Here is a 56,582-nt window from a genome sequence, read left to right as displayed (position 1 = left end):
TTAATATTCGTGGGCCTGGTGGTAGTGACGGATCGCTTAACTTGTCTGGACTTATTGGATTGTCCAGGCTTGGACGCGGTCCCGGGAAATAGCTCCACCGTATAGACCGTACCCGAAACCGACACAGGTGGTCAGGTAGAGTATACCAAGGCGCTTGAGAGAACTGCGTTGAAGGAACTCGGCAAATTGCACGCGTAACTTCGGAAGAAGCGTGACCCCATTATGGGCAACCATGATGGGGTGGCACAGACCAGGGGGTAGCGACTGTTTATCAAAAACACAGGGCTCTGCGAAGTCGCAAGACGACGTATAGGGTCTGACGCCTGCCCGGTGCTGGAAGGTTAAGAGGAGGGGTGCAAGCTCTGAATCGAAGCCCCAGTAAACGGCGGCCGTAACTATAACGGTCCTAAGGTAGCGAAATTCCTTGTCGGGTAAGTTCCGACCTGCACGAATGGCGTAACGACTTCCCCGCTGTCTCCAACGCAGACTCAGTGAAATTGAATTCCCCGTGAAGATGCGGGGTTCCTGCGGTCAGACGGAAAGACCCCGTGCACCTTTACTATAGCTTTACACTGGCATTCGTGTCGGCATGTGTAGGATAGGTGGTAGGCTTTGAAGCAGGGACGCCAGTTCCTGTGGAGCCATCCTTGAAATACCACCCTTATCGTCATGGATGTCTAACCGCGGTCCGTCATCCGGATCCGGGACAGTGTATGGTGGGTAGTTTGACTGGGGCGGTCGCCTCCGAAAGAGTAACGGAGGCGCGCGATGGTGGGCTCAGAGCGGTCGGAAATCGCTCGTCGAGTGCAATGGCATAAGCCCGCCTGACTGCGAGACTGACAAGTCGAGCAGAGACGAAAGTCGGTCATAGTGATCCGGTGGTCCCGCGTGGAAGGGCCATCGCTCAACGGATAAAAGGTACGCCGGGGATAACAGGCTGATGACCCCCAAGAGTCCATATCGACGGGGTTGTTTGGCACCTCGATGTCGGCTCATCGCATCCTGGGGCTGGAGCAGGTCCCAAGGGTTTGGCTGTTCGCCAATTAAAGCGGTACGTGAGCTGGGTTCAGAACGTCGTGAGACAGTTCGGTCCCTATCTGCCGTGGGTGTAGGAATATTGACAGGATCTGTCCCTAGTACGAGAGGACCGGGATGGACATATCTCTGGTGGACCTGTTGTCCTGCCAAGGGCATAGCAGGGTAGCTATATATGGAAGGGATAACCGCTGAAGGCATCTAAGCGGGAAACCCACCTGAAAACGAGTATTCCCTCGAGAACCGTGGAAGACGACCACGTTGATAGGCCGGGTGTGGAAGTGCGGCAACGCATGAAGCTTACCGGTACTAATCGTTCGATCGGCTTGATCGTTCTTGTTGCCTATGCTCATCAAACGAAGTTTGATGATGCTATCTTCTGTCCTCACGCTGTCGCGATCGGAAGATCGCTTCGCTGCGGACGGCGCGCGCCACAAGGCGCGACGCGCTCTGCGCTTGCGGCATTCGGCCGGGGCGGCAGACAAAAGACGTGTTCAAAAAAAGAGGCGAAAGCCTCACCAGCTTCTCACAATTGCTCCCTCCGGGAGCAAAACTTGCGCTTTGCCGACCTGGTGGTTCTGGCGGGGTGGCTGCACCCGTTCCCATTCCGAACACGGCCGTGAAACGCCCCAGCGCCGATGGTACTTCGTCTTAAGACGCGGGAGAGTAGGTCGCTGCCAGGTCTGCAAAGCGCAAGTCAAAAACATCTTCTCGCACACACCCGGCCCCTCCCAAGACCGGGCCAACACAACTCGGAATTCGACGACTTGACGCGGGGTGGAGCAGCCCGGTAGCTCGTCAGGCTCATAACCTGAAGGCCGCAGGTTCAAATCCTGCCCCCGCAACCAAACAGTCCTCAAAACGGCCCGCCAAGCGCGGGCCTTTTTGCGTTCGCCTCCCCGCGCAACCCCCGCTGAAGCCGGCACAAGCCCCGCCGACGCGCGGATTTCTACCTCTCGCAGCAGGCAGGGGAGGCAGGCGGCGCCGTGTCGCCGTCACGAGCTGCAGGTCTTCTGACCTGCCACGGGTAATTTCCTCCAGTTTGGATTAGAGTCCGGCCTATTGAAGGACGGACGCATGAAGAAGCAGAGATTTACGGAAGAGCAGATTATTGCGGTACTGAAGGAGCAGGAGGCTGGCGCGAAGGTGGCGGACCTCTGCCGCAAGCATGGGATTTCGGATGCGACATTTTACAATTGGAAAGCCAAATACGGGGGCATGGAGGTTTCCGAGGCGAAGCGCCTGAAGGCGCTCGAAGAGGAGAACGCCAAGCTGAAGAAGCTGCTCGCCGAGCAGATGCTGGATGCCGCCGCACTCCGCGAGCTTCTTGCAAAAAAATGGTAAGGCCCGCCGCCAAGCGTGAAGCCGTCGCGCATCTGAAGGCCGTCATGGGCCTCTCGGAGCGGCGGGCCTGCCAGATCATCTCCGCTGACCGGAAGATGGTGCGCTATCGGTCACGCCGACCGTCAGAGGCCGAACTGCGGAAGAAGCTTCGCGACCTCGCCAACGAGCGACGGCGTTTCGGCTACCGGCGACTGTTCGTCCTGCTCAGGCGGGAGGGAGAGCCGTCCGGCGTCAACCGCATCTATCGGCTGTATCGCGAGGAAGGGCTTACGGTTCGCAAGCGGAAAGCCAGGCGGCGTGCCGTCGGCACGCGTGCGCCGATACTGGTCGAAGCGAAGGCCAATGCCCGCTGGTCGCTGGATTTCGTCCATGATCAGTTCGCCTGCGGAAGAAGATTTCGCGTGCTCAACATCGTCGATGACGTGACGCGCGAATGCCTGGCAGCGATCCCCGACACCTCGATCTCCGGCCGTCGTGTTGCTCGCGAATTGACGGCGCTCCTCGAGCGGCGCGGCAAGCCCGGCATGATTGTCTCCGACCATGGCACGGAATTCACGTCGAACGCGATCCTCGCCTGGTCAAAGGAGCACAAGGTCGAGTGGCATTACATCGCACCGGGAAAGCCGATGCAGAACGGCTATATCGAGTCCTTCAACGGGCGGATGCGCGACGAGCTGCTGAACGAAAGCCTGTTTTTCGGTCTCGATCATGCCCGCAGCGCCATCGCCGAATGGGCAGACGATTATAACCATTCCCGGCCGCACTCATCGCTCGGATATCAGACCCCGGCAAGCTATGCCGGAACCATCGCCGCAACCGGCTCCAACGCTGCGCAAGATGAAGGCTACGCGCTTCCGCCGGTTGCTCCCACCGCGCCAAGTGGCGTAATGAAAACCGCCGAGGCTCTAATCGCCGCTGGATGAAAGTTCAGTGGCAGGTCACTTCCAGGATTGAAACGCTTTCCGCAGCAAGTGCCGAAGCCTTCCCACTTGTAGGCAAGGGCGATGCTCCGGCTCGAAATGGTCAGTCCGGCTCTGGCGCGCCGGCGATCTCCGGATCCCAGGTGAACAGTTCCTTCGCTCTTGCGACGCCGCGAAGCGCGAAGCGGCCGAGCGAAACGGCGTTGGCGCGATGGGCGGCCGGAGAGGCCTCGATGAACTCCGAAGACATGATGAGGTGCCGTTCCACCGAGCGACACATCGAAACAATGCGGCTCACCTCGTTGACGGCCGGGCCGACCACGGTGAAGTCAAGCCTGTTCCGGCTGCCGATGTTTCCGTAGAAGACCTCGCCGATATGCAGGCCGAGATACACGTCGGTGGTCGGCTTTCCTTCCCCGAGCCGTTGCTCGTTCAGCTCGGCGAGCATCACGCGCAGTTGCCGCTCGGCGGCGATCGCCGCATTGCAGGCATCGGCCGGCTGGCGGCCGTTGAAAATCGCGAGGACGCCGTCGCCGATCAGTTTCAGTACGCTGCCACCATGCTCCTCGATTGCCGTGATCACCGTACCGGAATAGTCGTTGAGGAAGGGAATGACCTCCTCCGGCGCAATGCTCTCGGCGATGCGCGTGTAGTTGCGCAGGTCCGAGAACCACATGACCGCCTCGATGCGCTCGGCCGCCCCCCGTTCGATGCTGCCCTCGACCACGCGCCGCCCGGCGTCCTGGCCGAGATAGACGTCTGCGAGCGTGCCGATGATGCGGACGCAGGAGGCCGCCTTCACGGCGAGCGCAAGCGTCGGCACCAGCGTCCGGAGCACGTCAAGGTCCTCGTCGCTGAAGCCTGCACGTCTCTTCGTCGCCCAGTGGGAGTAAAAGCAATCCATCTGGCCTACCCGGCCGCGGTCGGTGAAGCGGTGGATGAAGCCGACACAGTCGGTGTGTCCCTCGGACTTGAGCGTGTCGAGGGTGGTGAAGGGGATGTCTCGCTCCTGCGCAAGGCGAATGCGGCGTTCTGTTTCGTCTGCCTGGAGCATGTGGAAGAAGAGAGAGCGCTGCCAGTTCGCCAGTGCCTCGCCGCTGGTCGTCGAGCCGTAGTGCAGAACGTCCGGCACTTCATCGCTTTCTCTGTTCCACTGGAAGGCGCGACCCTCGAATTCCGGGTGGAGCGTGTCGATCAGCCCGAGCGCGCGGTCGACGTGAACGCCGGCAGCATGGCAACGGTCGCAGAAGCCCGCAAGAAGGTCCTGTTCCTTGAGCCCGCGAATTGCCTCGTCCGACATCCATAGAACGATGTCGCGGATTGCCTGGTCCTTCATCCTCTATCCCGTCGTACTGTCGCGCCGGTTCGCCCGGCGATCAGCAGCACAGTGGCGCGCCTTGCCGTCGCGCGCAAGTCGGCGCGGGTTTCAGTCGAGGGGGCTGCGGGAGGCGTGAACCTGCTGGGGGCCCGCGACGGGCCCCCAGCAGTATCTGGGTGTTCGGTCAGCCCGCCGGCGCCAAAATCAGATGATCAATGCCAAGCGCGACGTTCAGGCCCTCCTGGACCTGGACATTGATCGGCTGCAGCATGAAGGCCTTGTTGGTGCCGCCGGCGATAACCTTTGCGCCGCCGCCGACGGCGAAGCTCGCATCGGCACCGAGACCGGTATATTCGCCGGCCAGCGCATACTCGGTGAAAGGCGTGCCGGTCTTCGCCAGCACGTCCCAGACCATGACGGTCTTGCCGGTCGAGCCAATGTCGATGCCGATCTTGGTGATCCTGCCGGCATAGACGGCTCCTGGCGATCCATCCGCAGGCTTGAAGGTGCACATCAGGTTTTTGGTGGAGGTGACGATGAGCCCCGTGCCGCCCTCGGAGCCGCAGGTCAGGCGACCGAGCGCCATATAGTTCTGGGCGGGCGCCGTTCCTGAAAGGGCCGCAAGGGCGGTCGCCGCGATGACAATGTGTCTGATCATGGCTCAGATCTCCGTTTGGAAGCTCTGGTCAAACGGATTGAACCCCTGATGGTTCCGCAATCTGCCGGTGCTACCCAGATCGGCATTCCACAAAGAAAACGCCCGCGGCATCGCCACGGGCGTCTGAAATTAGCGAGGGAGCGACCTCAGGACATTGCCTTGACGCGCTCCAGCCCGGCGCGGGCCGGCTCATATTTCGGATCGAGCTGCAGCGCGTGCGAATAGGACTTCTGCGCCTTGGCCTTCTCGCCGCGACGCTCGTAGATCAGCGCCTGGTTTGCCCAGGATTCTGCGAGCTTGCCGTTGAGGTTGATGGCTGTGTTGAAATCCGAGAAGGCGTTGTCGTCGTCGCCTTGCGCCGCATAGGAAATGCCGCGGCCGTTATAGGGCTCGGCCGAGCTCGGCGACAGCGAGATCGCCGTCGAGAAATCCTCGATCGCCTTGGCGTGATCATTGCGCGCCTGATAGATCAGGCCGCGATTGTGGTAGGCGCGGGGATCGGTGGTGTCGAGCTGGATCGCCTTGCTGAAATCGTTGAGGGCAGGGTCCAACTGGTTGGCCTGGCGATAGAGGTTGCCGCGGCCGATATAGGCGACGTCGTAATTCGGATTGAGCTGGAGCGCCGCATTGTAGTCGGCAAGCGCCGCCTGCTGGTCGCCCATGTTGCGATGGACGAGCCCGCGGTTGGCATAGGCCTGGTAGAAGCTCGGGTTGAGCTTAATCGCCTGGTCGAAATCGGCAAGCGCCCGGCGGAATTCGCCGGCGCGGCCATAGGCCGAACCACGCACATTATAGGCTTCCGGGTCGCTCGGATTGGAGGCGATGACGCTCGACAGCGACGCGATGTTTTCTTCCGAGCCCTGCTTCCGCTCGACGCGGATCATCGATTCGGAGGCGTTGTCGGTCTGGCATCCGGCAAGCAGCAGAGCCGAGCCGAGTATCAGCATGGCAGCAAGCTTCGGATTGCGCTGGCGGCGGCGGTGCGCCTCTTGAAAGGTGAAACCGGAGACGTCCGCAGTCATGGCAGCAAGTGTCAAAGTCGATCCCTCAAGCGACAGGTCCCAGTGCTTTCCTTTACGGAGAGCGGCGAAGGCGCGGGGCTCCGGGGCTCAATGAGCGCCTCGGATGAACCGACCGGCCTATTTCCGGGCGGCTGACCGTCGCCAACTGATGCGGCAGTCACGCTAAACTGCCGACGGACAGGGTGTCCATATCAAAATGGCGGCGGCGATGCCTCGCCCCCGCCACGATTTACATTGGAAAGCGTCGAAAAAACGACCAATCAGCGGGCCAGGAGGCCTTCACGCTGCGCGCGCTTGCGAGCCAGCTTGCGAACGCGGCGGACAGCCTCGGCCTTTTCGCGCGCACGCTTCTGGGACGGCTTTTCGTAGAAGTCACGCATCTTCATTTCGCGGAAAATGCCTTCGCGCTGCATCTTCTTCTTGAGTGCGCGAAGCGCCTGATCGACATTGTTATCGCGGACAAGTACCTGCACGTGAATCCCGTTCCTTTGTTCGAGTTGGCAGCCTCACCATCAGGTTTGGGAGGCAATAAGTCTACGTTCGCCGAGCCGAAAGCTCTACGATTAGAGGAGCGGATACCAGATGACGGGCCGAAAGTCCAGCGGCGAGAGCATCGCTGCCGGCAAAAATGCGCCACAGCGGGACAGAAGGAGGGCTTGCGCCTCGAATGCTTGTCGCCCATGTCGCAAGTCCGACCACATCCGCCGGATCGCGTCGCAAAAGAAACGTTGCGCCGTCACCGGATTTGCGATTTCTAACGCCGACAGAACGTATTTTCGGGGTTCATGGAGTAGCAGGCGGATGCGCAAATATTCTGTTTTCGCCGTGGCGCGTGAGGCACTGCGCGGCCACAAGGGCTGGGGCCCCCACTGGGCCTCGCCGGAGCCACGCCCGCACTATGATGTGATCATCATCGGCGGCGGCGGGCATGGCCTTGGGGCAGCCTATTATCTCGCCAAGGAGCACGGCATCACCAATGTCGCCGTGCTTGAAAAGGGATGGATCGGCGGCGGCAATACCGGCCGCAACACGACGATCATCCGGTCCAACTATCTCTATGAAGAGAGCATGGATATCTACGAGCATTCGTTGAAGCTCTGGGAGAACCTGTCGCAGGACCTGAACTATAACGTCATGTACTCGCCGCGCGGCGTGATGATGCTGTCGCACAACATCCACGACCAGCAGTCCTTCAAGCGGCATATCAATGCCAACCGGCTCTACGGCATCGACAACGAGTGGCTGACGCCGGAACAGGCAAAGGCCTATTGTCCGCCGCTCGATATTGCCAAGACCGCCCGCTACCCGATCAACGGTGCGGCACTGCAGCGCCGCGGAGGCACGGCGCGTCACGATGCGGTCGCCTGGGGCTATGCGCGTGGAGCGTCCGACCGGGGCGTGCACATCATCCAGAATTGCGAAGTGACCGGCATCCGCCGCGACGAAACCGGCCGCGTTACCGGCGTCGACACCAATCGCGGCTTCATCGGCGCGAAGAAGATCGGCATTTCAGCCGCCGGCCACAGTTCGGTGCTGATGCAGATGGCGGATGTGCGCGTGCCGCTGCAGAGCCAGCCGCTGCAGGCGCTGGTCTCCGAGCCGCTGAAGCCGATCTTCCCCTGCGTGGTGATGTCGAACTCGGTGCATGCCTATATTTCGCAGTCCGACAAGGGCGAGTTCGTCATCGGCGCTGGTACCGACCAGTACAATTCCTATTCGCAGACCGGCGGCCTGCAGATCATCACCCATACGCTCGACGCGATCTGCGAGCTCTTCCCGATGTTCCGCCGCGTCAAGATGATGCGGCAATGGGGCGGCATCGTCGACGTGACCCAGGACCGCTCGCCGATTCAGGGGGTGACGCCGGTGCCGGGGCTTTACCTCAATGCCGGCTGGGGCACGGGCGGCTTCAAAGCGACGCCGGGTTCGGCCAATCTCTTCGCCCATCTGATCGCACGCGGGGAGCCGCACCGGCTCGCCGCCGGGCTGACGCTCGAGCGCTTCCGCACCGGGCGGCTCATCGACGAGGCGGCTGCCGCCGCCGTTGCGCACTAGAGTTGAAGGATAGAGCGACCTTTGCGCCTTCCGGGGAAGACGCGGCGCTCTAACGCGAGGAATTACCAGATGCTTCTGATTTACTGCCCCTATTGCGAGGAAGAGCGCTCGGAGCTCGAATTCCGCAGCGGCGGTGATGCCCACATCGCCCGTCCGACCAACATCGCCGAGATCAGCGACGAAGAATTCGAGGCCTATTTCTTCCTGCGCGACAACCCGAAGGGCGTGATCTTCGAGAGATGGCGCCACATCCACGGCTGCGGCCGGTTTTTCAACGCCGCCCGCGATACGGTCAGCGACCGGTTCCTGACGACCTACAAGGCCGGCGAGCCGAAGCCCAATCTCGACGCGGCGCCCGAGACGAGCGCGACGGTCGAAACCTACGAGGCCCTGGAAGGAGCAGCCCAATGAGCGGGGTCAATCGCATTTCCGGTGCGGGGCGCCTGACGCCGGCCCGCACCGCACGCTTCAGCTTCGACGGTCGCACGCTGACGGCGCTCGAGGGCGATACGGTCGCCTCGGCGCTGATCGCCAACGACATCCATCTCGTCGGCCGTTCGTTCAAGTATCACCGCCCGCGCGGCATCCTTTCGGCCGGCGCCGAGGAGCCGAATGCGCTTCTCGACGTCTCGCGCGATGCGGCCCGCCGCCAGCCGAACGTGCGCGCCACCGTGCAGGAAGTGTTCGACGGCATGAAGGTCGCGTCGCAGAACCGCTGGCCGTCTCTTGCCTTCGACGTCGGCGGCTTCAACGATCTCCTGTCGCCCTTCTTCGCCGCCGGCTTCTACTACAAGACCTTCATGTGGCCGAAGGCGGCGTGGCACGCGCTCTACGAGCCCTTCATCCGCCGGGCAGCCGGCCTCGGCGTGGCGCCGACCGAGCCCGATCCGGATCATTATGCGAGCCGCTATGCCCATTGCGACGTGCTGGTGGTCGGCGCCGGCGTTGCCGGTCTCGCGGCCGCGCTCGCCGCGGCAAAGGCGGGGGCGAAAGTGATCCTCTGCGACGAGCAGCCGGATGTAGGCGGCGCGCTACGTTATGACAGCGGCACGACCATCGACGGCAAACCCGGTTACAACTGGGCCCAGGAGACCGGCAGGGCGCTTGCCGGCATGGACAACGTCACCGTGCTGGCGCGCACGACGGCCTTCGGTTACTACAACCACAATTTCGTCGGACTGGTCGAGCGGGTGACCGACCATCTCGCCTCGCCTGACAAGGCGCTGCCGCGGGAGCGGCTCTGGCAGGTGCGCGCCAAGAAGGTGATCCTCGCCAACGGCGCGATCGAGCGCCACATGGTGTTCGCCAACAATGACCGGCCGGGCATCCTGCTGGCCTCGGCCGGCCGCACCTTCCTCAACCATTTCGGCGTTGCCGTCGGCAAGAAGGTCGGCATTTACACCGCGCATGATTCCGCCTACGAGGCCGCCTTCGACCTCAAGAAGGCCGGCGTCGCGGTTCCGGTCCTCGTCGATTGCCGCGAAAAACCGGGCGAAGCGGTGCTGGAAAAGGCGAGAGAGCTCGGCATCGAGGTGCTCAAGGGGCACTCCGTCGTCAACACGACGGGGAAGCTGCGGATCGCCTCGATCACCGTCGCCCCCAATGGCGGCAGCGGGGCACGCAAGATCGCCGTCGATGCGCTGCTCGTCTCGGCCGGCTGGACACCCTCGGTGCACCTCTTCTCGCAGTCGCGCGGCAAGGTGAAGTTTGATGCGGAGACCGAGCGCTTCCTGCCGGGCACTTATGCGCAGGACTGCCTGTCGATCGGCGCATGCAACGGCACCGACGATCTCCAGGCGACGATCGACGAGGCGCTTGCCGCCGGCGAGCTGGCGGCGCGGGCCTCCGGCGCAGAAGGTGGTGCGCAGGTAACGCTCACCGGTCAGAACGCCTTCGAATGGACCGGCGGCATGATCGGGGCGGCCGAAGGGGCGGGGCCCGATACGACGGTCAAGGCCTTCATCGATTTCCAGCACGACGTCTGCGCCAAGGACATTCGCCTGGCCGTGCGCGAGGGCATGCACTCTGTCGAGCATATCAAGCGCTTCACCACGAACGGCATGGCCTCCGACCAGGGCAAGCTCTCCAACATGCACGGGCTCGCGATCGCCGCGGAAGCGCTCGGCAAGGGGATCCCCGAGGTGGGGCTGACGACCTTCCGCCAGCCCTATACGCCGGTTACCTTCGGCGCGATCGTAAACCATTCGCGCGGCAGCCTGTTCGATCCGGCCCGCAAGACGCCGATGCATGCCTGGGAGGAGGCGCAGGGCGCCGAGTTCGAGGATGTCGGCAACTGGAAGCGCGCCTGGTTCTATCCGAAAGCCGGTGAGAGCATGCATGACGCCGTCGCCCGCGAGTGCAAGACCGTCCGCGACGTTGCCGGCGTCTTCGACGCCTCGACGCTCGGCAAGATCGAGGTCGTCGGCCCCGATGCAGCCCAGTTCCTGAACCTGATGTATACCAACGCGTGGGACAACCTGAAGCCCGGCCGGTGCCGCTACGGCATCATGCTGCGCGACGATGGCTTCGTCTATGACGACGGCGTGGTGGGCCGGCTCGCCGAGGATCGCTTCCACGTGACGACGACGACCGGCGGCGCGCCGCGCGTCCTGCAGCACATGGAAGACTATCTCCAGACGGAGTTCCCGCATCTCAAGGTGTGGCTGACCTCGACGACGGAGCAATGGGCCGTCATCGCCGTGCAGGGACCGAAGGCGCGCGAGATCATCGCGCCGCTCGTCGAGGGCATCGATCTTTCGAACGAAGCCTTCCCGCATATGAGCGTCGCCGAAGGGCGGATCTGCGGTGTTCCGACCAGGCTCTTCCGCATGTCGTTCACCGGCGAGCTCGGCTTCGAGGTCAACGTCCCGGCGGATTACGGCCAGGCGGTTTGGGAGGCGATCTGGGCCCGGGCCGAGCCGATGGGCGCCTGCGCCTACGGGACGGAGACGATGCACGTTCTGCGCGCCGAGAAGGGCTACATCATCGTCGGCCAGGACACCGACGGCACCCTCACGCCGCATGACGCCGGTGTTTCCTGGGCGGTGTCGAAGAAGAAGCCGGACTTCGTCGGTATTCGCGGCCTGAAGCGGCCCGATCTCGTCAAGGATGGCCGCAAGCAGCTCGTCGGCCTGCTCACCAAGGATCCGAAGGTGGTGCTGGAGGAAGGCGCGCAGATCGTCGCCGATCCGAACGAGCCGAAACCCATGACCATGCTCGGTCATGTGACCTCGTCCTACTGGTCGTCGAATTGCGGCCGCTCGATCGCGCTGGCCGTCGTCGCCGGCGGACAGGCGCGCCTCGGCCAGACGCTCTACGTGCCGATGGCCGACCGGACGATTGCGGTCGAAGTGAGCGACACGGTGTTCTTTGACAAGGAAGGAGGTCGCCTCCATGGCTGACCAGGCAATTCGCAAAGCTCCGCTCGCCGGCCTCAGGGGCGGCTCGCACGCGGCGATCCTCACGCCGGCGGCACCCGCCTCGCGGATATCCCTGCGCGCCGGCAAGGACGCGGTGCCGGCCCTCTCGGCCGCTCTCGGGGTGACGCTCCCGACGCGGCCGAAGACCTCGGCATCGACGGCCAAGCGCCACGCGCTCTGGCTCGGTCCGGACGAGTGGCTGGTGATCGACGAGGACGGCGCCGACCTGATGGGCGCTGCCGCCCAGAGCGGTACCCTGCATTCCGCGGTCGACGTGTCGCACCGCAACACGGCGGTCATCGTCAGCGGACCAGGCGCGGAAGTGGCCATCAACAGCGGTTGCCCGCAGGACCTGTCGCTCGGCCTCTTCCCGGTCGGCGCCTGCTCGCGCACCATCTTCGGCAAGGCCGAGATCGTTCTCCTCCGCACGGCGGAGGATACGTTCCGCCTCGAGTGCTGGCGGTCGTTCGCCCCCTTCGTCTTCGGCCTGCTTTCGGAAGGCGCTGAAGACGCGGCGCATTGAAAAGAGCATCGGAAGCGGCGGAGCGATCTGCCGCTTTTTCTTTTTCCGATGTTCGCCCCTCATCCGGCTGCCGCCACCTTCTCCCCGCAGGCGGGGCGAAGGACTGTTCCGCGCCGGCGCCAGTCCCGTCTCCCCGTCGCTACGGGCAGAGGGCTAGTCCCCGGGTTAAACCCGAGGAGAGGGGCAACTTGCGGCGTTCCTCGTCATTGGCGCATAAAGTTGGCTCGTCAGACATCCGCCGGCCGGTCCTTCGGGTCGAACTGGATGATCGTCTGCCACACCGCCGTCAGCGCCGGCTTGCGCTCGCCCTCGATTTCCACGGTCGCGTCATAGGTGATCATCAGCATGCCGGCGCCGCGGAAGCGGGCGTCTGCCATGCTGAAGCGGCCGCGCACCCGCGCGCCGCTCTTGACCGGCGCCATGAAGCGCACCTTGTCGAAGCCGTAGTTGATGCCCATCGTCTGCTCGCGGATCTTCGGCAGGCAATTGTAGTTCATCGCCGAGAGCAGCGAGAGCGACAGGAAGCCGTGCGCGATCGTGCCGCCGAAGGGCGTCTCGGCGGCCGCGCGCTCGGGATCGGTGTGAATGAACTGGAAGTCGCCCGTCGCTTCGGCAAAATTATCGATTGTCTTTTGGGAAACGGTGATCCAGTCGGACACGCCGATTTCTTTGCCGATCAGATTCTTGACGTCGGAAAGTGAAATGTCTTGCGGCATTTGTTTGTCCTGAACCAGCGGCCCCCCTATCGATCTATAGGCCGGCCGGGCAATTTCTAGCAAGTGGCGGTAAAACTTTAGAAAACCTCGACGAAGAAGCTGACCGAGCGCGCCGGAGCGAAGGCCGGCAGCCTAGCACCCGAGAGGGCATCGCGCCATTCGCCGACGAGGCTGGTGGGCGGTCTGAAGGGGTGGGGCGCATGGCTGCGGTTGATGACGACGGCGAGCCGGGTCGAGCGCTGCTGCTGCCGATCCTCGGTCGCCAAAACCATGGCCAGGTTGTCGGTTGCCGGATGTTCCCAATCCTCGACCGTCATCGGGTGACCGTCGAGGCGAAGCCAGGCGACGTCGCCTTGTCCGGTGAAGAATGACGTCTCGGCGAAGATGCCGAAGCGGCGGCGCATGGCGGAGAGCGCGGCCGTGTGGTCGACGAGTTTTTGGTCGAGCTTTTCCCAGTCGAGCCAGGTGATCGCGTTGTCCTGCGCATAGGCGTTGTTGTTGCCGTGCTGGCTGCGGCCGCCTTCGTCGCCTGCCGCCAGCATGATCGTTCCGCGCGAGGCGAAGAGGCTGCCGAGGAGCGCCATGGCATCGCTCCGCCGGGCCGTCACGACCTCCGGATCGTCGGTCGGGCCTTCGGCACCGTTGTTCCAGGCGTAGTTCTCGTTGTGCCCGTCGCGATTGCCTTCGCCATTCGCCTCGTTGTGCTTGCGCGCGTAGGAGACGAGGTCGAAAAGCGTGAAGCCGTCATGGGCGGCAATGAAACTGACGGTGCGTGTTCTCGTCTCGCCCCAGCGCGAAAACGTGTCGGAGGAGCCGGCAAGCGCTGTGGCGAGCGCGCCCACAGCATGTCGGTCGCCGCGCCAATAGCGGCGGATATCGTCGCGCGCCCGATCGTTCCATTCGAGGAAGCCTTCAGGGAAATTGCCGAGCTGATAGCCGCCGGGACCGGTGTCCCAGGGCTCGGCGACGAGTACGCGGTCCGACAGCAGGGGATCGGCTGCGATTGCCGAGAAGAGTGCTGCGTCGCGATGAAAGCCGCTCATATCCCGGCCGAGGATCGAGGCAAGGTCGAAGCGGAATCCGTCGACGCCGGCGGCAAGAACGAAGTGACGCAGGCTATCGAGGATCAGCCTTTGAACCATCGGGTGGTCGCAAGCGATGGTATTGCCGCAGCCGGTGTCGTTGATAAGTTCTCCCGGCTGGTCGATGACATGGCGATAATAGGTAAGATTGTCGAGCCCGCGCATCGAAAGCGTGGCGCCGTAGCGGTCGCTTTCGCCAGAATGATTGAAGACGAGATCGAGGATGACGCCGATGCCGGCCTTGTGCAGGGCTTCGACGGTTTTGCGCAGTTCCTTGATGCCGCCTGGAACCAGGCGCGGATCGAGCGCCATCGGCGCGATCGGGTTGTAGCCCCAGCCGTTGTGAAGCCCGAGCGGCGGCAGGTGCCGCTCGTCAATCCAGGCGACGATCGGCATCAGTTCGACGGCGGAGACGCCGAGGCGGTGCAGGTGCTCGATGACGACCGGCTCGGCGAGGGCGGCCAGCGTGCCGCGCTTCTTTTCCGAAATCTCCGGATGAAGGATAGTGAACGGCTTGACCGCGACCTCGTAGATCAGCCCGCCAGGCTGGAACAATGGCGGCTTCGGGTTGAGTGCCTTGACGTCGGTCACGATCGCTTTCGGCACGAGGTCGGCGGTCTCCTCGCCGAAGACGGTCAGGCGCGGATCGTGGAGAAAGGGGCGGTCGAGTTCAATAGCATAGGGATCGACCAGCAGCTTCGATGGATCGAACCACAATCCGTGATCGGGTGAGTAGACGCCCTCGGCGCGTAGGCCATAGCGACTGCCAGGCGGCACGTCGGGAAGAGTGATGCTGTGCACATCGCCATCGCGCGCCATCGGCAGACGGCGCAATTCCTTTTCGCCCTGCTTGTCGAACAGGCAGAGCTCGATACGGGCGGCATTGTGCGACCAGACGGCAAAACGTGTCCCGCCAGGCGTGTGCATCACGCCGAGGGGTGGAATTCCGGTCGTCGGCATGACGGCACGTCCTTTTTGATTCACGACTGAATTCTGTATTCCGTCCACCCCCTCTGCCCTGCCGGGCATCTCCCCCACAAGGGGGAGATTGGATGTGGCTCGGCCGGTGCCCGTCGCCGGACTCGGGCTGCCGGTTTTCCTGCGGGAGCGATGGGCTTGCCGCGAGTCGATCTCCCCCCTTGTGGGGGAGATGCCCGGCAGGGCAGAGGGGGTTGAGGGCAGTAGAGAGAAGGGCCGCGGGTCGCGATCCTCGCCGCACTGTTCCTCAGGTGATAACGCTCGGCTCCTCACGGCCGGTGCGCGACTTGATCTCGGCGATCTCGTCGGCGACGGCGATCAGGTCGGCCAGCGCTTCCTGGGTGTCGAGGTCGTGGCGCGCCGGGTCGGGCTCGAAGCGCTCGATATAAACGCGCAGCGTCGCGCCGGAGGTGCCGGTGCCGGAAAGCCGGAAGACGACGCGCGATCCGCCCTTGAAGAGGATGCGGATCCCCTGGTTCTTGCTCTCCGACTTGTCGACCGGGTCGTTATAGGAGAAATCATCGGCGGCCTCGACCGTCAGCGCGCCGAAGTTCGTGCCCGGCAGGCCGGCGAGCTTGTCGCGGAGCGCGGCGATCAGGCCGTTTGCGGCGTCGGAATCGACGCCCTCGTAGTCGTGGCGCGAGTAATAGTTGCGGCCATAGGTCGACCAGTGCTGGCGGACAATGTCGAGCGCGCTTTCCTTGCGGACCGCCAGGATGTTGAGCCACAGCAGCACCGCCCACAGCCCGTCCTTTTCGCGCACGTGGTTGGACCCGGTGCCGGCGCTTTCCTCGCCGCAGATCGTCGCCAGGCCCTCGTCGAGCAGGTTGCCGAAGAATTTCCAGCCGGTCGGCGTCTCGTAAAGGCCGATGCCGAGCTTTTCGGCGACGCTGTCGGCAGCACCGCTCGTCGGCATGGAGCGGGCGATGCCGGCAAGGCCCTTGGCGTAGCCCGGCGCCAGATGTGCATTGGCGGCCAGGATCGCAAGGCTGTCGGAAGGGGTGACGAAAATGCCCTTGCCGACGATCAGGTTGCGGTCGCCGTCGCCGTCGGAGGCGGCGCCGAAATCGGGCGCGTCGGGTGCCATCATCGTCTCGTAGAGCGCGCGGGCGTGGACGAGATTCGGGTCCGGGTGATGGCCGCCGAAGTCGGGCAGGGGGATGAAGTTCATCACTGAGCCCTTCGGTGCGCCCAGCCGTTTCTCGATGATCTCCTTGGCATAGGGTCCGGTGACGGCGCTCATCGCGTCGAAGACGACGCGGAAGCCGCCGGAAATCAACTTGCGGATCGCCGCGAAGTCGAACAGGCTCTCCATAAGCTCGGCATAGTCGGCGACCGGATCGATGACCGTCACGGTCATGTCCTCGACCTGCTGCGACCCCTCGACATCGAGATTGACGTCGCCGACGTCGGCGATCCTGTAGCTGTCGATCACCTTGGTGCGGGCGAAGATCGCATCCGTCACCTTTTCTGGTGCGGGACCGCCATTGCCGACATTGTACTTGATGCCGAAATCCTCGGTCGGGCCGCCGGGATTGTGGCTTGCCGACAGCACGATGCCGCCGAAGGCCTTGTATTTGCGGATGACATTCGAGGCGGCCGGCGTCGACAGGATGCCGCCGCGGCCGACGAGCACCCGCCCAAAGCCGTTCGCCGCCGCCATCTTGATCGCCTTCTGGATGACTTCGCGGTTGTAGTAGCGGCCGTCGCCGCCGATCACCAGCGTTTCTCCCGCGAAGCCTTCGAGCGAATCGAAAATCGACTGGATGAAGTTCTCGGCGTAGTTCTTCTGCTGGAAGACCGGAACCTTCTTCCTGAGGCCCGATGTGCCGGGCTTCTGGTCGCCATAGGGGTTGGTGGAGACGGTTTTTATCATCTGTCTTAGCCTTTCGCGAGAAGACCGGAGTAGAGCGAAGCGTAGCGTTCCGCACTCTTGGCCCAGGAAACGTCGGACTTCATGCCCTGGTGCTGCAGGCGCGCCCACACTTTCGGCTCGTTGTATGCATGCATCGCGCGCCGGATCGCAAGACGCAGGCCGTCGGCAGTGACCGGGCGGAACTGGAAGCCGGTTGCGACTCTCGCCGACAGCGCCGCCTCGTTGGCGTCGATCACCGTGTCGGTGAGGCCGCCGGTGCGGGCGACGATCGGCACGCAACCATAGCGCAGACCGTAGAGCTGCGTCAGGCCGCAGGGCTCGAAGCGCGAGGGGATGAGGATCGCGTCAGAGCCCGCCTGCATGAGGTGCGACAGCGGCTCGTCATAGCCGGTGACCATGCCGATGCGGCCGCGATGGCGCGAGGCAGCCGCCAAGAGCGCCCCCTCGAGCGCGCTGTCGCCTGAGCCGAGCACGATAAGCTTGCCGCCGAGCGTGACGATATCGTCGGCCACTTCGGCCAGGAGGTCCATGCCCTTCTGCCAAGTGAGCCGGCTGATGACGCAAAAGATCGGGCCGCGGCTATCATCCAGGCCGAAACGCTCTTCCAGAGCCTTGCGGTTGACTGCTCGCTGCTTGATCGCCGTCGGACCGTAGTTGCGGACAATGTGCGGATCCGTCTCGGGATTCCAGGTGTCGACGTCGATGCCGTTGACGATCCCGGTCAGATCGAGCGCGCGGCTTGCCAGAAGCCCTTCCATCCCCATGCCGAATTCCGGCGTCAGGATTTCGTGCGCATAAGAAGGACTGACCGTGGTGATCGCCGTCGCCGTCTGCAGGCCGCCTTTCAGAAACCCGACATCGCCGTAATATTCGACGAGTTGCACCGAGAACGCCTCGGGCGGCAGAGAGAGCTCGGCGAACACCGAAGGGCCGAACTGTCCCTGGAAGGCGATGTTGTGGATCGTCAGCACGGTCGGCACGTTCCAGGCCGAGCCGAAGCGCATATAGACCGGCGTCAGCGCCGCCTGCCAGTCGTGAACATGGACGATATCGGGCTTCCAGCCGGAAACGACGCCGTCGCCGGCGATTTCGGCGGCTGCGAGCGACAGGGCCGCGAAACGGCGGAAATTGTCCGGATAGTCGCGCCCGGTCGGATCGAGATAGGGCCCGCCGTCGCGATCGTAGAGCGCCGGTTGATCGAGGACGAGCAGGTCCAGTCCGTCGAACTCGGCCGCAAGCACGGTCGCCGGATGGCCGAATAGATTGTCGATGCCGCCGACCTTCTTTTTCTTCTTGAGCTTGTGAAGGACGGCGGGGTAGCCGGGCACGAGGGTGCGGGTGCGGATGCCATGGGGAAGAAGCGCCGCGGGAAGCGCGCCGACGACATCGGCGAGCCCCCCGGTCTTGACCAGCGGGTAGACCTCGGACGCAACGGACAGGATGTTCATACGGCGGCCTACATTCCCAGCTTGTCGATCATCGTTTGGGTGATCAGGCAGACGCCGTTCTCGGTCCGGCGGAAGCGCTTGGCGTCGAGCTCCGGATCATCGCCGACGATCAACCCTTCCGGGATGACCACCCGGCTGTCGATGACGACATTGCGCAGGATCGAATGCCGCCCGACCGTCACGTCGGGGAGAACTACGGCATTTTCGAGTCGGGAGTATGAATTGATGCGGACGCCGGTGAACAACAGGCTCTTGTTGAGCGTTGCGCCGGAGATGATGCAATCGCCCGAGACGAGGGACGAGGTCGCCGAACCGCGGCGATTGTCGTCGTCATGGACGAATTTCGCCGGCGGCTTGATCTCGGAGAAGGTCCAGATCGGCCAGGTGCTGTCGTAGATGTCGAGCTCCGGCGTGATATGGGTGAGGTCGATGTTCGCCTGCCAATAGGCGTCGATGGTGCCGACGTCGCGCCAATAGGCCTCGCGTTCGAAGTCCGAGCGGACGCAGGAATGGGTGAAGCGGTGCGCCACGGCTTTCCCGTGCTCGACGATATAGGGAATGATGTCCTTGCCGAAGTCGCGGCTCGATTTGGGATCGGCCGCGTCGCGGCGCAGCATGTCCATCAGGAACTTGGTGTGGAAGACGTAGATGCCCATGGAGGCGAGCGCCATCTCCGGGTTGCCCGGAATGCCGGGCGGATCGGCCGGCTTCTCGACGAAGGCGATGATCCGGTCCTTGTCATCCACATGCATGACGCCGAAACCTGTCGCCTCCATGCGCGGCACTTCGAGGCAGCCGATCGTCACATCGGCGCCGGAATCGACGTGCTGCTGCAGCATCAACTCGTAGTCCATCTTGTAGATGTGGTCGCCGGCGAGGATGACCATGTACTCGACGCCGTGATCCTCGATGATGTCGATGTTCTGGAAGACCGCGTCGGCGGTGCCTTCATACCATTGCGTCTCCGAGACGCGCTGGCTGGCCGGCAGGATGTCGAAGCTCTCGTTGCGCTCGGGGCGGAAGAAGTTCCAGCCGCGCTGCAGGTGCCGGATCAGCGAGTGGGCCTTGTACTGCGTCGCCACGCCGATGCGGCGGATACCGGAATTCAGCGCGTTGGAAAGCGCGAAATCGATGATGCGCGCCTTGCCGCCGAAATAAACGGCAGGCTTGGCGCGCCGGTCGGTTAGTTCCTTCAGTCGGCTGCCGCGGCCGCCGGCGAGAACATAGGCCATGGCATCACGGGCCAGGGGTTGAGTACGCTTTTCCACCATTTGTCCTCCCCAAGATCAGTTCTTCGAGGACCGCCCGGCGGCATTTTGCGACGCCTCGCGGGCCCCATGATTTCTTTCTATCCGTCCGCCGGCGGTGCCGACGAGACCCATTCCTCAATCCTGCTCCAGCATCAGCGTCGCCAAGGGCGGCAGCGTGATGGTGGCCATCGTCCTTCCGTTCGATTTCTTTTCCGCGAGAACGGCGCCACCGTTGCCCTTGCCGCTTCCTCCGTAGATCTCTGCATCGGTGTTGAGGATTTCCTTCCAGCGTCCTGCCACCGGCAGCGGCACGTCATAGCCCTCGCGATAGACGGGGGTGAAATTGGTGACGACGGCGACCAGCTTCTCGCCCGGTGCCTTTCTCAGCCAGGCGAAGACCGAATTGCCCCGGTCGTCGGCAATCAGCCACTCGAAACCCTCGCCCTCGCAGTCGCGCGCATGCAGTGCCGGCTTCGCACGATAGGTGCCGTTCAAGTCGCGGACCAGCCGCCGCATGCCTTCGTGCAGGTGGTATTCAAGCAGGTTCCAGTCGAGCTGGCGCTCTTCCGACCATTCGCGCCATTGCGCGAATTCCTGCCCCATGAACAGCAGCTTCTTGCCCGGATAGCCCCACATGAAACCGTAATAGGCCCTGAGATTGGCGAACTTCTGCCAATCGTCGCCGGCCATCTTGGCGATCAGCGATCCCTTGCCGTGCACGACCTCGTCATGCGACAGCGGCAGGACGAAATTCTCGCTGAAGGCGTAGAGCAGCCCGAAGGTCATGTCGTTGTGGTGGAACTTGCGGTGCACCGGCTCGCGCGACAGATATTGAAGCGTGTCGTGCATGAAGCCCATGTTCCACTTGAAGCCGAAGCCGAGCCCGCCGGTGTGGACAGGATGGGAGACTTTCGGCCAGGAGGTCGACTCCTCGGCGATCGTCATCACGCCCTGATGAATGCCGTAGAGACGGGAGTTCATCGTCTGCAGAAAGCGGACCGCCTCGAGATTTTCATTGCCGCCATACTCGTTCGGCACCCATTCGCCATGCTTGCGCGAATAGTCGAGATAGAGCATCGAGGCGACCGCATCGACGCGCAGGCCGTCGACATGGAACTTCTCGGCCCAGTAGAGGGCGTTGTTGACGAGATAGGCCGCGACCTCCTCGCGGCCGAAATTGTAGATCGCCGTGTTCCAGTCGGGGTGGAAGCCCTGGCGCGGATCCTCGTGCTCGTAGAGCGCCGTGCCGTCGAACCAGCGCAGGCCATGCTCGTCGGTCGGAAAATGTGCCGGCACCCAGTCGAGGATGACACCAATGCCGACCTTGTGGCAGCCATTGACGAAACGGGCAAAGCCCTCCGGCTCGCCGAAGCGGGCGGTCGGTGAAAAAAGCCCGGTGGTCTGGTAACCCCAGGACGGGTCGTAGGGAAACTCGGAGATCGGCAGGAATTCGATATGGGTGAAACCCATGTCGGCGCAATAGGGGATGAGCCGCTCTGCCAGTTCGTCCCAGGTGAGCATATCGCCATTGTCGCGGCGCTGCCACGAACTGGCATGGACCTCATAGATCGCAATCGGCTGGCGGCGCGGATCGACCTCTTCCCAGTGCTGCCGATGCGCCTCGTCCTCCCAGACCTGGACGATCTCGGCTGCCGTTACCGATGCGGTATCAGGGCGCAGTTCCGAGCGCCGGGCGAAAGGATCCGCCTTTAGCGGCAGCAGCGTGCCGTCCTTGCCGAGGATCTCGTATTTGTAAGGGGCGCCGATCGGCACGCCGGGGATGAAGATCTCCCAGATGCCGGTATCGGTCCGCAGCCGCATGACGTGCCGGCGCCCGTCCCACTCGTTGAAGCTGCCGACGACCGACACGCGCCGGGCATTCGGTGCCCAGACGGCGAAGTGGAAGCCTTCGGCGCCGTCATGTGAGATCGGATGGGCCCCCATCCTGTCGAAGAGCCTGAGGTGCGAGCCTTCGCGGATGTAATAGTCGTCCATCGGTCCGAGGACGGGACCGAAACTGTATGGATCGACGACGATCCATTCGCCGCCCTTGTTGCGGGCGCGGTAGCGGACCGGCTGCTCCTTGCGGAGCGAGACGGGACCTTCGAAGAAGCCGGCATCGTCTCGCCGGTGAAGTGCTCCGATTTCGCTGCCGGAGAGTGTCTCCGCGACCACCGTTTCTGCGCCGGGGATGAAGCATCGTGCCACATAGCTTTTGCCGGATGCATGCACGCCGAGAACGGCAAAGGGGTCGCTGTGGGTGCCGGAAAGTATTGCCTCGATCTCTTGCGCCGGCAGGAAGCCTGACGCAGCTGGCGTTTCGTCCTTGCCGGGCGGTGAGGTCATCCAGCTCTCCATATCTCACCGGCATATTGCCGGATCGTGCGGTCGGATGAAAACCAGCCCATGCGCGCCGTGTTGCGGATCGTCTTCGAATACCAGTCGGACGGGGTCGTCCAGAGCTGGTCGACTTCGCGCTGCGCCTTTGCGTAGGCTTCGAAATCGGCGGCGACCATGAACCAGTCATGGTTGTAGAGACCGTCGACGAGGCCGGCGAACCGGTTGCGGTCGTCCGGCGAGAAGACGCCGGAGGCGATTGCCGCGAGCGCCTGCGACAGCTCGCGCGACCCCTCGATGATGGCCCGCGGGTTGTGCCCCTCGGCCCTTGCCTTCGCCACTTCATCGGCGGTCATGCCGAAGATCTTGATGTTCTCCTCGCCGACCCAGTCGCGCATCTCCACATTGGCGCCGTCGAGCGTACCGATGGTGAGCGCGCCATTGAGGCCGAACTTCATGTTGCCGGTGCCGGACGCCTCCATGCCGGCGGTCGAGATCTGCTCGGAGAGATCGGCGGCCGGAACCATCACCTCGGCAAGTGAGACGTTGTAGTTGGGGACGAAGACGATCTTCAGGAGACCGCGCACTGCCGGGTCGTTGTTGATGACGCGGGCGACATCGTTGGCGAGCTTGATGATCAGCTTGGCGTGGTGGTAGCTCGGCGCCGCCTTACCGGCGAACAGCTTGACGCGCGGCACCCAATCGAGTTCCGGATGCGAGCGGATCTGATCGTAGAGCGCCACGGCCTCGATGACGTTGAGCAATTGCCGCTTATACTCATGGATGCGCTTGATCTGGATGTCGAACATCGCCGAAGGGTCGAGCCTGATGCCGAGGTTTCCCTGGACCAGCTTCGCCAGCCGAACCTTGTTGGCACGCTTGACGGCGGCGAAGTGCTCCTGGAAATCCGCCTTGTCGGCGAAGGCGTCGAGCGCCTGCAGCGCTTCGGTATTGTCCATGAACTCGTCGCCGATCGCTTCGCGGATCAGCGCGAAAAGGCCGGGATTGCACTGCATCAACCAGCGGCGCGGCGTGATGCCGTTGGTCTTGTTGTTGATGCGGTCCGGATAAAGGCGGTGCAGGTTGGCAAACACCGTTTCCTTCATCAGCTCTGTATGCAGTGCCGAGACGCCGTTGATGGAGTGCGAGCCGACAAAGGCGAGATTGCCCATCCGTACCCGTCGCTCGCCCGTTTCGTCGATCAGCGAGATCGAGCGGATCTCCTCATCGGCCGCATGCTTCTGCCGGCGCGCCTCGATGAGGACCTTCGCATTGATGGCGTAGACGATCTGCATGTGGCGCGGCAGCAGCCGCTCGAAGAGCGGCACCGGCCAGCTTTCGAGCGCCTCCGGCAGCAGCGTGTGGTTGGTATAGGCGAAAGTCCGCCGGGTGATGTCCCACGCCTCTTCGAAGCCAAGCCCGTGAACGTCGGTCAAGAGCCGCACCAGTTCCGCCACGGATACGGCCGGATGGGTATCGTTGAGCTGGATGGCAACCGCATCCGGCAACGACGTGAAGTCCGGATATTGCTGCAGATGCCGGCGCAGAATGTCCTGCAGCGAGGCGGAGGAGAAGAAATATTCCTGCCGGAGGCGCAATTCCTGGCCGGCGGGCGTTGCATCGGCCGGATAGAGCACGCGGGTCAGCGACTCCGCCTTGTTGCTCTCGCGCAGCGCACCGATATGGTCGCCGGCATTGAAGGCGTCGAGCAGGATCGGGTCGATCGGCTGTGCGGCCCAGAGCCGCAGCGTGTTGACGCGCTTCGCCCGCCAGCCGACCGCCGGCGTGTCGAAGGCGGTGGCTATCACCCGTTCCGCCGGCTTCCAGACGTAGCGCTGAACTTCCTCGTCGATATTGACCGTTTCGACGCTCCCGCCGTAGCCGATCTCGTAGGAGCTCTCGCGCCGTTCGAATTCCCAGGGATTGCCATGCGCCAGCCAGGTTTCTGGCAGTTCGACCTGCCAGCCATCGGCCATCTGCTGGCGGAACAGGCCGTGCATGTAGCGGATGCCGTAGCCATAGGCGGGGACGTCGACCGTCGCCATAGATTCCATGAAGCAGGCCGCAAGGCGCCCGAGGCCGCCATTGCCGAGCGCGGCGTCGGGCTCGAGCTGCGCGACCACATCGATATCGACGCCGAGCGAGGCGAGCGCGTCACGCATCTCGTCCATCAGACCGATATTGGTCATCGCGTCGCGCATCAGGCGACCGATGAGGAATTCGAGGGAAAGGTAGTAGACCCGCTTCGCCCCGGTGGCATAGGTCTTGCGCGTCGACTCCATCCACTTGTCGGTGATCCGGTCGCGGGCCACCAGAATGGCGGCGGTCAGCCAGTCGTGCGGCTTGGCGACCTTCGGATCCTTGCCGATGCGGTATTTCAGGCGCTCGAGAATCTCGACGGCGAGCTGGCCGGGTTCGGAGGATCTCAGGGCCGGCTGCGGCAGTTCGTTGGTGGAGAGCCGATTCATCATGAGAACTGTCAAACCCTTGTTGCATTTCAGGAAACCGCAGGCCGAAGCGGCCGGGAACAGGGCATTTATGCATCGATCCGAAGCGCTTGCAACAGCTGTTTTTAAATGGATTAGATCGTTTCGACGCCGGGTACGGATGTACTTAGGCTTCTATTTCAATAGGTTCGCAGCACGAAAAATGCCATCCGGCAAAGGCCGAACGGCATGGGGAGGGGGGACAGCGGCGATTTCGGGCTCCGGTCCGACCAAAGCAGCCTGCCCGCCCGGTGTCGCTCACTTCGTGAGGCGGGAAACCACTGCTGCGGCGCGCTCGCCGATCGCCTGGAAGGCCGCGACGAGGTCGGTGACTTCCTCGGCCTCGAAATAATGCGAGGCGGACGAGGCGCAATATCTCAGCAGTTCCTGGCCGCGCTGCGGCGCCATGAATGCGACGCTATAGATCTCGACTTTGTTGGCCTTGGCGGTGTCGCACCATTGCTTGGTGACCGTGTCGTCATTGGCGTAGTTGTTCTCGCCGTCGGTCATGAAGACGAGGTATTTCGACGGCACCTGGCCATTCTTGGCGGCGTGTGTCGTGTTTTCCGTCTCCGCAATGACCTTTTGGTAGGCGGTCTTGAAAGCGCCGGCCGAGGCCGTGCCCCCGGTTGCGACGAGCGCATTGACATAGCTTGCGGCGCCGCTCGTACCCCAGGCGAGTGTTCCGGCGGCATCCTGTACGGAGTTATAGGAGACCGCAGCGGTACGAACGTAGATCTGATCCGGATCGGCGACCAGCAATTGCGCCAGCAGGTCGCTCACCGCAGTCTTCAGGGCGTCGATCTTGGTGACGTAGCACGGGCTGGTCGCCTTCAGGTAAGGGTACTTGCTCCAGGTCGCTTCGGTATAGTTGGGGCAGCTCTTTTTTGTCGTGTTGATGGTGTTCGTCTTCCATGCCATCGAGCCGGATCGGTCGAGAACTAGATACATCGACAGCGCGTTCTTGCTCTCGGTCGCGCTTTCCGCCGTGGAACTCGCTTCGAGCTCGACCGAATCCGTCCCGAGCAGCCGCGTCATGGCGTTGAATTCGATGACTCGCTTGTTGACGACGGTCACCTGGAAGATTTTTCCCTTCGTGCCGTTCGGCGTCTCGGTGATGTTCACCTCGAGCGTGTTGACGTCGTCCCATGTTGGAGGCGACGATTGAGTGCCGGTCGGAGTTCCATCGCCGCTGACGGCCGGAGTATCCGGCGTCGTGGTGCCGCCCCCCTGGGTTTTCAGGAATTTGCGGGCGAGTTCCTTGGCTTCTGCGATACTCGGCTGTTCCTCGGAGACGAGCGCAGACGCCGCCGCAAGAGCGGCCGCATCGGTCGCGTCCTGCAGCTGGTTCTTCGTCATCAGCATATTGGCCATGTCGATGGACACGCCGCCGGCCGCGAGAAGCAGCGGCGCAGCGACCGCCGTCATCATGCCGAAATTGCCGCCCCGATCCTTCAGCATCTTCATGAAGGATTGGCCGATAGTGGACCGTCTTCCCATGCTGCACCCCCACACGTTGTAGCCTGTCGCCTATGACACTAGTGGATGATGCGTTACCGTCCCGTTCAAGCAATCGCTGCAAACTTAACGAACCGCCGCAAAGCCCATGCTTTCTGTGGGGCGCCGGCAAGCGTGGATTTGCCTTTATCTGTGTGAAAACGGCACGAAGCGTGCCAGTTTCGGTCATTCCACCGGAATGACGTCGACGGCCTGTTCGGTGGTATGGCTGCCGTAGCTTTTCAGGACACCGATGACCGGCGCCACGTCGCCATAGTCGCGCCCGTGGCCGACGACGATATGGTCGGTGCCTGCCGGAATATTGTTGGTCGGGTCGAGCTCCATCCAGCCACCGGTTGTGCCGCACCAGAAGCGGACCCAGGCATGCATGGCGTCCGCTCCTTCCAGCCGCTCCTTGCCAGGGGGCGGCAGGGTCCTGAGGAATCCGCTGACATAGCCGGCGGGAATGCCTAGGCTGCGCAGCGCCACGATCATCACATGAGTGAAGTCCTGGCAGACGCCGCGCTTCAGCTTGAAGGCTTCGGCCGGCGTCGTCGTCACCGTCGTCGCTTCGGCATCATAGGCGAAATCGCGGTGGATGCGCTCGCAGATGGCGATGCCGATCTGGCGAACCGTCATGTTCTCCGCGGCGATCTCGCGCGCATAGGCGGCGATTTCCGACGCTTCCGGCAGCAGCGGGCTCGGGCCGATGAAATGGTGCGGCGACTCGGCATCGACGGACCAGCAGGAGGCGAGTTGCAGGGGCAGGCCGGCGAGAGGCGGCGAGAAATCGGCGGTGAGCGCCGTCGCCTCGGCCTGCACGCGCGCCTGCATGCGAATGACCAGGTGCTCGTGCATGGAGCGGAACAGGATGGAGGTGGTGGCGTTGGCGAAAAAGTCGACGCTCTCCGATCGCTCGCCGGGGGTGGGCTGGAATGTGACGGAGCCCGCTATGAGGCGCTGGCGGCCGGGAATCGAGGCGGGCAACACCCGCACCAGATGGCGACCGCCGCTCACCGGAACTTCGTAGCCGTAGGTGATCTTCAGGTTGATGTCATAGAGCATGCGAAGTGACGCCCTTGGTTCGATCGCGATGCGGTCTCGGTTCGTGGCTGAAACCCCTCCCCAACCCCTCCCTACAAGGGGAAGGGGCTAGGCGCCCGCGGCGATCGCCTGTCATTCCAGACTTGCGTCGAGCACAGAGGCTGACGGCGAGGAGGGGAGGGTGCGGCAAAGAGTTCCTCTCCCCCTTGTGGGGACGGGCTGGGGAGGGGTATTCGCATGCTTCGTTAGCCGCCATGCCGCCTTATACCATTTTAGCCGAGGTAGGTTTGGGCGAGCAGGTCGGAAAGTCTTTCCAGATCCTGCTCCAACCGCCTGTAGACCGCCTCGGTCATTGCCTCGGGCGTCATCACCGCAAGGCCGGAGTGAAGCCGCATCGTCTCCCGGTAGAAGGGCGACATCTGGCCGTTGACGAAGGCATTCGGCAGCAGCTCTACCTCCGTCTTGATCTCGTTCAATTGGAAGAGCACCGAGCGTGGGTTGAGCGGATCGAGCGCTAGCAGGTCGGTGACCGTCAGGGCGGCCGTGTTGACGTTGTAGCGGCGGCGATGGGTCATGACGCTGTCGCCGATCTCGAGCAGCATGTCATAGGCGCCGTCCGGAGCCTCCGGTCCGGACATATGGCCGAGCAGCCGCGTCATGTGCAGGCCGCGCTCGAGATAGCGCCCGATCGACAGGAAGCGCCAGCCGGTAAAGCGATACATGTTTTCGTGGACGAGACCGGCAAAGCCCGCCAGCTTGCGCAGGAGGATGGTCATCGCATGGGTCGCGTCGTCGCCGGCCTGAACGGTCGCGTGGAACTTGCGCGCCGTCTTCGACAGGTCGTTCAGCGCGAGCCAGCCGTCGGGAGAGAACCTGTCGCGAATGTTGCCGGCGCTGAAGAGGGCGCTGTCGATATTGGCGAGCAGGCTGGCAGGCACCGGCTGGCGCGTGCTGATATCGAGGGCTGCGAGATAGCTGCTGACATCCTTCAGGAGCGGCATGTTCGGATCCGCCGCCTCGGCGAAACGGGCGTGCCAGGCGCGCAGGATCCGGAGCGCACCCTCCGCCCGCTCGATATAGCGGCCGAGCCAGAAGAGATTGTCCGCCGCGCGGCTCGGCAGGCTGCCCGGCAGGTTGCGGGTGAAGCTCTCCTCGGCCGGCAGCAGCGTAGTGCGCTCGACCGGCTTTTCGCTGACGATCCAGACATCGGCGGCGGTGCCGCCCGCCTGCATGGCGATCGCCGCCACGTCGTCGCCGGAGCCGATGCGGGCGAAGCCGCCGGGCATGATCTGCCAGCCGTCGCGGGTGCGCGCTGCAAAGACGCGCAAGCTCATCGGCCGCGGCGTCAGCCGGCCGCGCACCCAAGCCGGCGTCGTCGACAGCGTCACCACCTCCTGCCCGACCAGCTTGCCTCCGCCTGCCGCCAGCCATTCGGCGGCCGAAGTCTTGGTGGTTTCGCGCAGCGCCGCACCGAGCACCGATTGCCCGTTGTCGTCGAAGAACGGCCGCGTCGAATAGGCCGGGCCAATGACCATGCCCTCGATATTGCTCGCGACGTGCTGACGCTCCTGTTCCTGGCCGCACCACCAGGTGGCGATCGACGGCAGCTTCTGCTCTTCTCCAAGCAGGTGGCGGCAGAGCGTCGGCATGAAGGCGAGGAAGGCGCGCGTCTCGAGAATGCCGGAGCCGATCGCGTTGACGATCGAGACGGAACCGCCGCGTAGCGCTTCGACGATGCCGGGCGTGCCGATATGGGAGGATTGATTGAGTTCGAGCGGATCGGCAAAGGAGGCGTCGAGGCGGCGCCAGAGCACGCCGATCGGCTTCAGGCCGGCGACGGTGCGCACCATCACCCGGCCGCCGACGACCGTCAGGTCCTCGCCTTCGAGCAGCATGAAGCCGAGATAGCGGGCGATATAGGCATGCTCGAAATAGGTTTCGTTGGCGATGCCGGGTGAGAGCACGGCGATGCGGTCGTCCGGATGCAGCTTTTGCGCCTGAAGAGTGTCGCGGAAGGCCCCGAAGAAGCTCGCCAGGCGACGGACGTGGGTTTCGGCGTAGAGGTTGGAAAAGGCGCGCGTCGTCGCCACGCGGTTTTCAAGCGCGAAGCCTGCGCCGGACGGCGCCTCCGTCCGATCGGCAAGAACCCACCAGGTGCCGTCAGGCCCCCGGCCGATCTCGAAAGAACAGAAGTGCAGGAAATGTCCGTCTGCCGGCTTTACGCCGACCAGCGGGCGCAGGAACTGCGGATTGGAGCCGACGAGCGCCGGCGGCAGCAGACCTTCGCCCACCAGGCGGTTCTCGCCATAGATATCTGCAACGACCTTCTCCAGAAGCTCGGCCCGCTGGATCAAGCCTTCCGAAACGGCGGCCCATTCGGCTTCGTCGATCAACACCGGTATGTGCGAAAGCGGCCAGCTTCGTTCGGTGTTTTCCTTGCCGTAGGCGCGATAGAAGACGCCGGCGTCGCGCAGATAGCGGTCGGCACGGGCGAAGCGGTTGGCGAGCTCCGTTTCGTCCATGCGGCCAAGAGCGGCGAGCAGCCGCTGCCAGACCGGCCGGACATCACCCTGCGGGTCGAGCATTTCGTCGGCGACCCCCGGCAGGGCGCGATAGCCGAACGCCGGGTCGCCATCGAACCGCCCCTCGCCTGTTGCCTCTGCCGCCTGCTCCTTCGCCATTTACACTCCTGCCGGACGCCTCAAGTCGAGCGTCAGGGGAAACTCCGCCGAGGGTGCCTCGGATCGCAGCCGATACATGCCGGTCGTGTGCCCCCAGGGTTCGAAGCGCGCCAGCCGGCGTGCCTCCGCCTCGTTGCCGTTGACCGGAAAGGTCTCATAGTTACGCCCGCCCGGATGCGCAACATGGTAGACGCAGCCGCCGATCGCCCGATTCGACCATGTATCATAAACGTCGAATGTAAGGGGAGTGTTCACCGGCAAAACAGGGTGCAGGCCGGATGCCGGTTGCCAGGCCTTGTAGCGCACGCCGGCGACGGCGACGCCGTTCGTACCGGTTTTCGACAGCGGCACCGGCCGGCCGTTGCAGGTCACCGTGTACCGATCGGGGTTGCCGGTTTCGAGCTTCACCTGCAGGCGCTCGACGGAGGAATCGACATAGCGCACCGTGCCGCCGATTGCACCCTGCTCGCCCATCACGTGCCATGGTTCGAGCGCCTGGCGGATTTCGAGCTTCGCCTCCTCGTATTCCACCTCGCCGCAGAAGGGGAAGCGGAATTCAAGCTGCGCCGCGAACCATTCCGGCCGGAGGTCGAAGCCGTGCGCTTTCAAATCAGCGAGAACGTCGAGGAAATCCTGCCAGACGTGGTGCGGCAGCATGAAGCGGTCGTGGAGCGCGGTGCCCCAGCGAACGAAGCTGCCTTCGACAGGGTTTTTCCAGAAACGGGCGATGAGCGCGCGGACCAGCAATTGCTGGGCGAGCGACATGCGGGCATTGGGCGGCATCTCGAAGCCGCGGAACTCGATCAGGCCGAGGCGGCCGGTCGGACCGTCGGGCGAAAACAGTTTGTCGATGCAGATCTCGGAGCGGTGCGTGTTGCCGGTGACGTCGACGAGCAGATTGCGGAACAACCGGTCGACGAGCCACGGGAGAGGCGGCACGCGGCCTGCGCCGGGCGAGGGCACCTGCGCCAGGGCGATCTCCAGCTCGTAAAGCGAATCGTGGCGGGCCTCGTCGATGCGCGGCGCCTGGCTGGTCGGCCCGATGAACAGGCCGGAAAAGAGATAGGAGAGCGAGGGATGGCGCTGCCAGTGCAGCACGATGCTCTTCAGCAGATCAGGCCGGCGCAGGAAGGGACTGTCATTGGGGCTGCGGCCGCCCACCACCACGTGGTTGCCGCCGCCGGTTCCCGTGTGGCGGCCGTCGATCATGAACTTGTCGGCACCGAGCCGGCTCTGGCGCGCCTCCTCGTAGATCGTCGTGGTGATGTCGACGCATTCGCCCCAGTTCGAAGCCGGGTGGATATTGACCTCGATCACGCCCGGGTCGGGTGCCACGCGGATGACGTTGATGCGCTCGTCTTGCGGCGGCGGATAGCCTTCGATATGGACGCTGAGGCCGAGCGCCGCGGCGGCCTTTTCGGTCGAGGCGATCAGATCCAGATATTCCTCGATGCTCGTGGTCGGCGGCATGAAGACACTCAGCCGGCCGTCGCGCGGCTCGACGCTGACGGCGGTTCGCACCGAGCCGCCGATCTCGTCGCGCGAGGCGGGCAGCGGCGTCTGCGGCTCTTCGAAGGGCTGGAAACGTGACTGCTGGGCGCGTCCCTTCTCTTCGGCGAAGTCCGGCAAGTCTCCGCGGGAAACCGTGGGGTCGACGGGGTTGATATAGGGATAGGACGAGGGGGAGATATGGGGAAGGGAGCCGAGCGGCAGGCGATAGCCGACCGGGCTGTCGCCCGGCATGAGAAAGATGCGGCCGCGCCGCGTCGTCCACTTCTCGCTCGTCCATTTCCGGCCAGAGGCCCGAGAATTCCAGGCCTGCACCGGCAGCACGTAGCCGGTCGGCGTCGTCAGGCCGCGCTCGAAGACGCGGGCGAGACGGCTGCGCTCCTCCGGGTCCTTGAGCTTCGAGTTGGACGGATCGACATTGTCCGGCAGGTTCGCTTCCTTGACGATCCATTCTGCCGGATCCTCATAGGCCGGAACGACCATGTCGGCGGCGACGTCGAGCTCGCCGGCGATCGCGACCAGCAGGCGCTCGGCATCGCGCTCGGTTACATTATTCCTGCCGCGTTCCTCGGCGATGAGCTCCGGCCGCTGCCAGATCGGCAGGCCGTCCCGGCGCCAATAAAGCGAGAAGGTCCAGCGCGGCAGGCTTTCGCCCGGATACCACTTGCCCTGCCCGTAGTGCAGGAAACCGCCCGGCGCGAAGCGCTCGCGCAGGCGGCGAATGAGGGCGTCGGCCTTTTCCCGCTTGGTCGGGCCGACGGCGGCGGTGTTCCATTCGTCGGATTCGAAGTCGTCGATCGACACGAAGGTCGGCTCGCCGCCCATGGTCAGGCGCACGTCGTTGTCGGCGAGCACCCGGTCGACCTCGTTGCCGAGCGCGTTGAGCGCCTCCCAGCTCTCGTCGGAAAAGGGCTTGGTGATGCGCGGATGCTCGGCGACGCGCGCGACCTTCATGTCGAAGGCGAACTCAGTTCTCGTGTCAGCATCGCCGAAGAAGCCGCCGGAGATCGGTGCGGCGTTGCGATAGTGCGGTGTGGCGGCCAGCGGAATGTGGCTTTCGCCGGTCAGGAGGCCGGAGGTCGGATCGAGCCCGATCCAGCCGGCGCCGGGAAGATAGACCTCGGCCCAGGCATGCAAGTCGGTAAAGTCGTGCTCGGTGCCGGAGGGACCGTCGAGGGCCTTCAGGTCGGGCGTTAGCTGAATGAGATAACCGGAGACGAAACGGGCGGCAAAGCCGAGATTGCGCAGGACCTGCACGAGCAGCCAGCTCGAATCGCGGCAGGAGCCCCTGGCGAGCCCAAGCGTCTCCTCCGGAGGCTGGACGCCCGGTTCCATTCGGATGACGTAGCCGATTTCCTTCTGCAGCCGCGCATTGAGGCCGACGACCATGTCGACGGTGCGCTGGGGCGAGCGATCGACGCCCGCGAGAAATACGGAAAGCCTTTCGCCCGCCGGTTCCGGCGTCATGTAGATCTTCAGGTCCTCGCTGAGGTCTTCAGGGTACTGAAACGGCCAGCGTTCGGCCTCCTCCTCGACGAAGAAGTCGAAGGGATTGTAGACGGTCATGTCGGCGACGAGATCGACTTCGATCTTCAGTTCCGTCACCGGATCGGGAAAGACATAGCGGGCGAGATAGTTGCCGTAGGGATCCTGCTGCAGATTGACGAAATGGTTCTCCGGCGAGACCCTCAGCGAGTGGCTGATGACCTTCGTCTTCGAATGGGCAGCCGGTTTCAACCTGATGATCTGCGGCGAGAGCCTTACCGGCCGGTCATATTTGTAATGAGTCAGATGATAGATACTGGCCTTGATCGACATGCAGCGTTTTTCCCCTCGATGGCGGGTCCGTCGCCCGCCATTCGAGACGACTTTGTGCAATGCAAAGAAAGAAAGCAAGCCGAAACCGAGACTTGGCCTGGGCCGGTCAATGTGCTCGATTCAGTATCAGACGGGCGGTGGATTGATCCTCGCGAAGCCCTCCTGCCGGTAGTAGGGGAAGTGAGGATAGGGCGCCGTCGTCGCGCTCGCCGCATCGAGGCGGGCGATCTGCTCGGCCGCCAGCGACCAGCCGCCGGCGCCGAGGTTCTGGCGGAGTTGCTCCTCGTTGCGCGCCCCGATGATGACGCTCGACACGGTCGGGCGCTGAAGCAGCCAATTGATCGCGATTTGCGGCACCGTTCGACCGGTTTCCTTCGAAATCTGATCTAGCACCTGGACGATGTCGTACAGCTTTTCGTCGTCAACCGGCGGCCCGAAAGCCGCGGTGTCGTGCAGCCTGCTTCCTTCGGGCCAGGGCTCGCCGCGGCGGATCCTGCCGGTCAGCCGGCCCCAGCCGAGCGGGCTCCAGACAAGCGCGCCGACACCCTGGTCGAGGCCGAGCGGCATCAGCTCCCATTCGTAGTCCCGCCCGACGAGAGAGTAGTAGACCTGATTGGCGACGTAGCGTGGATAGCCGTGGCGATCGGCAACCGCGAGCGACTTCATCAATTGCCAGCCGGAGAAATTGGAAACGCCGACATAGCGCAGCTTGCCGGAGCGCACGAGCATGTCGAGGGTCGACAGCACTTCTTCGACCGGCGTGCCGGCATCGAAGGCGTGCAATTGCATCAGGTCGATGTAATCGGTGCCGAGCCGTCTCAGCGCCGCGTCGACGCCTTTGACGAGGCGTGCGCGGGACGAGCCGGCATCATTCGGTCCGTCGCCGGTCGGCAGCGATATCTTCGTCGAGACGAGCACGGCGTCACGCCGCCCCTTGATCGCCGCTCCGAGGATTTCCTCGGAAGCGCCATCGGAATAGACATCCGCCGTGTCGAAAAGGTTGACGCCCGCCTCGAGGCAGATGTCGACCAAGCGGCGGGCCTCCGCTTCCGCAGTGGTGCCCCAGGCACTGAAAAGCGGCCCCTTGCCGCCGAACGTGCCAGCCCCGAAGCTGAGCGCCGGCACCTTCAGGCCGGACGAACCAAGCCGTCGATACTCCATTCCAAGAACTCCTTAGTGCTCATGTCACCCATGCGAGGAGAAAGATGGAGCGGACGGCGTTTTGGATATAGACTGGCAACGGGAACATTATCTGTGAGTTGAGTTCACATGTCACGACCCTCGGTCAACCGCTCGGGTGAGATGGAAGTCTTCGCGAAAGCGGTGGAGCTCGGCGGTTTCTCCTCCGCCGCCCGCCACTTCCGCATGACGCCGTCCGCCGTCAGTAAGCTCGTGCTGCGCCTCGAAGAAAGGCTCGGAGTCCGGCTCGTCAACCGTTCGACGCGTAAGCTCCAGCTTACGCCGGAAGGCCATGCCTTCTACGAGCGCACGACGCGGATACTTTCCGACATCGACGAGGCGGAACGCTGCGCTTCGGCCGGCGAAAGCCCGACCGGCAGGGTGCGGCTGAACGTCAACGCCTCGTTCGGCACGCATGTCCTGATGCCGCTGGTGCCAAAGTTCCGCGAGCGATTTCCGGCGGTCACCCTCGATATCGTTCAGACCGATGCGGTGGTCGACCTGATGGAGGCGCGCGCCGATGTGGCGGTCCGGGCGGGGCCGCTCAAGAGCTCGACACTGATCGCCCGCAAGCTCGGCGCGACGCGGATGGTGATCGTTTCAGCCCCGTCCTATCTCGCGCGCAACGGCATGCCCTCAAGTCTGGACGAACTGCGGGCCCATGACCGGCTCGGCTTCTGCTATGCCCGCGCGGTCGACGGCTGGCCTCTCCGGCAGGCAGGCGAGACGATCGTGCTGCCCGCTTCGGGAGCGGTGCAGGTCAGCGACGGCGAGGGCTTGCGGCACCTCGCCCTTGCCGGCGCCGGGCTGGCCCGGCTTGCCGAGTTCACCGTGCGCGAAGACATGCGTGCCGGCCGGCTGCTGCCGGTGCTCGAGGACTTGAACCCGGGCGATCTCGAAGAGATCCATGCGGTTTTCCTGGGGCAGGGCGGGGCTCTCCCCTCCCGTGTGCGTGCGGTTCTCGACTTTCTTGCGAGCCATGCCCGCGTGACGCCGATGCTGCCCGACGAGCTCGATCGGCAGCGGTTGGGTGTGTCGGGATAGAAGAAGGCCCGCGGGGACCGCGAGCCATTTCTTGATTGGCGCTTGCGTCAGCGCTTCGGTGCGACAAGCGCGAAAACTGCGCCCTGCGGGTCGGCGCCCTGCACGATCCAGGCGCCGCCGGGCACCTCCATCGGATCCTGAATGATCTTGCCGCCGCCGGACGTGACCCGATCGATCGCCGCATCGAGCGCCTCGACGTTGAAATAATAGAGCCAGTAGGGTGGCGCGGGGATTTCCTTCGGCTTGGTCATCATGCCGCCGATCGGCCGGCCGTTGAAGGCGAAGATCTGGTAGACGCCCATTTCGCCCATGTCCATCGCCTGGTCCTTCGTCCAGCCGAACAGCTTCGAATAGAAGTCGAAGGCGGTGTCGAGGTCGCCCGCCATCAATTCATGCCAGCCGACGTTGCCGGCTCCCATCTGGTCCATGGCCGGCGGCGGTTCGCCATCGCCCTTGAACAGCGCGAAGGCAGCGCCATGCGGATCGGTGACGATCGCGAAGCGGCCGACGCCGGGAATGTCGTCCGGCGCGCGGTGGACGGCACCGCCGGCGGCGGCGAGCTTGTCGGCGGTCGCGTCGACATCATCGACTGCCACATAGCCGAGCCAGGCCGGCGGCACCTTCATCTCGAGCGCACCGTCGGGCATGGTCATCAGGCCGGCGATCTGGTGCTCGCCCTTGGAAAAAAGCGTGTAGTTCATGTCCGGCATCCCCGCGTCGCGGGCGGACCAGCCGACAACGCTCTTATAGAAGGCTTCCGCGGCCTTCGTGTCCGTCGTCATCAGCTCGTACCAGATGAATTTCCCGTGCATTGTCGATCCTCCGGTTTGGGTCTATGCAGGCGACGCAGCGATCGCCATGGCTCCAGCTATCGGCGGCGATACTCCGCCCTCATCAGTTCCTTCCAGTCTCCGTCTGCCGCCTGGACGCGGGCCGTCAGCACCCTGCGGTTGGCGTCGATCAGCGTTATTCTGTCCTGGTATCTGGCGGACTTGCCTGGGTTCTCAAAGTCCGGGCCCTCGCAATTCAGAGCGAGCGTCTTGCCGTCGTCTTCGATCTCGCCGTCATAGACCCACATATGCGTCATCATCGAGCCGACCCACGTGCCGAGATAGCGGCCGGTCAGCGGATTGAAGCCCAGCGTCATCAGGGTCTGGCCGGAACTTCCGTCGGGCATGGTGCCTTGCCCTTCGCAAACGACCCAGAGTCCCTGCATCGAACGGACATTCTCGACCCATGGCTCACTCGACCCGCCGCTTCCCATCGACTCTTCCGACGTGACCGTCCATTCACCAAGCAGCTGTTCCAGCCATCGGTGTTCTTCCTGAGGCTCTGCTTTCACGTTCTCCTCCTTGGTTTTTTCGATTGCATCGCCGTGGTCTGCCGCGCCTCGATGCTACGCGGCACAGAGCGTCAGATAGGGCCGACGGCCGCTAAGTCCATTCGACCGCGGCAGGGGGCGTGCGGTCACAGTCAATCGTCATACAGGTCGCAGTGGCGAACGAATTCCGTGCTCGAATTCTCATGGGTGAGAACGTCGAACGGTGGATGCATCGCCATTTTTGCTTGACTATTTAGGTTGATATCAACATTAGTCGAGCATGTCAAAGCTGCCGCTCATCCCCTTCTCGACCACGATCGTCGTCAGGGACAGCTGTCTGTGCCTGCATGTCCAGCGTGCCGCCCGGGCGCTCGCCCGCCGTTTCGACGAGGCGCTGAGGCCGCTCGACATCACCAATGGGCAGTTCTCGCTGATGATGTCGCTCAACAGGCCGGAATCGCCAAGCATGAGCGCGGTCGCGTCGCTTCTGGCGATCGACCGCACGACGCTGACGGCAGCGCTGAAACCGCTCGAGCGCCGCGGTCTCGTCGAGACCTTCGTCGATCCCGATGACAGACGGCTGCGCCGCCTGCGATTGACGGAAGCGGGAGAGCGGCTGCTGGCGGAAGCCGTCCCGATCTGGCAGCGCACGCATGCTGCGGTCGATGCGCAACTCGGCGACGCAGGTCCCGACCGGCTGCGGACCGACCTCCTCGCTCTCACGGAAACGCCGGCGATATGCGGCGCGTGATCAGGTCGGCGCGCGACGCTCTCCGAGCAGCGCGGCGAGTTCGGCGATCAGCGCCGTCGCCCGCCGCAGCCTCTCCTCTCCGATTTCAGCGCCAAGCGCGTTCGCCCAGACGGCCTGCCTTGCCGTGATCTCTGCGAGCGCCGCTTCCCCGCCGGGCGTGAGCGTCATCAGCTTGGCGCGCTGATGTGCCGGATTCTGCCGGTAGGCCAATAGGCCCTCGGCTTCGAGAATATCGGCGATGCGTTGCACGCCCTGCCGCGCCAGTCCGAGGGCGCGGGCCGCCTCTGCCACCGACAACGTCGAATGCCTTGCCGCAGCCAAGACCTGCCAGCGGGCGCTGGTCTGGCCGGATGGCTGCGCCAGCCTATCTCCTTCCGAGGTCAAGTGTCCGGCAAGGCGCAGGACCGAGATGGCGAACTCGGCGAAGGCGTCGCCGGAGGGAGTCCGTGAGGGCTGAATCATGTTGACAATATATTGTCATTTTCGGTAGATGTATTTTGACAATAAGTTGTCATATCGGTTGATGATTGGCAAGAGAGCGCCGGGAGGAACGGGATGAAGATGACCTACAAGGGCAGCTGCCACTGCGGACGTATCCGGTATGAAGTCGATGCCGATCTCGAGGCCGGCACCAGCCGGTGCAATTGCTCCTATTGCTCGAAGACGCGCTATTGGGGCACGCTGGTGAAGCCGGAGGACTTCCGGCTGCTCTGCGAAGAAGCAAGCAGTGGCGACTATCAGTTCAACACGATGAGCGGCCATCATCGCTTCTGCCCGACTTGCGGCGTGTCGCCCTACGGCACGGGAAATGTCGAAGAGCTCGGCGGCGCCTTCGTCTCCATCAACGTTGCCTGCCTCGACGATATCGATCCGGCGGTGCTTGCCGCCCTGCCGATCCAGTATATGGACGGGCTGCACGACAACTGGTGGAATGTGCCGGCCGAGACGCGGCACCTTTGAACATCAGCGACAGCTGAGCTTGCTGACTGCGGCGTCGAGACATGTCTCGAAAGCGGCGAGATCGGTGTAGATCGCATCGGGCCGGGCGTCGCCGACAATGACGACGCCGCCGCGGCGCTCGATGCCCGCATGCAGCATGAGGTTGTCAATCAGGCCGAAATCCTCGACCGACAGCCCGCCCGGATCGCGCAATTGACCGGCGGGATCCGGCTGCACAGCTCCCTTGAAGTGTTCGACAACACGGGCGGCGTGGTCGCGCGCCACATTCGTATAGGCGAAGACCGGCTTGCCGAGCGCGCACATGAAACCAAGCTCGAAGGTGGTGCCGGTATCGGCGGCAATCCCGCGAAAGGGCGTCAGATTGGCGATGATCGCGTCTGCTTCGAGCATCATCCGTTCATCCACGGCGCTGATCGCTGCCGCCCGTTCCCGTTTTGAATTGGTCGGAGGGATTTCAAGGTCACCCGGCGAAAGCGGTATCAGTCCGGCGGCACGCGTCAGAGACGCCTTGCGGTCGAGCATTTGGCGCGCGTTCGGAAGGAAGACTTCAGGTCCGGCCAAATAGACCTTCTTCGCCATGATTTCAGCCCCTGCACAGACAACATGGTTCGATCAGTGTTGCAATCGAGGCTCCGGAGCGGATGACGCTCAGCCGGTCCGGGGCACCACTTTGAGCTGACGCGGTTTGGCTTAGCGGTCGCCGAGATCCCGCACCGCGCCGCGGTCGGCGGAGGTCGCGAAGGCGGCATAGGCCTTGAGCGCAGTCGTCACCTTGCGCTTGCGCGGCTCGGCCGGCTTCCAGCCTTTTGCGTCCTGCTCGGCGCGGCGCCTGGCAAGCTCGGCTTCGTCCACCCTCAGGCTGATGGTGCGGTTCGGGATGTCGATATCGATCATGTCGCCCTCGCGGACGAGCCCGATCGTGCCGCCATTGGCCGCCTCGGGCGAGACATGGCCGATCGACAGCCCGGAGGTGCCGCCGGAGAAGCGGCCGTCGGTGATCAGCGCGCAGGCCTTGCCGAGGCCCTTCGACTTCAGATAGCTCGTCGGATAGAGCATCTCCTGCATGCCGGGGCCGCCCTTCGGCCCCTCGTAGCGGATGACGACCACGTCGCCGGCCTTGATCTCGTTGCCGAGGATCGCCTTGACGGAGGCATCCTGGCTCTCGAAGACGCGGGCCGGGCCGGAGAATTTGAGGATGCTCTCGTCAACGCCGGCCGTCTTCACGATGCAGCCGTCAAGCGCGATGTTGCCCTTCAAGACCGCGAGGCCGCCGTCCTTGGAGAAGGGATGTTCGACCGAACGGATGACGCCCTTTTCCCGGTCGGTGTCGAGGTCGTCCCAGCGCGCCTCCTGGCTGAAGGCAACCTGCGTCGGGATGCCGCCCGGAGCGGCGCGGAAGAAGTTGCGGACAGTCTCGCTCGATGTGCGGGTAATGTCCCAGCGATCGATCGCGTCGCCGATCGTCTCGCTGTGCACGGTCGGGCAATCGCGGTTGATGAGGCCGCCTTTTTCCAGTTCGCCGAGGATCGACATGATGCCGCCGGCGCGGTGCACGTCTTCCATGTGGACGTCGCTCTTCGCCGGCGCGACCTTCGACAGGCAGGGAACCTTGCGCGACAGCCGGTCGATGTCGCCCATGGTGAAGTCGACCTCGCCCTCGTGGGCGGCGGCGAGGATGTGCAGCACGGTGTTGGTCGAGCCGCCCATGGCGATGTCGAGCGCCATGGCGTTTTCGAAGGCCTTCTTGCTGGCGACCGAGCGCGGCAGCACGCGCTCGTCCTCCTGCTCGTAATAGCGGCGCGCCAGGTCGACGACGAGATGACCGGCCTCGACGAAAAGGCGCTTGCGGTCGGCATGGGTCGCGAGCGTCGAGCCGTTGCCGGGCAGCGACAGGCCGAGCGCTTCGGTCAGACAGTTCATCGAGTTGGCGGTGAACATGCCGGAGCAGGAGCCGCAGGTTGGACAGGCGGAACGCTCGATGGCCTTGACGTCCTCGTCGGAGACGCTGTCGTCGGCGGCAGCGACCATGGCGTCGACGAGGTCGAGCGCGTGCTTCTTGCCGTGCAGCACGACCTTGCCGGCTTCCATCGGCCCGCCGGAGACGAAGACGGCCGGAATGTTGAGGCGCAAGGCTGCCATCAGCATGCCGGGCGTGATCTTGTCGCAGTTGGAGATGCAGACCATGGCGTCGGCGCAATGGGCGTTGACCATGTATTCGACGCTGTCGGCGATGATCTCGCGCGACGGCAGCGAATAGAGCATGCCGTCATGGCCCATGGCGATGCCGTCATCGACCGCGATCGTGTTGAATTCCTTGGCGACGCCGCCGGCCGCCTCGATCTCACGGGCGACGAGCTGCCCGAGATCCTTCAGATGCACGTGGCCGGGCACAAACTGGGTGAAGGAGTTCACCACCGCAATAATCGGCTTGCCGAAGTCGCTGTCCTTCATGCCCGTCGCGCGCCAGAGGCCGCGAGCGCCGGCCATGTTGCGGCCGTGGGTGGTGGTGCGGGAGCGATAGGCAGGCATGACGTGTTCCTTCACGGACGAATATCGATACGCGAATATAATGGCGATGATGGAGCGCCTTGCAGGCGTACTAGCGCAAATTTGCGCGCGCGTCATCTTTCGCGTCAGATTATTTCCGCCGCATGAGCCCCGCGCAGCGCCGGTCATTCGTCGCACATTCGAGGCGGCGTTTCCTTGAGGGTTGCCGACCTGCCGCTTCACCTCCGCCTGCAAGGCGCATTGCTTGCCAAGCCACGTCAACAAGTCCATTGTTTTCGGCATTCCGACCTGTGCCGCGGACGTCTCGCGGCGGGTGGGTATCGAGGTTCGTCGGCGATGAACTGCCATGAATGCGGTAGCGAGATAGAGAGCGGCTTCGCGTTCTGCCCGAAATGCGGCGCCAAGCAGCAGAGTTCGTGCTCTGCTTGCGGCTATCTCTGCGCGCCGCATTTCGCCTTCTGCCCGCGCTGCGGCACCCGGCTCGGAGCGCCGGCGGATGTCAGACCGGCTCCAAAGCCGCCGGCGGTAGGCGTCGCGCAGGCGCCTGCAGCACCCTCACCGGATATCGGCGCCGACCGGCGTACCGTCACGGTCCTGTTCGCCGATCTCTGCGGTTTCACCGGTCTCAGCGAGCAGATCGATCCGGAAGTTCTGCAGGCGCTGCAGAACGAGCTCTTCGAGGCGCTGACGAGTGCCGTCGAGACGTTCGGCGGCTTCGTCGACAAGTTCATCGGCGATGCGCTGCTTGCCCTCTTCGGCGCCCCGGTGGCGCATGAGGATGATCCGGAGAGGGCCCTTCGGGCCGCATTGGAAATGCTCGAGCGGACCGCGCAGGTGAGCGAGCGCTGGCATGGGCGCATCGGCCTGCCGCTCAGCCTGCATATCGGCGTCAACACCGGCCCGGTCGTCACCGGCGGCTTCGGGGCGCGCGACGCGAAATCCTATTCGGTCACCGGCGACACGGTGAACACGGCGCAGCGGCTGCAGACGATGGCGGGGCCGGACGAAATCCTGGTCGGGCCGGTGACGCACAGGCTTACCCGGCACGCCTTCGCCTATGAGACGCTCGGCGCCGTCGCGCTGCGCGGCAAAACCGGCAGCCTTCAGGTGCATCGCCTGACCGGCGCGCTCGCGGCGCCGCGCCCGGCCAGGGGTCTCGACGCCCTCGGTCTCAGCGCTCCGCTCATCGGACGCAATGCGGAGATCGGCCGGATGCGCGACTGCCTGGCGCTCGCCTGCGCCGGTACCGCGCAAGTCGTCCGCCTGACCGGCGAAGCCGGCATTGGCAAGTCGCGTCTGGTGGGCGACTTCCTGGCCGCCATCGGCGAGGACCCGCGTTTTGCGCAGGTGGTCGTCAGGCGCGCGGCCTGTTCTCCGCTCGGCGAGCCGTCCTACGGGATGCTCGCCGCCGTGCTCGGCAGCGCCTACGGCATACCGGCCGGCGGCACGGCGGAGGAAATGCAGGAGCGGCTGGCTTCCGGTCTCGCCGAAATCGGCTTCACCGCCGATGAACTCAGTGAGGCGATGCCGCTTCTCTTCCATATTCTCGGAATGGGGGACCGGGACGGCGCCCTGCAGCACGTTCCTCCCGACCAGGTCCGGCGCCAGCTCCTCTCGGTCATCCGCACCATGTTCGAGCGGCGGCTCGAACGGACGCCTTTGCTCATCGTGCTTGAGGACCTGCATTGGGCGGATGCCGCTTCGCTAGAGGCGTTGCGCTTCGTGCTCGACCGGCTCGATCGCCGCCCCTTGATGCTGATCACCACGCAGCGGCCCGATTCCGGCCCGGAGCGCTTGGCTCCGGGGCGCACAAGCGTAACCGCATTGCGTCTCGGATCGCTCTCTCCCGCCGACGGACAGCGGCTCCTTGCGGGGTTCTTCGGAGAGAATTGCCTGCCTCAAGGCCTGCGCTGGCAAATTCTTGCGCGCGCCGGCGGCAACCCGCTGTTCATCGAGGAAATCGTCCGCGGCCTCATCGAACTTGGAACCCTCCGGCGCGACGGATCCCGGTGGCAGGTGGCCGCGGGCGAAGCAAGCGTCGACATTCCCGCTGGCATCGAGGCGATGCTGCTGGCGCGCATCGACCGCCTGCCGCCGGAGGTGCGCCGCCTCGTCCATGGCGCCGCCGTCATCGGCCCGCGCTTCGACGCGGAGCTGCTCGCCGCCATCTCCCCGCAATCCGGCGACGTCGCGACGGGCCTGGAGTTGCTGTGCGACGCCGAAATCATCGAGGAGAGTGCCGGGGGCGGGACGCCGGCATCGCAAAGCTTTCGCTTCGTGCAGTCCTTGCTGCACGAAGTGGTCTACAACAATCTCCTCGTCAAGCGGCGAACGGAGATTCACGCGGCGATCGCCCATGCCCTGGAGCGCCGCCATGGGGAGAGCCCCGAGCGTTTCGAGGATCTGGCCGTCCTCGGGCATCACTACGGTCAGTCGGTCGACCGGGCCAAGGGGGCTCGCTACCTGATGGCGGCCGGAGACCGCGCAAGCCAGCTTTATGCCAACGAAGACGCGATCCGCTTCTATCGGCAGGCGATGGCCGCGCTGGCCACGCTTGGCGAAGAGGAGCCGGACTGGTTCGCCGCTGGCGAGCGGCTCGCCGATCTGCTGGTCCCCCTCGGCGAGCGCGCCCAGGCGGAGGAGCACTATCGTGCACTGCTCGATGCCCGTCCCGTCGCGGCGGATGCGGTAGCCTCTGCGCGGATCCTCCGCAAGCTCGGCCATCTTCTCTGGGAGGCCGGCAAGCGCGATCGGGCGCAGGCGCGCTTCACGGAAGCGGCCGGCCTGCTCGAGCGCGCCGAGGCACCGATCGAAAGCGCGTCGCTGCTGCAGGAGCGGGGTCATCTGGCTTTTCGCATGGGCGACTATCTCGGCGCGTCAGAATGGGCGGACGAAGCCTTGGAGAGGGTCAAGGCGCTTGGTCCCGCCATGGGTGCCGAATCGAGGCGCGAGGTAGCCCTCGTCACCGCCGAGGCGTTGAATACAAAGGCGGTGGCCCTCGCGCGGCGCGGTCGCACGCGAGAGGCGATCGAGGCGGTGGAGACGAGCGTCAAGGTGGCCGAAGCGGCGGCCCTGATGCACGCGGCCTGCCGCGGCTATACCAATCTCGGCGTGCTCTATACGATCGTCGATCCGAAGCTCGCCATCGACGTCTGCCGGCGCGGCCTCGACATGGCCCGCCGCATCGGCGACCTCGGCTTCCAGGCGCGGCTCCTTGCCAATCTTGCAGTCGCCCATTGCACCTTTACCGACCGCTGCGCGGCCGAAGGGGTGCCGGCGGCGCAAAAGGCGATCGAGATCGACCGGGCGCTCGACCAGCGCGATCATCTGCCGGTCTCGCTGCTGGTGCTGGGGCAGATATTCCAGTGCCACGGCAGGCCAGCAGAGGCTCGCAGGCTCTACGGCGAAGCGCTCGATCTTGCCGGTGAAACGGACGAAGCGCAGGTGCTGTTTCCGTGCTATGATGGCTTGGCGACACTTTGCCTGGATGAAGGCGAGCTCGCCGAGGCCGAACGTCATTTCCGTTTGGCGCAAGAAATCTGCGAAAGTCACGATCTCGATCCGGAAGCCCTGGTGATACTGCCTTTCCTCGACTGAGCAGCCTTCACTCGGCAATGGCCCGGAAAGAGGCAGCGCCGCACGCCTCGAGAGGCCTGCGCTGCACGGCATGCAGGGAGGAGAACAGCCATGGCGGAGTATACCAGTTCCGGGCCGTTGCAGCCGGGCGACCGGGCGCCGAACGTGGTGCTCGACGCGATCACCCAGGAGGGCAAGATCGCCATTGATGATTTTCGGGGGCGCAAACCCGTTCTGGTGGGACTGTTCCGGGGCCTGCAATGCCCGTTCTGCCGCCGGCAGATCGCCACCATGGCGCAGCTCAAGGCCGCCCTCAACGAAAAGGGGGTAGAGACCCTGACGGTCGTCAACACGCCGATCGAGCGGGCCCGGCTCTATTTCCGCTACCATCCCCTGCCGAATTTGCTTGCCGCGTCGGATCCCCAGCGGCTTTCGCACCGAGCCTTCGGCCTGCCGAATCTCGAATTCACCGAGGATGAGGACGATTGGCCGCATAAATTGGGCATGCAGACGGTGATGTCGATGCGCCTCGACATGCCCGGCGAACTGCCGGAACCGATGAATCCTGTCGCCGCGTCAGCCTATCTCCAGAAAGCCGACGGCTATGAGATGACCGAGGACGACAAGCGGATGGAGGCGGCCGCCATGGCGCAGCTCGTCGGTGAGTTCCTGCTCGACCGCGACGGCGTCGTGCGGTGGTCCTTCACCGAAGCTTCGCCGGACGGCCGCAACATGTTCCGTTCTCCTTCGCCGGACGAGGTGATGTCGGCTGCATCGCAGGTCCTCCATTGAGGGTGAGCGGCGGTGCCGGCCCGCCCTTCGGAACCGCTCCGGACAAACAAAAAGGCCGGGGTAAACCCGACCTTCCTCATCACCTTCCGCCTTTGCCAGTCCATCCGTGGTCAATGGCGAGGTGGGTTCTTCCTAGACGCTGTTCGTGACAAGTGCATGACGAGCAACCGAATTCGCGATCGATTGCCGCGACAGGGAAGATCGATGCGCCGATACGATCCGTTTGAATGCAAGTTGGAACGTTAGCGCTTTCTAAAGAATTCATCGACAAGATGTCTATATGCGCGGCTTGCTACTGTTCATTGTTGCGTTGGCTGGTTTCTGGGCGATCGACCGGATCGCCTGCGAGGGGCGATACGGCCGCGCGGCCTGGCGCGAAGCAAAGCAGCAGGCCAATTCCGTTCGCTATCAAGTGGAATATTGGGTCGACGATATCGTCAGGCTTTAGCCCCCGCCGATGGCAGAACCGGTTGCAACAGAAAAGGCCGGGCTCGCCCGACCTTCCTCATCACCTCTCGCCTTTGCCAGTCCATCCGTGGTCAACGGCGAGGTGCATCTTTCCTACCCGAGGACCGTGACGATCTCGTGACAGCGGCTGCAACAAGCGCTGATCGGCTGCAATCGGTCGCAAGAGAAGGCGGGCGTGAAAGGATTGTGACCCTTACGATGTCAACAATGCTGTTCGGCTGCAAAAGGTCGACTTTTCTCGATCGAGCCTCGTAAAGAATCGCGAAGCATCCTCGTAGGAGAACAGCGCAACTTGGGCAAAGCTCGGGCACGAAAAAGGCCCGAGCAGGCCACCGCCTCTCGGGAATCGCTGCCGAAACGTGAGGATTGCGCCCAAGCCCGTCGAGCGAAACCCCACGGTTCGGACAGTCCATATCCCACCTCGACGGAGCCAGACTCCGTCTGCGCCCATCGAACACAAAGCTAATGTGTCCGCGAGAAATAATCCCGAAGGACGCTCCACAAACTGATCGCGCTCCGACTGTAAAGCCCTATGGAAAAAGGCAGCCGAAATGTTTCGAGGGGACCAGATGGCGAGCCAGCTGCTCGGATGGTTGGTCAACTCGGGAAAGCGTTAGAAGCCTTGAAATCCGATCTGTTGGCGCCGATATTTTCTGCACTTCTTTTTCATCCGGTGTGAATGCGAAAGGAGGACATCATGCTTAACCCGGAACTGGTTTGGATGACGCCCGTCATCGTTCGCAAAAAGGACGGGACCCCGCAGGTCTTCGCCTGCGTCAACGATGCGCTTGATTTTCTCGAAGAGGACCTGGCCCTCCATCGAGGTGGAAAATACAGTCGAGCCGTTCAAACGTGCCGCCGTGCTCTGAACCGAATGACTCCAGTGGCCATCGCGCGCGAAGCGTTCATTGACGCCTGCCGAGATGCGGGCATGGCAGCGAGCGCGGATGCAATGTTCGGCGCGAAACCCGGTGCTGGCGGTCAACACTCGCTTGCCAAAAGGCTGGAGTCGGGGCACGCTTCCAGGCCCCGACCTATCGAGCAGCAACCCATGCGACCCGTCACCAAGTTCTGAATGGCCCTGTCGTAAGGATTGCCTAACCCCGCGACTACCGTCTCGCCTCGCTCCCGGGAATGTCCGGAAGTTCACGTCCGTCCAAACGAGTAATCAAGTCCGTCTTGAAGATTAATTTGCCCAAGATCGTCTTACGCAGCGTGCGCAGCACGCGGAACAGCGTCAACAAGCTTCATTCGTGGGTCGGGCTCTGGTTGATCGTCTCGCCCTGCTGCAATTCGCGACACGCGCCGCTACTGAAAGGTACGGCGCTTCGGCCACAGCCGGTTACTGCTCCCCTCAAACTAGCGGCTCCTGTCGTCCACGACGATGTAGTTAAGTTTCTGTCTTTCCGCATAGACAATGGCGGCCTCGCGGGATGGGAAGTTCGACCTGAGACAGCGTGTCACTCCCTCCGGTATAGCCGATGAGATAGTCGATGACCGGCGGGTCTTTCCGTTCGAACACCAGCGGCCAAGGTCGCCTTGAGAGGCGCGCTGACGTCTTCACGGAACGTGACGGACGAAAGATGCGTGCTACAGGGTCACTGTTTGGTTGTAGCCGGTCCTCAGCCGCCGGATGCTGGCTGTCGCCGATCTGCTCCGCGAATTTCCGATCATCGCTACGAGAGCTTTCCTGTCGAGAACGGCGTCCCGTCATGAGATAGGTTGTCGTCACCAGAATAGCCGGCCGGGCAATCGACCCGGCCGGCGGCGACGGTACTATTTGGCTTTATCGATGCTGATCCGCTTGACGTTGGCTCGCGCCTTCACGGTCTTAGGCAGTGTCACCGAGAGCAGGCCGTTCCTGAACGTTGCGGCGACCTTATTCTCATCGACCTGGCCACCAAGAGCCAGCCGCCGTTCGAAGCGCCCGTAGTAGCGCTCTGTGAACCGGCGGCCATTGTCCTCCGTTTCCGATTTCTTCTCGCCGCGAAGCGTTAGCACACCATCGTCCAGCAGCACCTCGACATCGTCTGGATCAATCCCCGGCACCTCCGCTGTCACGCGGATCTCGTTGTCGTTCTCCTCGATCTCCACTGTCGGCCACGAGCCATTGAAGGACGTCGCAGCACCGAACAACGAGGGCTGGCCAAAACCGCGGAAGACGTCGTCAAACAGCCGGTTTACATTGCGGTGCAGCGAAAGGAACGGATCTAGGTCATCGCCGCGAAAGGCGCTTGGAACCTGGCTGCTGCTACGATCCCAGGGGATCAGGTCACGTACATTCATGGCTTCATCCTTTCTTCGGTTTCGTTCACTCCTTTTTTGCGCTCTCTCCCGGCCCTCGCCTTCGAAAACAGCCGAGGCTCGAGCGGCGCGCGCCGGTTTAGGCTGCCTTGTCGCCTTCGATCTGCTTCGAAGCGGGCTTGGTCACTTCGGTTTGGATGGTGATCCGATGTGGCTTCATCTCCTCAGGGATCTCCCTCCTGAGATTAATGACAAGCAACCCGTTTTCGAGCTTTGCGCCCTCGACAAAGACATGATCGGCGAGTTCGAATTTACGCGCGAACGGCCGTACGGCGAGCCCCTGATGGAGGTACTGTGCCTCCTCATCCTTGGACTTGGCGCCGTTGACCATGAGCATGTTCGCCTCATGGGTGATCGTCAGGTCGTCTTCGGCAAATCCCGCTACCGCGATTTCGATTCGGTAGGAATCTTCGCCAAGTTTCACGATGTTGTAGGGCGGCCAGTTTTCAGCGTTCAGACTGGCGTTTTCCAGCAGATCGAACATGCGATCGAAGCCGATGCTCGACCTGTAGAAGGGGGTAAAGTCGAGGCTTGTTCTCATAGCTACATCCTCCGTAGAGCAACATAGATACGAGGAAGCGCCAAGAAGCTCGGCGCTCCCTGACCAGGCCGACCCCAATAGCGCGTCGGCAGAAATGAGTTGGGGAGCCCACCGCGTTACGTCAAGGGGGGTGGCGGGAAATGAAGCTATAAATTCATGGGATTAGCACTCACATGGATCGAGTGCTAAAAAATTGCGCCGCCCTCTTGAAACTCGAAAAATCAGAAACCAGATCGATTGGCGCGATGCCAAACATCGTGCGTCCCGCGTCGGATTCGAGCCGGATGCGGCGCGGAGGAGCTTCTAAGAAATCTGTTTGTCCACGAGGTGAGCGACATGACGTTCCGTCCCCTGCATGACCGCATCCTGGTCCGCCGCATTGTAGCCGAGGAAAAGACGGCCGGCGGCATCATCATCCCCGATACGGCGAAGGAAAAGCCGCAGGAAGGCGAGGTCATCGCCGTCGGCCCGGGCGCACGCGATGACAGCGGCAAGCTCGTCGAGCTCGACGTCAAAGCCGGCGATCGCATCCTGTTCGGTAAATGGTCCGGTACAGAAATCAAGCTCAATGGTGAGGAGCTTCTGATCATGAAGGAATCCGACGTCATGGGCGTGATCGAGAACGAAGCCTCGGCGAAGAAGGCCGCCTGAGAGCCGGGCCAATTGGAGGAGTAGAAAAAATGGCTGCCAAGGAAGTGAGATTCCATACGGAAGCCCGCGAGAAGATGCTTCGCGGCGTCGACATTCTCGCCAATGCGGTGAAGGTGACGTTGGGCCCGAAGGGTCGCAATGTGGTGCTCGACAAATCGTTCGGCGCTCCACGGATCACCAAGGACGGCGTCACCGTCGCCAAGGAGATCGAGCTTGAGGACAAGTTCGAGAACATGGGCGCCCAGATGGTGCGCGAAGTGGCATCAAAGACCAGTGACATCGCCGGCGACGGCACCACCACGGCAACGGTTCTCGCCCAGGCGATCGTCAAGGAGGGAGCGAAAGCCGTGGCCTCGGGAATGAACCCGATGGACCTCAAGCGTGGCGTCGACAAGGCGGTGGAGGCTGTGGTCGAGGAGCTGCGCAGCAATGCCCGCAAAGTCACCAGAAACGATGAGATCGCCCAGGTCGGCACCATCTCGGCCAATGGCGACACGGAGATTGGCCGCTTCCTCGCAGAAGCGATGGAAAAGGTCGGCAACGAAGGAGTGATCACGGTCGAAGAAGCCAAGACCGCGGTCACGGAGCTCGAAGTCGTGGAGGGCATGCAGTTCGACCGCGGTTACCTCTCGCCCTATTTCGTGACCAATCCCGAAAAGATGCGCGTCGAGCTGGAGGAGCCCTATGTGCTCATCCACGAGAAGAAGCTGTCCAATCTGCAGGCGCTGCTTCCGGTTCTCGAATCTGTCGTTCAATCCGGCAAACCGCTGCTGATTATCGCCGAGGACGTCGAGGGTGAAGCGCTCGCCACGCTCGTCGTCAACAAGCTGCGTGGCGGCCTGAAGGTCGCTGCAGTGAAAGCGCCTGGTTTTGGCGACCGCCGCAAGGCCATGCTCGAGGACATCGCCATTCTGACCGGCGGTACTGCGATCTCCGAGGATCTCGGCATCAAGCTCGAGAACGTCACGCTCGAAATGCTCGGCCGCGCCAAGAAGGTGGTTGTCGAGAAGGAAAACACGACCATCGTCGACGGCGCTGGTTCGAAGACGGAGATCCAGGGTCGCGTCGCCCAGTTCAAGGCGCAGATCGAGGAGACCACCTCGGACTATGATCGCGAGAAGCTGCAGGAGCGTCTCGCCAAGCTCGCCGGCGGTGTTGCCGTGATCCGCGTGGGGGGCTCGACCGAGGTCGAAGTCAAGGAACGCAAGGACCGCGTCGATGACGCAATGCATGCAACGCGGGCGGCTGTCGAGGAGGGCGTGCTGCCCGGCGGTGGCGTCGCTTTGCTGCGAGCCGTCAAGGCCCTGGACGGCGTTCAGACCGAGAACGCCGATCAGAGGCATGGCATCGAGATCGTGCGCCGTGCGATCGAAGCGCCGGTGCGCCAGATCGCCGAGAACGCGGGTGCGGAAGGCTCGATAATCGTCGGCAAGCTGCGCGAGAAATCCGAATTTGGCTATGGCTGGAACGCCCAGACCAACGAGTTCGGTGACCTTTACGAGCAGGGTGTGATCGATCCGGTCAAAGTCGTTCGAACCGCGCTGCAGGACGCCGCTTCGGTCGCCGGGCTGCTGATTACCACCGAGGCAATGGTCGCCGAGAAGCCGAAGAAGGAGGCGCCGGTTCCGCCGATGCCGCCTGGAGGTATGGACTTCTGACGGAAGCGATGGGTTCGCGCCTCAGGGGCGCGGACCCATCGAACCATGGCTTGCCCCTCGATGGGTGAAGCGTTCGAACATCGGTTTGCAGCAGGGCGGCAGGAGCCCGAGATCGGCTCCAAGGAGGCCGGACCCGAGGCCCGTCAGCCCGCTCCGAAGGAGGATCTAACAAAATCGGGGCCAAAAACGACCACGCGTTCGTCGAAATTTGTTGGCGTATTCGCCGCACTCGTTCTCGTTATGGTTTCTGGGCCGCTGCCGGCGGCGCAGCCGCAGGCCGCCCTTTCATCAAGCACTCAACGGTCGCTCGCTGACGTCCTGGAAGAGATCACGCCGGCGGTCGTCAACATTGCTGTGAGGTCTCGCACACCTGCCGAAACCAACCCTCTGTATAATGATCCGTTTTTCCGCCGCTATTTCAACCTGCCTGAGCAGCAGCAGCGGCTGAGCGCCGGTTCCGGCGTCATCGTTGACGCCGAAAATGGCTATATCCTCACCAACCACCACGTCGTCGCCGACGCCGGCGAGATTGCGGTGACGCTGAAGGACCGCCGTCGCTTCACCGCTGAACTGGTGGGCAGCGATCAGGCAACCGATATTGCTTTGCTGAAGATCGAGGCTGAAAAGCTGACGGCGCTGCCCTTGGGCGATTCCAATGCTCTCCGGGTCGGCGACTCCGTTGTCGCGATCGGCAACCCGTTCGGACTGGGTCAGACCGCAACCTCCGGCATTGTCAGCGCTCTTGGGCGTGGCGGCATCAATGTCGAGGGTTATGAGGATTTCATCCAGACCGACGCCTCGATTAATCCCGGCAATTCGGGAGGGGCACTGGTGACTGCCGATGGTCGGCTGGTCGGCGTCAACACCGCCATCATCGCGCCGGCCGGCGGCAACGTCGGCATCGGCTTTGCGGTTCCGATCGCGATGGCCTCCGCCGTGATGCAGCAACTGATCGAGCATGGCGAAGTGCGGCGCGGCCGGATCGGCGTTTCCATTCAGGACCTCACGCCGGACCTAGCCGAGGCGCTCAGCATAGAGGAGACTTCCGGCGCCGTTGTCGGAAGCATTGAGCAGAATTCGCCGGCAGCGAGTGCCGGGCTTCAAGCTGGCGATGTCATCATCGCCGTCAACAATCGCAAAATCACCGGCTCGGCAGATCTCCGCAATCGGATCGGTTTGGCTCAGGTCGGATCACAGGTCGAGATCGAATATCTGCGCGATCGGGCTCGCAAAAAGGGTGACAATGCGCATTGAGCCGGCCGAGGCAAATGCTGAGGCCGATGCAACGCCCCCTCCCCTGCAGGGCGCGCAGTTCGAGGATGCGGCTGGTAATGTGGTTGTCTCCAGCATTGAAGGAGGAAGCGCAGCGGGGCGATCGGGTTTGCGCGCCGGCGACGTGATCGTTGCCGTTAATCGAAAGCCCGTCGCCACCGTGGCGGAGCTCGCCGCGGCGTTGAAGGACGCCGGCGGCGCGATTGCGCTCGATCTGTTTCGCGGCGGCTCAAAACTGTTCCTGGTGATCGGTTAAGCGGCCGCCGCGCGCGTGAATGTCGAACGTTGAAGGGGAACGAGATGAGGAGCGCTGAGCCGCGACGGCATGACAGCACATGCTCAACGTGGTGCAAACGGTCTGCGATCGCATTGCGTTGTTCAGCAACGGCCGGATTGGATTCCTCGGCACCATCGAAGAGCTTGCCGACAAGATCGGGGGAGGCGCTTTCATCATCGATGTCGAGGCCGATGGTATCGACCTTACCGAACTGGGCACGTCGGCCGAGGGCGTGAAGTCGATCGCACCCGGTCGCCACGGCCATTGGCTGGTCGAAAGCGACCGCGATGTTCGCCCGGAGCTCGCCCGCCTCGTCGTCGATGCTGGTGGTTCCCTGAAGAATTTGGACCTGCGTCGGGCGCGGCTTGACCAGGCCTACAATCGGTATTTCCGGGAGGTTGTCCATGACGCGTGAAGGCTCACCCTTCAAGGGCGCGGCAACGATTGCCTTCAAGGAAGCGGCCGATCATATGACCAGCGCGCGGATGCATCTGATCATGCTGCTCGTGCTGCTGACCGCGATCGGCGCCGTCTATGGTGCGATTGGGCGCATAACCGCAACCACAGCCGAGGATCCTTTCCTGTTCCTGAAGCTGTTGACTGAGGCGTGCGAGCCGCTTCCATCCTTCGCCGCCTTGCTTGGCTTTCTGTTGCCGCTGGTGGCGATCGCGCTGGGTTTCGACGCAGTCAACGGCGAATACGCCTGGCGGACAATAAGCCGGCTCCTGGCGCAGCCGATCTACCGCGATGCGGTTTTGTTCGTAAAGTTCCTCGGTGGCTTGCTTGTTATCGCAATCGCGCTGCTGACGCTCTGGCTGCTCATGACAGGCCTCGGCATCCTGTTCCTCGGTCTGCCCCGTCGGCCGCCGACATCGTGCGGGGTGCCGCCTATCTCGCCGCGACGCTTGCCTACGCCGGTGTCTGGATGGCGCTGGCGATCGCCTTCTCGACCTTGATCCGCTCGCCGGCGACCTCGGCGTTGGCCGCCCTGTCGGTCTGGCTGGTGCTTGCGGTGTTCTGGGACATGATCGCGCCGCTGTTTGCAGGCGCGCTGGCTCCCATCGATCCGCTCGAGCCGATGACGGTGGTGACACAGCTCGAAACGCAGTAGGCCATCAGCAGGTTCTCGCCTCAGACGCTTTACGGGGAAATCACCGGAATGCTGTTGAACCCCGCGGCGCGCTCGGTGGTCCCTTGTTCTTCGATCAAGTCCAAGGCGCGATTGCCAGCGCACCGCTACCGACCGTGCAAAGCCTGCTGGTCGTATGGCCGCAGCTCTCGGGACTAGTCGCTGCGATGATCCTGCTCTTCACTTTGGCCTACGTCGTCTTCCAGCGTCAGGAGGTCAGGGCATGATGGCTGCTCGGCGCGTCGCCGCCCGCAACTTGGCGCCATTAGCCACCAGAAACGACAAAGGGCTCAGCGGGACCGCTAAGCCCTTGAAAAGGATGGTGGGCGTGACAAGGATCGAACTTGTGACCCCTACGATGTCAACGTAGTGCTCTCCCGCTGAGCTACACGCCCATCCGATGCGGCGCATAGACCATAAAACCGGCGTGCGCGTCAATAGGCTTTTCGAAGGTTTTTTGACAGAAAGTTCGAAGGTGCCGGTGGGGCGGGACTTCGATGGGCGCGCGTTCGGCCTTTAGCCCGCTGCGGGCGCATCGGGCAGCTAAATGATTGAAATAGCAGAGGTTGCTGCCGGAGGAACGCGCAGCGTGACGCGCGGCTTGCGAATTCTGGCGGGGCAAAGCGCAAGCGGAAGCCGATCAAGCAGATCGGCTTGGCCAGCCGTTTTGACAGATAGGGAAACCGCTTGGGGGGTCTCAGGCAGCCAGCATCTTGTTGACCTCGTCGACGAGGTCGCGAAGGTGGAAGGGCTTCGAAAGGACCTTGGCGTCCTTTGGGGCCTTCGAGTCGGGATTGAGCGCGACGGCGGCAAAGCCGGTGATGAACATGACCTTCAGGTCCGGGTCGAGCTCGGTCGCCCGGCGGGCGAGTTCGATGCCGTCCATCTCGGGCATAACGATATCGGTCAGCAGCAGCGAAAAGGGCTCTTCGCGCAGCCGGTCATAGGCGCTGGCGCCGTTGTCGTAGGACAGGACCTTGTAGCCGGCCTTTTCCAACGCCTTCACGAGGAAGCGGCGCATGTCGTTGTCGTCTTCGGCAAGGAGGATTTTCGCAGTCATGAATTCGGCCGTGGCTACTTCTTTTCGATGCTTGTGGGATGCGGCAGCCTAGCAAACCGCAACAGCGTAAATATCCGGTGAACGGCAGGGGTCAACCCCCGGAACCGACGGGAGGCCACTATGGACACAGAGGCGGCCAACTGGCAACATGATCAAAACAGCAAGATCCGCATATGGTAAAAGGGTTCAGATGGGGGAAGTGGCCGAGTGGGACGTGTTCGAGGTCTTGGAACCCGCGAGCCAGCGGATCCCCCTCGTGTTCAACTCACCGCATAGCGGGCGCTACTATCCCCAATCCTTTCTCGATCAGTCGCGGCTCGATGCGCATTCGATTCGGCGGTCCGAGGATCACTTCGTCGACGAACTCTTCCAAAGCGCCACGCTCCTTGGAGCGCCGCTGCTGAGGGCCCATTTCCCGCGTGCCTTTCTCGACGTCAACCGCGAACCTTACGAGCTCGATCCGCGCATGTTCGAGGGGGCGCTGCCGCCCCACGCCAATATCAGCTCGATGCGGGTCGCAGGCGGGCTCGGCACGGTGCCGCGGCTGGTCGCCGAGAATATGGAAATCTATCGCAGCCGCGTGCCCGTCGAGGAGGCGCTGGCGCGGATCGAATCGATCTACAAGCCCTACCATGCGACGCTCCGGAAGCTGATCGCCCGCACCCATGTCCAGTTCGGCATGGCGGTGCTCATCGACTGCCACTCGATGCCCGGCAACGTTCACCTGGCAGGAAGCGGCCAGCGACCGGATTTCATCATCGGCGACCGCTATGGAACGAGCGCCGCGGCGGAACTGTCGCGCTTTGCGGTCGAACTCCTGGAGCAGCTCGGCTATGCGGTGACGCGCAACAAGCCCTATGCCGGCGGCTTCATCACCGAACATTATGGCCGGCCGACGCGGGGGCTACACGCGCTTCAGATCGAGATCAACCGCAGCCTCTATATCGACGAGGCGACGCTGGTCAAAAAGCCGGGATTTGCCGCCCTGGAAACCGATCTTGCGACGTTCGTCGCAGGTCTGGCGCGCCATGTCGAGGATTACGGCGCCTATCTGCCGCTTGCCGCGGAATAGCCTGCTCTTGCCCTTAAAAAGAACCGCGCCAATGGCGCGGTCAAGTCTAGGGAGGAAACACCCAAGGAGGGTATTTGCAGCCACTCGTGACTGCCAGGAAACTTTAATATTGCACTGCACAATTGTCAAGTTTCTACAGCGCCGCGCGTCTTACCAGACGCGCAAAGGTTGCTGTAGCACTTTGAATTTGCCGCATGTCTTTCTCCTTGAATCGAGGTCGATTAAGGAGACAGGCAGTAGGCGAGCGTGTCTTGGCACCGCAGCTGCGAGCGCCCGGCGCAAGCGTTGCCTTTCGGCAGATTTCCTCTATTCAGAATGAACTTCCTTCTCGCCTCAAGAGAGTGACATGCTGCCCGACCGTTCCTTCTTCGACCGCCTCGCCGATGCCGCCAAGGCGGAAACCCTGCCGCGCTTCCGCACGGGCACGAGCGTCGTCAACAAGCTCGAAGGCGGATTCGATCCCGTCACCGAAGCCGATCAGTCGGCCGAGGCGGCCATCCGGCGATTGATCGAAGCCGCGTTCCCTGAGCATGGTATCCTCGGCGAAGAGCACGGCAATATCGGCCTCGACCGCGAACATGTCTGGGTGATCGATCCGATCGACGGAACGCGTGCCTTCATTTCCGGATTGCCGGTCTGGGGAACGCTAATCGGCCTCTATCGCCACGGCAAGGCGATCATGGGGCTGATGGACCAGCCCTTCACCGGCGAGCGCTATTTCGCCGACGGCGAGAAAGCGATCTATCGGGGCCCCGGTGGCGAGAAGGTGCTGTCCGCGCGTGCCTGCGACGCGCTTTCCGATGCTGTCCTGTTCACCACCTCGCCGCATCTCTATACCGGCGATCTCAAGGAGCGCTTCGAAGCGCTGCAGGCCAAGGTGCGGCTCTTCCGCTACGGATGCGATTGCTACGCCTTCGCACTGCTTGCGGCCGGCCATGTCGATCTCGTCATCGAATGCGGCCTGAAGCCCTACGATGTCGGCGGCCTCATTCCGCTAATCGAA

General features: G+C 63.3%; 44 protein-coding genes, 2 tRNA genes, 2 rRNA genes and 1 pseudogene (2 of these 49 running past the window's edge). 24 read left to right on the top strand and 25 right to left on the bottom strand.

The window, feature by feature from the left end:
* The 4 genes from SS05631_RS15630 to SS05631_RS15615 all read left to right on the top strand — a co-directional run.
* Positions 1 to 1,369 (top strand): 23S ribosomal RNA (locus SS05631_RS15630) (it extends 1,428 nt beyond the left edge of the window).
* A gap of 234 nt (positions 1,370 to 1,603) precedes the next feature.
* Positions 1,604 to 1,718: ribosomal RNA gene (rrf, locus tag SS05631_RS15625) — 5S ribosomal RNA — on the top strand.
* An 88-nt stretch (positions 1,719 to 1,806) separates the two neighbouring features.
* Positions 1,807 to 1,883: transfer RNA gene (locus tag SS05631_RS15620), tRNA-Met, on the top strand.
* A 229-nt stretch (positions 1,884 to 2,112) separates the two neighbouring features.
* Positions 2,113 to 3,302 (top strand): IS3 family transposase gene (locus SS05631_RS15615; protein ID WP_086022828.1). Its coding sequence is split into 2 segments (ribosomal slippage): positions 2,113 to 2,365 and positions 2,365 to 3,302, totalling 1,191 coding nucleotides; the frame shifts between segments, so codons are not numbered across the junction.
* 100 nt (positions 3,303 to 3,402) lie between these two features.
* On the opposite strand, the gene SS05631_RS15610 is transcribed toward SS05631_RS15615, so the two are convergent.
* The 4 genes from SS05631_RS15610 to rpsU all read right to left on the bottom strand — a co-directional run bounded on the left by SS05631_RS15610 (position 3,403) and on the right by rpsU (position 6,770).
* The gene (locus SS05631_RS15610; protein WP_037420355.1) at positions 3,403 to 4,635 is read right to left on the bottom strand and encodes an adenylate/guanylate cyclase domain-containing protein; all 1,233 of its coding nucleotides are present in this window, start codon (positions 4,633 to 4,635) and stop codon (positions 3,403 to 3,405) included.
* Between the two features lie 166 nt (positions 4,636 to 4,801).
* The gene (locus tag SS05631_RS15605; protein ID WP_037420352.1) at positions 4,802 to 5,275 is read right to left on the bottom strand and encodes a DUF992 domain-containing protein; all 474 of its coding nucleotides are present in this window, start codon (positions 5,273 to 5,275) and stop codon (positions 4,802 to 4,804) included.
* Between the two features lie 146 nt (positions 5,276 to 5,421).
* The gene (locus tag SS05631_RS15600; protein ID WP_037420349.1) at positions 5,422 to 6,312 is read right to left on the bottom strand and encodes a tetratricopeptide repeat protein; all 891 of its coding nucleotides are present in this window, start codon (positions 6,310 to 6,312) and stop codon (positions 5,422 to 5,424) included.
* Positions 6,313 to 6,557: 245 nt separating this feature from the next.
* Positions 6,558 to 6,770, bottom strand: a complete 213-nt coding sequence (gene rpsU, locus SS05631_RS15595; protein ID WP_012709405.1) for a 30S ribosomal protein S21 — start codon at positions 6,768 to 6,770, stop codon at positions 6,558 to 6,560.
* A gap of 328 nt (positions 6,771 to 7,098) precedes the next feature.
* Between rpsU and SS05631_RS15585 the strand changes: the two genes are divergently transcribed.
* The 4 genes from SS05631_RS15585 (at position 7,099) to SS05631_RS15570 (ending at position 12,294) form a co-directional block, all read left to right on the top strand.
* On the top strand, positions 7,099 to 8,352 hold the full coding sequence (locus tag SS05631_RS15585; protein WP_037420346.1) for a sarcosine oxidase subunit beta family protein: 1,254 nt from the start codon (positions 7,099 to 7,101) through the stop codon (positions 8,350 to 8,352).
* A 69-nt stretch (positions 8,353 to 8,421) separates the two neighbouring features.
* Positions 8,422 to 8,763 carry a sarcosine oxidase subunit delta gene (locus tag SS05631_RS15580; RefSeq protein WP_037420343.1) on the top strand — a complete coding sequence of 114 codons (342 nt, stop codon included), beginning with the start codon at positions 8,422 to 8,424 and terminating at the stop codon, positions 8,761 to 8,763.
* Entirely contained in the window at positions 8,760 to 11,753 is a 2,994-nt protein-coding gene (locus tag SS05631_RS15575) for a sarcosine oxidase subunit alpha (RefSeq protein WP_037420340.1), read from the top strand. Before SS05631_RS15580 ends, SS05631_RS15575 begins: the two co-directional genes overlap by 4 nt.
* A complete protein-coding gene (locus SS05631_RS15570) occupies positions 11,746 to 12,294 on the top strand; it encodes a sarcosine oxidase subunit gamma (RefSeq protein WP_037420338.1) in 549 nt (182 codons plus the stop codon). The genes SS05631_RS15575 and SS05631_RS15570 overlap by 8 nt, the downstream gene beginning before the upstream one ends.
* Positions 12,295 to 12,521: 227 nt before the next feature.
* On the opposite strand, the gene SS05631_RS15565 is transcribed toward SS05631_RS15570, so the two are convergent.
* From SS05631_RS15565 to SS05631_RS15510, 12 genes are all read right to left on the bottom strand, one after another.
* The gene (locus SS05631_RS15565) at positions 12,522 to 13,010 is read right to left on the bottom strand and encodes a MaoC family dehydratase (RefSeq protein ID WP_037420336.1); all 489 of its coding nucleotides are present in this window, start codon (positions 13,008 to 13,010) and stop codon (positions 12,522 to 12,524) included.
* Between the two features lie 77 nt (positions 13,011 to 13,087).
* The gene (gene glgX, locus SS05631_RS15560) at positions 13,088 to 15,052 is read right to left on the bottom strand and encodes a glycogen debranching protein GlgX (protein WP_037420333.1); all 1,965 of its coding nucleotides are present in this window, start codon (positions 15,050 to 15,052) and stop codon (positions 13,088 to 13,090) included.
* Positions 15,053 to 15,317: 265 nt separating this feature from the next.
* On the bottom strand, positions 15,318 to 16,946 hold the full coding sequence (locus tag SS05631_RS15555; protein ID WP_037420329.1) for an alpha-D-glucose phosphate-specific phosphoglucomutase: 1,629 nt from the start codon (positions 16,944 to 16,946) through the stop codon (positions 15,318 to 15,320).
* A 5-nt stretch (positions 16,947 to 16,951) separates the two neighbouring features.
* Positions 16,952 to 18,394 (bottom strand): glycogen synthase GlgA, encoded by a 1,443-nt coding sequence (glgA, locus tag SS05631_RS15550; protein WP_037420327.1) that lies wholly within the window; start codon positions 18,392 to 18,394, stop codon positions 16,952 to 16,954.
* An 8-nt stretch (positions 18,395 to 18,402) separates the two neighbouring features.
* The gene (gene glgC / locus SS05631_RS15545; protein WP_037420325.1) at positions 18,403 to 19,665 is read right to left on the bottom strand and encodes a glucose-1-phosphate adenylyltransferase; all 1,263 of its coding nucleotides are present in this window, start codon (positions 19,663 to 19,665) and stop codon (positions 18,403 to 18,405) included.
* Positions 19,666 to 19,779: 114 nt separating this feature from the next.
* Positions 19,780 to 21,990 (bottom strand): 1,4-alpha-glucan branching protein GlgB, encoded by a 2,211-nt coding sequence (gene glgB / locus SS05631_RS15540; protein WP_037420322.1) that lies wholly within the window; start codon positions 21,988 to 21,990, stop codon positions 19,780 to 19,782.
* Positions 21,987 to 24,449, bottom strand: coding sequence for a glycogen/starch/alpha-glucan phosphorylase (locus SS05631_RS15535; RefSeq protein ID WP_172900188.1), 2,463 nt, complete (start codon positions 24,447 to 24,449; stop codon positions 21,987 to 21,989). The genes glgB and SS05631_RS15535 overlap by 4 nt, the downstream gene beginning before the upstream one ends.
* A gap of 276 nt (positions 24,450 to 24,725) precedes the next feature.
* Positions 24,726 to 25,967 (bottom strand): VWA domain-containing protein, encoded by a 1,242-nt coding sequence (locus SS05631_RS15530; RefSeq protein ID WP_037420319.1) that lies wholly within the window; start codon positions 25,965 to 25,967, stop codon positions 24,726 to 24,728.
* A gap of 183 nt (positions 25,968 to 26,150) precedes the next feature.
* On the bottom strand, positions 26,151 to 27,029 hold the full coding sequence (locus SS05631_RS15525; RefSeq protein WP_037420317.1) for a transglutaminase family protein: 879 nt from the start codon (positions 27,027 to 27,029) through the stop codon (positions 26,151 to 26,153).
* A 251-nt stretch (positions 27,030 to 27,280) separates the two neighbouring features.
* The gene (locus tag SS05631_RS15520) at positions 27,281 to 29,689 is read right to left on the bottom strand and encodes a circularly permuted type 2 ATP-grasp protein (RefSeq protein ID WP_037420314.1); all 2,409 of its coding nucleotides are present in this window, start codon (positions 29,687 to 29,689) and stop codon (positions 27,281 to 27,283) included.
* Positions 29,690 to 33,016, bottom strand: a complete 3,327-nt coding sequence (locus SS05631_RS15515; RefSeq protein ID WP_037420312.1) for a transglutaminase family protein — start codon at positions 33,014 to 33,016, stop codon at positions 29,690 to 29,692.
* A gap of 126 nt (positions 33,017 to 33,142) precedes the next feature.
* The gene (locus SS05631_RS15510) at positions 33,143 to 34,177 is read right to left on the bottom strand and encodes an aldo/keto reductase (protein ID WP_037420310.1); all 1,035 of its coding nucleotides are present in this window, start codon (positions 34,175 to 34,177) and stop codon (positions 33,143 to 33,145) included.
* Between the two features lie 108 nt (positions 34,178 to 34,285).
* On the opposite strand from SS05631_RS15510, the gene SS05631_RS15505 reads away from it, so the two are divergent.
* Positions 34,286 to 35,239 (top strand): LysR family transcriptional regulator, encoded by a 954-nt coding sequence (locus SS05631_RS15505; RefSeq protein ID WP_037420307.1) that lies wholly within the window; start codon positions 34,286 to 34,288, stop codon positions 35,237 to 35,239.
* A gap of 47 nt (positions 35,240 to 35,286) precedes the next feature.
* On the opposite strand, the gene SS05631_RS15500 is transcribed toward SS05631_RS15505, so the two are convergent.
* Together SS05631_RS15500 and SS05631_RS15495 are read right to left on the bottom strand one after the other, a co-directional pair.
* A complete protein-coding gene (locus tag SS05631_RS15500; protein WP_037420305.1) occupies positions 35,287 to 36,051 on the bottom strand; it encodes a VOC family protein in 765 nt (254 codons plus the stop codon).
* Between the two features lie 56 nt (positions 36,052 to 36,107).
* Positions 36,108 to 36,581, bottom strand: a complete 474-nt coding sequence (locus tag SS05631_RS15495) for a DUF1579 domain-containing protein (protein WP_037420303.1) — start codon at positions 36,579 to 36,581, stop codon at positions 36,108 to 36,110.
* Positions 36,582 to 36,840: 259 nt separating this feature from the next.
* Here SS05631_RS15495 and SS05631_RS15490 point away from each other — a divergent pair, with 259 nt between their 5' ends.
* Positions 36,841 to 37,311 carry a MarR family transcriptional regulator gene (locus tag SS05631_RS15490; RefSeq protein ID WP_037420301.1) on the top strand — a complete coding sequence of 157 codons (471 nt, stop codon included), beginning with the start codon at positions 36,841 to 36,843 and terminating at the stop codon, positions 37,309 to 37,311.
* Here SS05631_RS15490 and SS05631_RS15485 read toward each other — a convergent pair whose 3' ends face one another.
* The gene (locus SS05631_RS15485; protein WP_037420299.1) at positions 37,312 to 37,773 is read right to left on the bottom strand and encodes a MarR family transcriptional regulator; all 462 of its coding nucleotides are present in this window, start codon (positions 37,771 to 37,773) and stop codon (positions 37,312 to 37,314) included.
* Positions 37,774 to 37,866: 93 nt separating this feature from the next.
* Here SS05631_RS15485 and SS05631_RS15480 point away from each other — a divergent pair, with 93 nt between their 5' ends.
* Positions 37,867 to 38,271, top strand: a complete 405-nt coding sequence (locus tag SS05631_RS15480) for a GFA family protein (RefSeq protein ID WP_037420295.1) — start codon at positions 37,867 to 37,869, stop codon at positions 38,269 to 38,271.
* Between the two features lie 3 nt (positions 38,272 to 38,274).
* Here the strand turns inward: SS05631_RS15480 and SS05631_RS15475 are convergent, their stop codons facing one another.
* A complete protein-coding gene (locus SS05631_RS15475) occupies positions 38,275 to 38,850 on the bottom strand; it encodes a nucleoside 2-deoxyribosyltransferase (RefSeq protein ID WP_037420293.1) in 576 nt (191 codons plus the stop codon).
* A 111-nt stretch (positions 38,851 to 38,961) separates the two neighbouring features.
* Positions 38,962 to 40,800: a dihydroxy-acid dehydratase gene (ilvD, locus tag SS05631_RS15470; protein WP_037420381.1), complete on the bottom strand. Its 1,839-nt coding sequence runs from the start codon at positions 40,798 to 40,800 to the stop codon at positions 38,962 to 38,964.
* 315 nt (positions 40,801 to 41,115) lie between these two features.
* On the opposite strand from ilvD, the gene SS05631_RS15465 reads away from it, so the two are divergent.
* The 4 genes from SS05631_RS15465 to SS05631_RS15450 all read left to right on the top strand — a co-directional run bounded on the left by SS05631_RS15465 (position 41,116) and on the right by SS05631_RS15450 (position 46,690).
* Positions 41,116 to 44,376, top strand: a complete 3,261-nt coding sequence (locus SS05631_RS15465) for an adenylate/guanylate cyclase domain-containing protein (protein ID WP_037420290.1) — start codon at positions 41,116 to 41,118, stop codon at positions 44,374 to 44,376.
* 90 nt (positions 44,377 to 44,466) lie between these two features.
* On the top strand, positions 44,467 to 45,147 hold the full coding sequence (locus SS05631_RS15460; protein ID WP_037420287.1) for a peroxiredoxin-like family protein: 681 nt from the start codon (positions 44,467 to 44,469) through the stop codon (positions 45,145 to 45,147).
* A gap of 280 nt (positions 45,148 to 45,427) precedes the next feature.
* On the top strand, positions 45,428 to 45,595 hold the full coding sequence (locus tag SS05631_RS15455) for a hypothetical protein (RefSeq protein ID WP_083854105.1): 168 nt from the start codon (positions 45,428 to 45,430) through the stop codon (positions 45,593 to 45,595).
* A 699-nt stretch (positions 45,596 to 46,294) separates the two neighbouring features.
* Complete coding sequence (locus SS05631_RS15450) at positions 46,295 to 46,690, top strand: DUF982 domain-containing protein (protein ID WP_083854104.1); 396 nt, start codon at positions 46,295 to 46,297, stop codon at positions 46,688 to 46,690.
* 701 nt (positions 46,691 to 47,391) lie between these two features.
* Here SS05631_RS15450 and SS05631_RS15440 read toward each other — a convergent pair.
* Both SS05631_RS15440 and SS05631_RS15435 read right to left on the bottom strand, forming a co-directional pair.
* Positions 47,392 to 47,901, bottom strand: a complete 510-nt coding sequence (locus SS05631_RS15440) for an Hsp20/alpha crystallin family protein (RefSeq protein ID WP_037420283.1) — start codon at positions 47,899 to 47,901, stop codon at positions 47,392 to 47,394.
* Between the two features lie 97 nt (positions 47,902 to 47,998).
* Entirely contained in the window at positions 47,999 to 48,460 is a 462-nt protein-coding gene (locus tag SS05631_RS15435; RefSeq protein ID WP_037420281.1) for an Hsp20 family protein, read from the bottom strand.
* A gap of 336 nt (positions 48,461 to 48,796) precedes the next feature.
* Between SS05631_RS15435 and SS05631_RS15430 the strand changes: the two genes are divergently transcribed.
* From SS05631_RS15430 to SS05631_RS31935, 7 genes and pseudogenes are all read left to right on the top strand, one after another.
* Positions 48,797 to 49,111 (top strand): co-chaperone GroES, encoded by a 315-nt coding sequence (locus SS05631_RS15430; protein ID WP_037420378.1) that lies wholly within the window; start codon positions 48,797 to 48,799, stop codon positions 49,109 to 49,111.
* 29 nt (positions 49,112 to 49,140) lie between these two features.
* On the top strand, positions 49,141 to 50,769 hold the full coding sequence (gene groL / locus SS05631_RS15425; RefSeq protein ID WP_037420280.1) for a chaperonin GroEL: 1,629 nt from the start codon (positions 49,141 to 49,143) through the stop codon (positions 50,767 to 50,769).
* A 240-nt stretch (positions 50,770 to 51,009) separates the two neighbouring features.
* Positions 51,010 to 52,297 (top strand): annotated as a pseudogene (locus tag SS05631_RS15420) (Do family serine endopeptidase).
* Between the two features lie 79 nt (positions 52,298 to 52,376).
* On the top strand, positions 52,377 to 52,733 hold the full coding sequence (locus SS05631_RS15410) for a hypothetical protein (RefSeq protein WP_176536633.1): 357 nt from the start codon (positions 52,377 to 52,379) through the stop codon (positions 52,731 to 52,733).
* A gap of 55 nt (positions 52,734 to 52,788) precedes the next feature.
* A complete protein-coding gene (locus tag SS05631_RS31940) occupies positions 52,789 to 53,274 on the top strand; it encodes an ABC transporter permease subunit (protein WP_280106596.1) in 486 nt (161 codons plus the stop codon).
* On the top strand, positions 53,244 to 53,429 hold the full coding sequence (locus SS05631_RS32520) for an ABC transporter permease subunit (RefSeq protein ID WP_280106594.1): 186 nt from the start codon (positions 53,244 to 53,246) through the stop codon (positions 53,427 to 53,429). Before SS05631_RS31940 ends, SS05631_RS32520 begins: the two co-directional genes overlap by 31 nt.
* Before the next feature lie 83 nt (positions 53,430 to 53,512).
* Complete coding sequence (locus tag SS05631_RS31935) at positions 53,513 to 53,674, top strand: hypothetical protein (RefSeq protein ID WP_244412189.1); 162 nt, start codon at positions 53,513 to 53,515, stop codon at positions 53,672 to 53,674.
* A 93-nt stretch (positions 53,675 to 53,767) separates the two neighbouring features.
* On the opposite strand, the gene SS05631_RS15400 is transcribed toward SS05631_RS31935, so the two are convergent.
* Together SS05631_RS15400 and cpdR1 are read right to left on the bottom strand one after the other, a co-directional pair.
* Positions 53,768 to 53,842: transfer RNA gene (locus SS05631_RS15400), tRNA-Val, on the bottom strand.
* Positions 53,843 to 54,144: 302 nt separating this feature from the next.
* Complete coding sequence (gene cpdR1 / locus SS05631_RS15395) at positions 54,145 to 54,507, bottom strand: response regulator CpdR1 (RefSeq protein WP_037389271.1); 363 nt, start codon at positions 54,505 to 54,507, stop codon at positions 54,145 to 54,147.
* 190 nt (positions 54,508 to 54,697) lie between these two features.
* On the opposite strand from cpdR1, the gene SS05631_RS15390 reads away from it, so the two are divergent.
* Both SS05631_RS15390 and hisN read left to right on the top strand, forming a co-directional pair.
* Positions 54,698 to 55,579 carry an N-formylglutamate amidohydrolase gene (locus tag SS05631_RS15390; protein ID WP_037420278.1) on the top strand — a complete coding sequence of 294 codons (882 nt, stop codon included), beginning with the start codon at positions 54,698 to 54,700 and terminating at the stop codon, positions 55,577 to 55,579.
* A gap of 346 nt (positions 55,580 to 55,925) precedes the next feature.
* On the top strand, positions 55,926 to 56,582 hold the 5' portion of the coding sequence (gene hisN, locus SS05631_RS15385; protein WP_037420275.1) for a histidinol-phosphatase. The gene runs 120 nt beyond the window's last position; the window shows 657 of its 777 coding nt (coding positions 1–657); the start codon lies at positions 55,926 to 55,928; the stop codon falls past the right edge of the window.

The organism is Sinorhizobium sp. CCBAU 05631 (assembly GCF_002288505.1).
Classification (GTDB): Bacteria; Pseudomonadota; Alphaproteobacteria; order Rhizobiales; family Rhizobiaceae; genus Sinorhizobium; species Sinorhizobium fredii_C.
Note: the sequence above shows the minus strand (reverse complement) of the source record. Positions and strands in the feature narration are given on the sequence as shown.

Bases quoted from the DNA above. Each gene is read 5' to 3' on its own strand.
- SS05631_RS15610 (WP_037420355.1), bottom strand. From the start codon at position 4,635: ATGAAGGACCAGGCAATCCGCGACATCGTTCTATGGATGTCGGACGAG.
- SS05631_RS15605 (WP_037420352.1), bottom strand. From the start codon at position 5,275: ATGATCAGACACATTGTCATCGCGGCGACCGCCCTTGCGGCCCTTTCA.
- SS05631_RS15585 (WP_037420346.1), top strand. From the start codon at position 7,099: ATGCGCAAATATTCTGTTTTCGCCGTGGCGCGTGAGGCACTGCGCGGC.
- SS05631_RS15580 (WP_037420343.1), top strand. From the start codon at position 8,422: ATGCTTCTGATTTACTGCCCCTATTGCGAGGAAGAGCGCTCGGAGCTC.
- SS05631_RS15575 (WP_037420340.1), top strand. From the start codon at position 8,760: ATGAGCGGGGTCAATCGCATTTCCGGTGCGGGGCGCCTGACGCCGGCC.
- SS05631_RS15570 (WP_037420338.1), top strand. From the start codon at position 11,746: ATGGCTGACCAGGCAATTCGCAAAGCTCCGCTCGCCGGCCTCAGGGGC.
- SS05631_RS15565 (WP_037420336.1), bottom strand. From the start codon at position 13,010: ATGCCGCAAGACATTTCACTTTCCGACGTCAAGAATCTGATCGGCAAA.
- glgX (WP_037420333.1), bottom strand. From the start codon at position 15,052: ATGCCGACGACCGGAATTCCACCCCTCGGCGTGATGCACACGCCTGGC.
- SS05631_RS15555 (WP_037420329.1), bottom strand. From the start codon at position 16,946: ATGATAAAAACCGTCTCCACCAACCCCTATGGCGACCAGAAGCCCGGC.
- glgA (WP_037420327.1), bottom strand. From the start codon at position 18,394: ATGAACATCCTGTCCGTTGCGTCCGAGGTCTACCCGCTGGTCAAGACC.
- glgC (WP_037420325.1), bottom strand. From the start codon at position 19,665: ATGGTGGAAAAGCGTACTCAACCCCTGGCCCGTGATGCCATGGCCTAT.
- glgB (WP_037420322.1), bottom strand. From the start codon at position 21,990: ATGACCTCACCGCCCGGCAAGGACGAAACGCCAGCTGCGTCAGGCTTC.
- SS05631_RS15535 (WP_172900188.1), bottom strand. From the start codon at position 24,449: ATGAATCGGCTCTCCACCAACGAACTGCCGCAGCCGGCCCTGAGATCC.
- SS05631_RS15530 (WP_037420319.1), bottom strand. From the start codon at position 25,967: ATGGGAAGACGGTCCACTATCGGCCAATCCTTCATGAAGATGCTGAAG.
- SS05631_RS15525 (WP_037420317.1), bottom strand. From the start codon at position 27,029: ATGCTCTATGACATCAACCTGAAGATCACCTACGGCTACGAAGTTCCG.
- SS05631_RS15520 (WP_037420314.1), bottom strand. From the start codon at position 29,689: ATGGCGAAGGAGCAGGCGGCAGAGGCAACAGGCGAGGGGCGGTTCGAT.
- SS05631_RS15515 (WP_037420312.1), bottom strand. From the start codon at position 33,016: ATGTCGATCAAGGCCAGTATCTATCATCTGACTCATTACAAATATGAC.
- SS05631_RS15510 (WP_037420310.1), bottom strand. From the start codon at position 34,177: ATGGAGTATCGACGGCTTGGTTCGTCCGGCCTGAAGGTGCCGGCGCTC.
- SS05631_RS15505 (WP_037420307.1), top strand. From the start codon at position 34,286: ATGTCACGACCCTCGGTCAACCGCTCGGGTGAGATGGAAGTCTTCGCG.
- SS05631_RS15500 (WP_037420305.1), bottom strand. From the start codon at position 36,051: ATGCACGGGAAATTCATCTGGTACGAGCTGATGACGACGGACACGAAG.
- SS05631_RS15490 (WP_037420301.1), top strand. From the start codon at position 36,841: ATGTCAAAGCTGCCGCTCATCCCCTTCTCGACCACGATCGTCGTCAGG.
- SS05631_RS15485 (WP_037420299.1), bottom strand. From the start codon at position 37,773: ATGATTCAGCCCTCACGGACTCCCTCCGGCGACGCCTTCGCCGAGTTC.
- SS05631_RS15480 (WP_037420295.1), top strand. From the start codon at position 37,867: ATGAAGATGACCTACAAGGGCAGCTGCCACTGCGGACGTATCCGGTAT.
- SS05631_RS15475 (WP_037420293.1), bottom strand. From the start codon at position 38,850: ATGGCGAAGAAGGTCTATTTGGCCGGACCTGAAGTCTTCCTTCCGAAC.
- ilvD (WP_037420381.1), bottom strand. From the start codon at position 40,800: ATGCCTGCCTATCGCTCCCGCACCACCACCCACGGCCGCAACATGGCC.
- SS05631_RS15465 (WP_037420290.1), top strand. From the start codon at position 41,116: ATGAACTGCCATGAATGCGGTAGCGAGATAGAGAGCGGCTTCGCGTTC.
- SS05631_RS15460 (WP_037420287.1), top strand. From the start codon at position 44,467: ATGGCGGAGTATACCAGTTCCGGGCCGTTGCAGCCGGGCGACCGGGCG.
- SS05631_RS15455 (WP_083854105.1), top strand. From the start codon at position 45,428: ATGCGCGGCTTGCTACTGTTCATTGTTGCGTTGGCTGGTTTCTGGGCG.
- SS05631_RS15450 (WP_083854104.1), top strand. From the start codon at position 46,295: ATGCGAAAGGAGGACATCATGCTTAACCCGGAACTGGTTTGGATGACG.
- SS05631_RS15440 (WP_037420283.1), bottom strand. From the start codon at position 47,901: ATGAATGTACGTGACCTGATCCCCTGGGATCGTAGCAGCAGCCAGGTT.
- SS05631_RS15435 (WP_037420281.1), bottom strand. From the start codon at position 48,460: ATGAGAACAAGCCTCGACTTTACCCCCTTCTACAGGTCGAGCATCGGC.
- SS05631_RS15430 (WP_037420378.1), top strand. From the start codon at position 48,797: ATGACGTTCCGTCCCCTGCATGACCGCATCCTGGTCCGCCGCATTGTA.
- groL (WP_037420280.1), top strand. From the start codon at position 49,141: ATGGCTGCCAAGGAAGTGAGATTCCATACGGAAGCCCGCGAGAAGATG.
- SS05631_RS15410 (WP_176536633.1), top strand. From the start codon at position 52,377: ATGCTCAACGTGGTGCAAACGGTCTGCGATCGCATTGCGTTGTTCAGC.
- SS05631_RS31940 (WP_280106596.1), top strand. From the start codon at position 52,789: ATGACCAGCGCGCGGATGCATCTGATCATGCTGCTCGTGCTGCTGACC.
- SS05631_RS32520 (WP_280106594.1), top strand. From the start codon at position 53,244: ATGGCGCTGGCGATCGCCTTCTCGACCTTGATCCGCTCGCCGGCGACC.
- cpdR1 (WP_037389271.1), bottom strand. From the start codon at position 54,507: ATGACTGCGAAAATCCTCCTTGCCGAAGACGACAACGACATGCGCCGC.
- SS05631_RS15390 (WP_037420278.1), top strand. From the start codon at position 54,698: ATGGGGGAAGTGGCCGAGTGGGACGTGTTCGAGGTCTTGGAACCCGCG.